The 57671-nt window shown below is 47.1% G+C and carries 53 protein-coding genes and 1 riboswitch (2 of these 54 cut by a window edge); of the genes, 10 read left to right on the forward strand and 43 right to left on the reverse strand.

Going from position 1 to position 57671, the window contains the following annotated elements; genetic code table 11:
• The 3 genes from FO446_RS27270 to FO446_RS27280 all read left to right on the forward strand — a co-directional run.
• On the forward strand, positions 1 to 108 hold the end of the coding sequence (locus FO446_RS27270; RefSeq protein ID WP_237899582.1) for an OsmC family protein. Its footprint begins 276 nt before the window's first position; only the last 108 of its 384 coding nucleotides appear in the window; its start codon lies off the left edge, out of view; the stop codon is at positions 106 to 108.
• Between the two features lie 62 nt (positions 109 to 170).
• Positions 171 to 1775, forward strand: coding sequence for a helix-turn-helix domain-containing protein (locus FO446_RS27275; protein WP_237899583.1), 1605 nt, complete (start codon positions 171 to 173; stop codon positions 1773 to 1775).
• A 43-nt stretch (positions 1776 to 1818) separates the two neighbouring features.
• The gene (locus FO446_RS27280; protein WP_173610356.1) at positions 1819 to 2793 is read left to right on the forward strand and encodes an ABC transporter substrate-binding protein; all 975 of its coding nucleotides are present in this window, start codon (positions 1819 to 1821) and stop codon (positions 2791 to 2793) included.
• 391 nt (positions 2794 to 3184) lie between these two features.
• On the opposite strand, the gene cls is transcribed toward FO446_RS27280, so the two are convergent.
• Positions 3185 to 4633, reverse strand: coding sequence for a cardiolipin synthase (gene cls / locus FO446_RS27285; RefSeq protein ID WP_237899584.1), 1449 nt, complete (start codon positions 4631 to 4633; stop codon positions 3185 to 3187).
• An 82-nt stretch (positions 4634 to 4715) separates the two neighbouring features.
• Positions 4716 to 5660, reverse strand: coding sequence for an aminopeptidase (locus FO446_RS27290; RefSeq protein ID WP_173610354.1), 945 nt, complete (start codon positions 5658 to 5660; stop codon positions 4716 to 4718).
• Positions 5661 to 5952: 292 nt separating this feature from the next.
• Between FO446_RS27290 and FO446_RS27295 the strand changes: the two genes are divergently transcribed.
• Positions 5953 to 7236, forward strand: coding sequence for an HAD family hydrolase (locus FO446_RS27295; RefSeq protein ID WP_173610353.1), 1284 nt, complete (start codon positions 5953 to 5955; stop codon positions 7234 to 7236).
• 38 nt (positions 7237 to 7274) lie between these two features.
• Here the strand turns inward: FO446_RS27295 and FO446_RS27300 are convergent, their stop codons facing one another.
• From FO446_RS27300 to FO446_RS27315, 4 genes are all read right to left on the reverse strand, one after another.
• Complete coding sequence (locus FO446_RS27300; RefSeq protein WP_237899586.1) at positions 7275 to 8741, reverse strand: DUF4179 domain-containing protein; 1467 nt, start codon at positions 8739 to 8741, stop codon at positions 7275 to 7277.
• Positions 8734 to 9306 (reverse strand): RNA polymerase sigma factor, encoded by a 573-nt coding sequence (locus FO446_RS27305; protein WP_237899588.1) that lies wholly within the window; start codon positions 9304 to 9306, stop codon positions 8734 to 8736. The genes FO446_RS27300 and FO446_RS27305 overlap by 8 nt, the downstream gene beginning before the upstream one ends.
• A gap of 146 nt (positions 9307 to 9452) precedes the next feature.
• Complete coding sequence (locus FO446_RS27310) at positions 9453 to 9854, reverse strand: hypothetical protein (RefSeq protein WP_173610350.1); 402 nt, start codon at positions 9852 to 9854, stop codon at positions 9453 to 9455.
• A gap of 423 nt (positions 9855 to 10277) precedes the next feature.
• The gene (locus FO446_RS27315; protein ID WP_237899589.1) at positions 10278 to 11000 is read right to left on the reverse strand and encodes a hypothetical protein; all 723 of its coding nucleotides are present in this window, start codon (positions 10998 to 11000) and stop codon (positions 10278 to 10280) included.
• 303 nt (positions 11001 to 11303) lie between these two features.
• Here FO446_RS27315 and FO446_RS27320 point away from each other — a divergent pair, with 303 nt between their 5' ends.
• Positions 11304 to 12266: a hypothetical protein gene (locus FO446_RS27320; RefSeq protein WP_237899591.1), complete on the forward strand. Its 963-nt coding sequence runs from the start codon at positions 11304 to 11306 to the stop codon at positions 12264 to 12266.
• A gap of 1227 nt (positions 12267 to 13493) precedes the next feature.
• On the opposite strand, the gene FO446_RS27330 is transcribed toward FO446_RS27320, so the two are convergent.
• The 25 genes from FO446_RS27330 to eutL form a co-directional block, all read right to left on the reverse strand.
• On the reverse strand, positions 13494 to 13994 hold the full coding sequence (locus FO446_RS27330; protein ID WP_221867302.1) for a hypothetical protein: 501 nt from the start codon (positions 13992 to 13994) through the stop codon (positions 13494 to 13496).
• 407 nt (positions 13995 to 14401) lie between these two features.
• Positions 14402 to 14854 (reverse strand): hypothetical protein, encoded by a 453-nt coding sequence (locus FO446_RS27335; protein ID WP_173610345.1) that lies wholly within the window; start codon positions 14852 to 14854, stop codon positions 14402 to 14404.
• A 147-nt stretch (positions 14855 to 15001) separates the two neighbouring features.
• The gene (locus FO446_RS27340) at positions 15002 to 15742 is read right to left on the reverse strand and encodes a hypothetical protein (protein WP_173610344.1); all 741 of its coding nucleotides are present in this window, start codon (positions 15740 to 15742) and stop codon (positions 15002 to 15004) included.
• Positions 15743 to 15788: 46 nt separating this feature from the next.
• Positions 15789 to 16535 (reverse strand): hypothetical protein, encoded by a 747-nt coding sequence (locus tag FO446_RS27345; protein WP_173610343.1) that lies wholly within the window; start codon positions 16533 to 16535, stop codon positions 15789 to 15791.
• Between the two features lie 23 nt (positions 16536 to 16558).
• Positions 16559 to 16864, reverse strand: a complete 306-nt coding sequence (locus tag FO446_RS27350) for an aspartyl-phosphate phosphatase Spo0E family protein (RefSeq protein ID WP_173610342.1) — start codon at positions 16862 to 16864, stop codon at positions 16559 to 16561.
• A 230-nt stretch (positions 16865 to 17094) separates the two neighbouring features.
• Complete coding sequence (locus FO446_RS27355; protein ID WP_173610498.1) at positions 17095 to 18447, reverse strand: helix-turn-helix domain-containing protein; 1353 nt, start codon at positions 18445 to 18447, stop codon at positions 17095 to 17097.
• Positions 18448 to 18545: 98 nt separating this feature from the next.
• Positions 18546 to 19901, reverse strand: coding sequence for a helix-turn-helix domain-containing protein (locus tag FO446_RS27360; RefSeq protein WP_173610341.1), 1356 nt, complete (start codon positions 19899 to 19901; stop codon positions 18546 to 18548).
• 180 nt (positions 19902 to 20081) lie between these two features.
• On the reverse strand, positions 20082 to 20372 hold the full coding sequence (locus FO446_RS27365; RefSeq protein ID WP_173610340.1) for an aspartyl-phosphate phosphatase Spo0E family protein: 291 nt from the start codon (positions 20370 to 20372) through the stop codon (positions 20082 to 20084).
• Positions 20373 to 20528: 156 nt separating this feature from the next.
• Positions 20529 to 20654 carry a hypothetical protein gene (locus tag FO446_RS28985; RefSeq protein ID WP_255675221.1) on the reverse strand — a complete coding sequence of 42 codons (126 nt, stop codon included), beginning with the start codon at positions 20652 to 20654 and terminating at the stop codon, positions 20529 to 20531.
• Positions 20655 to 20812: 158 nt separating this feature from the next.
• Complete coding sequence (locus tag FO446_RS27370; protein WP_142497484.1) at positions 20813 to 22186, reverse strand: helix-turn-helix domain-containing protein; 1374 nt, start codon at positions 22184 to 22186, stop codon at positions 20813 to 20815.
• Between the two features lie 378 nt (positions 22187 to 22564).
• The gene (gene mdh, locus FO446_RS27375; RefSeq protein WP_015893779.1) at positions 22565 to 23506 is read right to left on the reverse strand and encodes a malate dehydrogenase; all 942 of its coding nucleotides are present in this window, start codon (positions 23504 to 23506) and stop codon (positions 22565 to 22567) included.
• A 20-nt stretch (positions 23507 to 23526) separates the two neighbouring features.
• Complete coding sequence (eutC, locus tag FO446_RS27380) at positions 23527 to 24468, reverse strand: ethanolamine ammonia-lyase subunit EutC (RefSeq protein ID WP_237899593.1); 942 nt, start codon at positions 24466 to 24468, stop codon at positions 23527 to 23529.
• A gap of 20 nt (positions 24469 to 24488) precedes the next feature.
• Positions 24489 to 25850, reverse strand: coding sequence for an ethanolamine ammonia-lyase subunit EutB (locus FO446_RS27385; RefSeq protein WP_237899595.1), 1362 nt, complete (start codon positions 25848 to 25850; stop codon positions 24489 to 24491).
• A gap of 20 nt (positions 25851 to 25870) precedes the next feature.
• The gene (locus FO446_RS27390; RefSeq protein ID WP_173610337.1) at positions 25871 to 27331 is read right to left on the reverse strand and encodes an ethanolamine ammonia-lyase reactivating factor EutA; all 1461 of its coding nucleotides are present in this window, start codon (positions 27329 to 27331) and stop codon (positions 25871 to 25873) included.
• Positions 27332 to 27473: 142 nt separating this feature from the next.
• Positions 27474 to 28064 carry an ANTAR domain-containing response regulator gene (locus tag FO446_RS27395; RefSeq protein ID WP_173610336.1) on the reverse strand — a complete coding sequence of 197 codons (591 nt, stop codon included), beginning with the start codon at positions 28062 to 28064 and terminating at the stop codon, positions 27474 to 27476.
• Positions 28036 to 29496: a sensor histidine kinase gene (locus FO446_RS27400; RefSeq protein ID WP_221867301.1), complete on the reverse strand. Its 1461-nt coding sequence runs from the start codon at positions 29494 to 29496 to the stop codon at positions 28036 to 28038. Before FO446_RS27400 ends, FO446_RS27395 begins: the two co-directional genes overlap by 29 nt.
• 92 nt (positions 29497 to 29588) lie before the next feature.
• Complete coding sequence (locus tag FO446_RS27405; RefSeq protein WP_173610334.1) at positions 29589 to 30032, reverse strand: EutP/PduV family microcompartment system protein; 444 nt, start codon at positions 30030 to 30032, stop codon at positions 29589 to 29591.
• Positions 30029 to 30370: an ethanolamine utilization microcompartment protein EutS gene (eutS, locus tag FO446_RS27410; protein WP_088909882.1), complete on the reverse strand. Its 342-nt coding sequence runs from the start codon at positions 30368 to 30370 to the stop codon at positions 30029 to 30031. Before eutS ends, FO446_RS27405 begins: the two co-directional genes overlap by 4 nt.
• A gap of 2 nt (positions 30371 to 30372) precedes the next feature.
• The gene (locus FO446_RS27415; RefSeq protein WP_007720099.1) at positions 30373 to 30660 is read right to left on the reverse strand and encodes a EutN/CcmL family microcompartment protein; all 288 of its coding nucleotides are present in this window, start codon (positions 30658 to 30660) and stop codon (positions 30373 to 30375) included.
• Positions 30661 to 30664: 4 nt separating this feature from the next.
• On the reverse strand, positions 30665 to 31492 hold the full coding sequence (locus FO446_RS27420; RefSeq protein WP_047069986.1) for a hypothetical protein: 828 nt from the start codon (positions 31490 to 31492) through the stop codon (positions 30665 to 30667).
• 15 nt (positions 31493 to 31507) lie between these two features.
• Positions 31508 to 32284 carry a phosphate propanoyltransferase gene (gene pduL, locus FO446_RS27425; protein ID WP_221867300.1) on the reverse strand — a complete coding sequence of 259 codons (777 nt, stop codon included), beginning with the start codon at positions 32282 to 32284 and terminating at the stop codon, positions 31508 to 31510.
• A 9-nt stretch (positions 32285 to 32293) separates the two neighbouring features.
• On the reverse strand, positions 32294 to 32581 hold the full coding sequence (gene eutM / locus FO446_RS27430; RefSeq protein WP_047069988.1) for an ethanolamine utilization microcompartment protein EutM: 288 nt from the start codon (positions 32579 to 32581) through the stop codon (positions 32294 to 32296).
• Between the two features lie 49 nt (positions 32582 to 32630).
• Positions 32631 to 34124 (reverse strand): acetaldehyde dehydrogenase (acetylating), encoded by a 1494-nt coding sequence (locus tag FO446_RS27435; RefSeq protein ID WP_048035225.1) that lies wholly within the window; start codon positions 34122 to 34124, stop codon positions 32631 to 32633.
• The gene (locus FO446_RS29060; protein WP_330873227.1) at positions 34124 to 34609 is read right to left on the reverse strand and encodes a BMC domain-containing protein; all 486 of its coding nucleotides are present in this window, start codon (positions 34607 to 34609) and stop codon (positions 34124 to 34126) included. The genes FO446_RS27435 and FO446_RS29060 overlap by 1 nt, the downstream gene beginning before the upstream one ends.
• Positions 34610 to 34644: 35 nt before the next feature.
• Positions 34645 to 35295, reverse strand: a complete 651-nt coding sequence (gene eutL / locus FO446_RS27445) for an ethanolamine utilization microcompartment protein EutL (RefSeq protein WP_173610331.1) — start codon at positions 35293 to 35295, stop codon at positions 34645 to 34647.
• Between the two features lie 332 nt (positions 35296 to 35627).
• Here eutL and FO446_RS27450 point away from each other — a divergent pair, with 332 nt between their 5' ends.
• From FO446_RS27450 to FO446_RS27460, 3 genes are all read left to right on the forward strand, one after another.
• Positions 35628 to 36185 carry a hypothetical protein gene (locus FO446_RS27450; RefSeq protein ID WP_173610330.1) on the forward strand — a complete coding sequence of 186 codons (558 nt, stop codon included), beginning with the start codon at positions 35628 to 35630 and terminating at the stop codon, positions 36183 to 36185.
• A gap of 161 nt (positions 36186 to 36346) precedes the next feature.
• Complete coding sequence (locus FO446_RS27455) at positions 36347 to 37024, forward strand: response regulator transcription factor (RefSeq protein WP_173610329.1); 678 nt, start codon at positions 36347 to 36349, stop codon at positions 37022 to 37024.
• A complete protein-coding gene (locus tag FO446_RS27460; protein ID WP_173610328.1) occupies positions 37014 to 38570 on the forward strand; it encodes a sensor histidine kinase in 1557 nt (518 codons plus the stop codon). The genes FO446_RS27455 and FO446_RS27460 overlap by 11 nt, the downstream gene beginning before the upstream one ends.
• 46 nt (positions 38571 to 38616) lie before the next feature.
• Here the strand turns inward: FO446_RS27460 and FO446_RS27465 are convergent, their stop codons facing one another.
• Positions 38617 to 39513, reverse strand: a complete 897-nt coding sequence (locus FO446_RS27465) for a LysR family transcriptional regulator (protein ID WP_087351171.1) — start codon at positions 39511 to 39513, stop codon at positions 38617 to 38619.
• Positions 39514 to 39641: 128 nt separating this feature from the next.
• Between FO446_RS27465 and FO446_RS27470 the strand changes: the two genes are divergently transcribed.
• The gene (locus FO446_RS27470) at positions 39642 to 40709 is read left to right on the forward strand and encodes a YeiH family protein (RefSeq protein ID WP_237899597.1); all 1068 of its coding nucleotides are present in this window, start codon (positions 39642 to 39644) and stop codon (positions 40707 to 40709) included.
• 136 nt (positions 40710 to 40845) lie between these two features.
• Complete coding sequence (locus FO446_RS27475; RefSeq protein ID WP_237899599.1) at positions 40846 to 42522, forward strand: sulfatase family protein; 1677 nt, start codon at positions 40846 to 40848, stop codon at positions 42520 to 42522.
• Positions 42523 to 42587: 65 nt separating this feature from the next.
• Here the strand turns inward: FO446_RS27475 and FO446_RS27480 are convergent, their stop codons facing one another.
• The 11 genes from FO446_RS27480 to FO446_RS27530 form a co-directional block, all read right to left on the reverse strand.
• Positions 42588 to 42845: an HPr family phosphocarrier protein gene (locus tag FO446_RS27480; protein WP_015893797.1), complete on the reverse strand. Its 258-nt coding sequence runs from the start codon at positions 42843 to 42845 to the stop codon at positions 42588 to 42590.
• A gap of 18 nt (positions 42846 to 42863) precedes the next feature.
• On the reverse strand, positions 42864 to 44585 hold the full coding sequence (gene ptsP / locus FO446_RS27485; protein WP_173610325.1) for a phosphoenolpyruvate--protein phosphotransferase: 1722 nt from the start codon (positions 44583 to 44585) through the stop codon (positions 42864 to 42866).
• A gap of 17 nt (positions 44586 to 44602) precedes the next feature.
• Positions 44603 to 45763 (reverse strand): mannitol-1-phosphate 5-dehydrogenase, encoded by a 1161-nt coding sequence (locus tag FO446_RS27490; protein ID WP_237899601.1) that lies wholly within the window; start codon positions 45761 to 45763, stop codon positions 44603 to 44605.
• A 6-nt stretch (positions 45764 to 45769) separates the two neighbouring features.
• Positions 45770 to 46204, reverse strand: coding sequence for a PTS mannitol transporter subunit IIA (locus tag FO446_RS27495; protein WP_173610323.1), 435 nt, complete (start codon positions 46202 to 46204; stop codon positions 45770 to 45772).
• Positions 46201 to 48306: a BglG family transcription antiterminator gene (locus tag FO446_RS27500; protein WP_237899603.1), complete on the reverse strand. Its 2106-nt coding sequence runs from the start codon at positions 48304 to 48306 to the stop codon at positions 46201 to 46203. The genes FO446_RS27495 and FO446_RS27500 overlap by 4 nt, the downstream gene beginning before the upstream one ends.
• Before the next feature lie 63 nt (positions 48307 to 48369).
• Positions 48370 to 49800 carry a PTS mannitol transporter subunit IIBC gene (locus FO446_RS27505; RefSeq protein ID WP_237899604.1) on the reverse strand — a complete coding sequence of 477 codons (1431 nt, stop codon included), beginning with the start codon at positions 49798 to 49800 and terminating at the stop codon, positions 48370 to 48372.
• A 362-nt stretch (positions 49801 to 50162) separates the two neighbouring features.
• Complete coding sequence (locus FO446_RS27510; protein WP_173610320.1) at positions 50163 to 51680, reverse strand: degradosome RNA helicase CshA; 1518 nt, start codon at positions 51678 to 51680, stop codon at positions 50163 to 50165.
• Between the two features lie 251 nt (positions 51681 to 51931).
• Positions 51932 to 52789, reverse strand: coding sequence for a transporter substrate-binding domain-containing protein (locus tag FO446_RS27515; RefSeq protein WP_173610319.1), 858 nt, complete (start codon positions 52787 to 52789; stop codon positions 51932 to 51934).
• A 116-nt stretch (positions 52790 to 52905) separates the two neighbouring features.
• Complete coding sequence (locus tag FO446_RS27520) at positions 52906 to 54879, reverse strand: methyl-accepting chemotaxis protein (protein ID WP_173610318.1); 1974 nt, start codon at positions 54877 to 54879, stop codon at positions 52906 to 52908.
• Positions 54880 to 54951: 72 nt separating this feature from the next.
• Positions 54952 to 55052: riboswitch (cyclic di-GMP riboswitch) on the reverse strand.
• A 135-nt stretch (positions 55053 to 55187) separates the two neighbouring features.
• Positions 55188 to 56816 (reverse strand): formate--tetrahydrofolate ligase, encoded by a 1629-nt coding sequence (locus FO446_RS27525; protein ID WP_237899605.1) that lies wholly within the window; start codon positions 56814 to 56816, stop codon positions 55188 to 55190.
• Between the two features lie 147 nt (positions 56817 to 56963).
• Positions 56964 to 57671: the 3' portion of an FAD-binding oxidoreductase gene (locus FO446_RS27530; protein WP_173610316.1), read on the reverse strand. 657 nt of this gene lie beyond the right edge of the window; 708 of the gene's 1365 nt are visible here — the last part of the coding sequence; its start codon lies off the right edge, out of view — the gene reads right to left on this strand; its stop codon occupies positions 56964 to 56966.

Here is a 57671-nt window from a genome sequence, read left to right on the forward strand (position 1 = left end):
GAAGAAAAAGTGCAAAAGGCCATTGAAGCCGCAAGCAAAAACTGCCCGATGGTCCAATCTGTCAAGGGAAGCATCGTCGTAACCGAGTCCTTCGAATTGGTATCATGACAGGAAATACAGTGCTAACGCCCAGTCCTTTGTTTTTGCTTCAAGACATACAGCAGGTCACCTTGTCACCGACTGAAGAATGGGCGTTTTCCGGCGAATCAACCCATGCTGTGCTCATCGTGACAAAAGGAACGGGCCAGATGCTGAACGAGTCGGATCAACAGGCTCTACTAGATGGAAGTGTACTCATCCTTTCTCGAGAATCTGCGAGGCAAGTACGCCCTGATACAGAAGAGCCACTCCGTCTCCTCGTACTCTATTTTGACGCCCTGCAACAGCAAGAGCAGGTCACCAACGCCTACAGTCCGAGTCTTTCCTGGCATCTTGACCACAGCTCGTGTTTATTTCACCAAGTCGATCACAGTACGGAGCTTGCCCTCACGCTGTATACTCATCGACAAGTCAGTGATCCGTTGGAAGCTTTTCAAAATCAAATTCGCTTTCAGCAATTGCTGCACCTGATTTGGAGCCATGCAGAACGGCAGGCTGCCGTAGAAACATCAAGCGTTGTCGATCAGACTATTTCTTACATGCATACGAATTATGCCGAGCCAATCACCTTGGATGATTTGGCGAATCGAGCTGGCCTTACCCCTCGATATTACACCGAAGTCTTCAAGAAAAAGGTCGGAAAAAGCCCGATTGAATATTTGACGAGCTGCCGGATGGAGCATGCCAAGACGCTTCTGCGCGAATCGAATAAACGATTGCGTGGGGTAGCACGTCTGGTCGGGTATGCCGATGAGTTTTACTTCAGCAGACGCTTTAAGCAGCAGGTCGGCGTGTCCCCGACTGGTTTTGTTCGCATGAATCAGAAGCAAATGGCACCCGTCACCTTTCACTATGCGGAGTATTTATTGGCACTCGGAATCAGACCGATTGGCGCTCCAGAAGAGCAGGTGACTTATTTACGTGAGCAATTACGGATGAAAGAGGCAGATGAGATTGTCAGCCTGCCCGAGAACACACCAGACTTAATCAAACCATTGCAACCGACATTTATTTTGACCGAATCGACAGGGGATAGCGCTGCTTTCTCCAAGATTGCACCTACTCTTGCCCTTCCGTGGCTGGATCGTGATGTATTTGGTCATCTGAAAACGTTGGCCGATGTGCTTGGCATGAAAGACCAGGCACACAGGTGGCTCAAGCAGCATGAACAGAAGGTTTTGAAGGCGAAGCGATGCATCGACGCGCATATTCAAAAGGAAGATACATTCTTGATCCTCAATGTGCGTCCACAGAGCCTATTGGCATACGGCGCCAGAAATATCGGGCATGTTCTGTACAAATCGTTGAAGCTGACACCACCCAAAATGATTCAAGAAGAGTTGACACGCAACCCCAATTTCTGGGCGACCACAATCAACGAGCATCAATTAAGCCAGTATGCAGCAGATTGGCTCTTCGTTCATATTTTTGATGATGATCTCTCACGGGCACACTTCCTAGAGTTAATGAAACAGGATGTCTGGCAACGAATTCCTGCGGTACAAAAAGGACAAGTGGTCATTCTTAATCCGATATGGTTTTCGTATGATCCCCTCTCCCTCGACATTCAGCTGGAAGAGGCTGTCCAAATTTTGACCATGCAAACACCACCACATTGTCCAAAGAAAAACGGAACATTCTCCATGGATGAAAAGAGGGCATTCAGGGTAAGATGAACTCTATTAATGAGAATCATTTTCACTCACGGAGGATATAACGATGAAACGATCATGCATACAAGCTTGGCTGTCAGGATTGATGATTCTTTCCTTGTTCTTGCTCACGGCATGCGGCCAGACAGCCAGCCCCACTCCATCAGCACCTGCGCAAGAAAGTAAAAGCAGCGATACTCGTGTCCTGAAGCACGCAAAGGGCGAATCTACCATTCCTGTGAAGCCTCAGCGCGTCGTAGTTCTGCAATATTTGGGCCCCATGCTTGCCCTTGGGGTGAAGCCAATCGGTGCGTTGAAGGGACATATGGAAGGTCCAGACATGGAGCCACTGGTTAGTGGAATCGAAGTCGTGGGAGATTATGATGCCTATAATCTGGAGAAAATCCTCGAGTTGCAGCCTGACTTGATCCTCACCGGTACCGAAGTCGAGCAACAGGTATATGAAAAACTGACAAAAATTGCGCCTGTCGTGGCGATCGCCTTCGATCAGTATGATGTCTACGGGCATGTACAAAAGGTAGCGGAAGTTCTAGGTCGCGAGGAAGAAGGAAAGGCTTGGGAGCAGAAGTACAAAGCAAAGGTGGAAGAAGCACGTAAGTTGGTCCATGCTAAGGTCGGGAAAGACGAGACTGTTGCAGCACTAAACGTCCGTGCGAAAACGATTAAAATGTACGGTGCTCGCAATATGGGCCATGTTTTGTATAACGATCTTCAGTTGACTCCACCGTCACTCATAAAGAGCGAGATCGAAAAAGACCCGCTGTTTTGGTCAAAAGACGTATCCATGGAGCTTCTACCGGAATATGCAGCCGACCATATTTTCCTGATGCTGTTCCCTGGAGAGGATGCCGCTCAGTATTTGAAAGAAATCGAGCAAAGCAGTCTGTGGAAAAACTTGCCCGCTGTCAAAAAGAATCAGGTTTATGTAGTCAATGTGGATAGATGGCTTGGCTACGACCCTATTCTGATTGAAAAGCAGTTAGATGAAGCTGTGCAGGATTTGACTGGAACGAAGAAATAATAAGATAGGGCATTTTGGTTTGAGTCAACATAGGGGAGGAGAAGAAAAAGCACAGTTCTCTTCGACTCTGACACGCCCGCAGTGGGGGATTGACTGTCCGTCTCCACTTCCAAAAGGGGACCGTCGAGCCAAAGCCACCCTACGGGCGGAAGTTTCTCAAGGAAGAAGTGTTCGACAAGCGGGCCCCCTTTTGGAAGTTCCAACTGGGTAGGCGTTGTCAAGGTCTACGAGCTCTGTGCTTTTTCTTCTCACCAGCTTTATTGGTTCGTCGATACCTTTTAAAACTTAGGATGATCATAACTGCCGCATAAATTGTGAATAGGAAAGGACCTGCCAGCCCGTGTTTGTTCACATAGGCTAACAGGTCCTCTCTTGCTTTCCAGTCCAGCTATTATAAAAGCGGAGACAACAGCCGCGTCAACGATTCCAGCAAGCGCAAACGCAGTGGTCGGTTCACATACTCTCCCAATGTCATTTCCCGGCAATCAGCCAGATCGGAGACGAACAGTTCCTCCAGCTCCTTTGCCATCTGCGAATCGTACATAAACGCATTCGTCTCGAAATTCAGCTTGAAGCTGCGAATATCGACGTTGGCCGTTCCTACAGACGACAACTGGGTATCGACCACAATGGCTTTGGCATGCATGAAGCCTTTTTCGTAGAGGAAGCAGCGCACACCGCTCTTTAACAAATCGCCGAGATAAGAGTGGGTCGCCCAGAATACCAACAAATGATCCGGCCTTCCCGGGACCATCACCCGCACATCTACCCCAGACATTGCCGCCATTTTTAGTGCGGTCAGCATACTTTCATCGGGAACGAAATAAGGCGTCTGCAAGTAAATCTTCTTTCGTGCCTTGTAAATCATCTTCAAAAAAGCATGCTTGATTTGCTCTTTTTCCGAGTTTGGCCCGCTCGATACGATCTGAACGCCAATCGTTCCCTCAGCCTCTTGAATCTCAGGAAAATACGCGAGTGACTCATGCATTCTTTTCGGTGCAGACAAATTCCAGTCCAGGAAAAAGCGTGCTTGCAGCATGTACACCGCTCTTCCCTCTATCAGCAAATGAGTGTCACGCCAATACCCCAGCTTCTTATCCTTGCCCAAGTATTCATCCCCGATGTTGAAGCCTCCGATATAGCCAATCTTGCCATCAATAATCGTCAGCTTGCGATGATTCCTGAAGTTGACCCGAAAATTCAGGAACGGAATCTTCGCCGGGAAAAAAGAGGCGACTTCTCCCCCTGCTTCTACCAATGGGCGCAGAAACCGGGATGAGACACCAGAAGAACCTACCGCATCATAGAGCAGTCGAACCTCGACGCCCTCCTTTGCCTTCTTCGTCAACAATTGAATGAGCTGTTTCCCTAAATCATCGTCATTCAAAATATAGTAGAGCAAATGTATATGCTCGCGTGCTTCCTCCATCTGTTTGAACATGAGGTTAAACAGACTATGGCCTTCCTTAAAAACCTGAATGGTATTATCCTGCGTATAATACGCTCCATCACTTACCACGTTCATGAAAATCATGTCGCGGTGTCTCTCCATCTCAGGGTCGTTGACCTGCAGTTCACCATGGGCAAGCAACTGCTTTTGCCTATCGACCGCAGCTCGAAAATGGGAAAACTCCCCTTCCTTGAGCCGATACAGCTTTTTCTTGCTCAGCTTATGTCCAAAAATCAGGTAAATAATAAAACCGATGCCCGGCAAAAACAGCAAAACCATCAACCAGGCCCAGGTTGCCGCAATGTTACGCCTCTCCATGAAAATAAGAACGGCACCCAAAATCAGGTTACCTATTGTTACTATCGCAATTATCTTTTCAGACAACGCCATCACACCACATCCAGCTCTAGGATTCCTCCCATATTACAACATTTACTATCGGGATTCATCCTTCCTATCCATCTAGTTTATCCTATGTTGCCAATAGTTTTCCGTTCTTCATGATACATTTGTCGTCCAAATACACATCCGGCTCTTTGACAACCAGATCAATATGTACCCCTGCGACAATCGTCCCGCCAAACGTATTGTTGCTACCAAAGGCTACGTGAATCGTTCCGTATACCTTCTCGTCCTCCAGCACAACTCCCGTAATACGCGCCTTGTCATTCGTTCCGATTCCGAATTCACCCAGCATCCGCCCGTCTTGGTCTCCAAGCATTTGCAGGAGGCGTTCAGCCGATGTTCCTTCTGCTTCTGTGATCCGACCATTTTGGACCGTCAGCAACAGTGGCGAATCAATTTTTCCGATACCCGCGATGGAGCCATCGACGAGGATTTGTCCTTCCGCTGTCCCTTCCAATGGGGCGATATACGCTTCGCCGGAAGGCAAATTGCCCGATTCTCCAGGATTGACGTACATGCCAGTACTCGGCACCCCATTGCGGTCTGCGATGGAAAACGTCAGTGACTTGCCCGCTTTTTCGATTCGCACGGTACTTGCTCGCGTTAGCATCTCGGTCACGCGCTCGGTGAGTGCCTTTACTTGTGTATAGTCAGCGGAAATCGCTCCTGCAAGGAACATGTCTTCCGTAATAGCTGGCATGGTAGCCAGTCTTGTACCATTTGCTGCTGCTTCTTTTCGTGCTTTTGTATGCGTCAAAGAGTGCTGGGTCACACATACCACCACATCTGCGCTCTTCATCGCCGCTGCAACAGCTGCAGGAGGCTCTTGACCGGACTTTTCCCGCTCCTGCATGACCATCAGCATTGCTTCTGCCCCTAGCTGTTTACCGGCTTCCCAGATCGCTTCACCGATGTCCCGCTTCCGCTCGTCGGCCACCACCAAAAATGTCTCATTTGCTTGCAATGCAAGGCAATTCATCAAAATGGCTTTGCTGGATTCTATCAATGTCATGTAAGAATCATCCTTTTCGTCTATCTTATGGTTAGGTTATATCCACTTTTTTCTTGCAAACTCTTCTGTCTTCGCTAGATTGGATCGTTAGTCCTGCCCTTACCCTGTTTATCGGAATCTTCTTGCTTTTGCTGTTAAATTTAGTATGATTAGAATACAAATGAAAACGCTTAAGACAATGAGGTCTTCTACCCGCGCTTTATCAATAGGCGTGGGGAAGGCCTTTTTCTTTTGAAAAAATGATAGCGTTTTCATTTGGGGGATCGAGAAAAAGAAGAAGGGGATGACAACCATGTCACACAGAAAAGCACAACCCAAAACGTGGTGGCTGACCATGCTGATGATCGTCGCTCTGCTCGCGATGCAGATGCCAGCTTTGGCCAAGGACACCAACGTGCAGATGCTCGACAAGGGGAAATGGGCACCTGCGACTTATCAAGCCGTCCACGAATTGATTGAGAAAAACGGCATCAAGAGTGCCTCCTACAATGCCAAAAAGAAGCCGTATGCCGTTTTTGACTGGGACAATACGAGCATCATGCATGACACTGAGGAAGCGCTGTTTGTTTACCAGATCAACCATTTGGCTTACAAGCTCACTCCAGAAGAATTCGGGAAGGTCATCCGTACGAATGTACCAGAGGGACCGTTTTCCGATTCGTATAAAAATGTCGACGGCAAGCCTGTCACACTCGATGCCATCGCGACTGATCTCGTAGCCGACTACACGTACTTATATCAAAATTATCAAGGTTTTAAAGGAACGAAGTCGCTGGAGGAAGTGACAGCAACAGAGCAATTCGCAGATTTCAAAGCCAAACTGTTTTTCTTGTATGAAGCGATCAACGATACGCACAGCACCTCGATTGGCTATCCATGGATCCTCTACCTCTTCACGAACATGACAGTGGAAGAAGTGCAACAATTGGCGGAAGCATCCAATGATCACAGCCTGGGCATGGCGATTGAAAAAGTAAGCTGGACGAGCCCGAAATCGTTGGCAGGCAAAGCAGGTGTGGTGAAAGCCTCCCATACAACAGGACTGCGCCTCACTCCCGAAGTAGCAAACCTGATGAACACGTTGCGTGCCAATGGCATCGACGTATATGTCGTGAGTGCCTCCCTGGAGGATGTCGTTCGTGTTTTTGCCACTCTCCCGAAATATGGCTACAATCTCCCAGCGGAGAACATCATCGGCATGCGTCTGAAAACAGAAAACGGACGGATTACGAACGTGTACCAGCCTGACTACCCGATCACGGTAGCCCACGGCAAGACGGAAGTGATCCAGAATGTATTGGTGAAAAAATATGGTCATGGCCCTATCTTCATCGCGGGCGATAGCAACGGTGATTTCGAGATGATGACAGAGCTGGACAGCGTGCAGCTCTCGCTCGTCGTAAACCGCGTCAAAGGCGGCAAAATTGGGCAGCAAATTACCAAAGGTGCTGAGCAGATGGGCAAAGCAAACCCGACGGTAGTCCTGCAAGGACGTGATGAGAACACAGGCATGTGGATTCCGAGCGAAGCGACGATCCGACTCGGGCAAAAAGAGCCGCAGTTGGTCGCGAAATAAACAGGAAAAACCGCCCTTTGTACGGGGCGGTTTTCTCTTTATGGATGAGTAACGGGAATTCTCCACTCGAGTGGATATTTTTTTTGAACAGCATCCAGTCGTAGGGTGAGCTTCTCCGGGAGCTTGGTTATTTCGTCTTCTTCCGAGTTCCTGCTGTCCTCCAGTAAAAATTTGTATGTTACTCTCTCGCGTCCAGACTGGTCAACGGGTCCCGTGGATTGAGTACTCCTTCTAGCACGGTAAGTGGTTCCCTTCCCGTCTTGCGCTACCCACCAAGGCAAATAAATATCGGAAATATCTTTGGATAGTACCTCGACTTCCATTTCTATTTGCTGTTTTTCCGAATATTTATCTTTTGCCAGCTGGACGCCTTTCACCGTGAAGATATCTTCTCCCACTTGTTTCATTACGGGCTTCTTGTTCAACTCATCTGGCCGGAAGGTAACACTCATATCATACGGTATTGCCTTGTGGAAGCTGTTTATGACAAGCGTCTTTGATTTGCCTTTTGGCAACGGATCGTCGTCCATAATCCAGTGGAAATGTCCATAGCGATCAATGGGATGGGATCTTTCTTTGCGCCTTTCCTTCCCCTTGCTGCCATCTGCCTCCTCGTAATAATATCCCAGCATATATTGCTGATACGGAAGAAATGGAGCATAATCAGGGTTCGTCGTCTTTCCGGTTAGCTTTTTCGCTTCTTGTTCCAATTGTTTTTTGGCCGCCTCTGTCCATTGTGTTTCCAACTCAATTCGGGTGGTCGTTGGCGTGTTGACGATCTGATGTAAGGTCATCCTCAATCCATGCTTCGTCACTTGCGTTTGATTGACAGGCAACACAGTCGTTGCGGCCGTTGTTTTTGCCATCGTAATCGGAACTTGCAGCTTCCAGTTTCCTTTTATATCTCCAATTTCATCAAAGTGCATCGACAACGTTTTCGGAAGGGGCTCTTGTCCTTTTTCCCCAAGGATAAACCGGATGAATCCGACATTATCTTCAAAGGCTGTTCCCCACTTGTCAGAAATGACCGTCCCTTTGGCATCCAACAATTCAACTCCATTGAATTGAGAGTTACTTGCTGTCTTCCATTCAGGCCCGAGCTGCTGGCCATCCGACTGTTTTATCATTAAAGCTACTATTACCTGCGCCGGATCAGCAATGATTTCCTTTACCTCCAAGGTAATCCCCTGATCCGTAACAGAAAGATTCGATGTTTCGGAGAAGCCTTGTCTCGCCGCCTGTTGCAGTCCTTCGTCGTTGAACACACCTTGTGCAAAGATCGATTTGACATAGGCCGCAAACGTTGGGGACACTTGCATGGTTCCGAGCAGCCCGAGTACGACAGCGGAAGCGATGCCGATGGAAGCCCATCTTTTGCTTCGGTAAAACGGACGCCTTCCCACCTGCAACGCGTTATTCTGGCTTGGCATTTGAAAACTCGGCGTCTCGACAGCTTCCGCTACTTTCCTAAGCGTCTCTTGAATTTGCCGCTCCTCGTTAGTCATGCGTCATTGCCCCTTCCCGCAAAAAATCAGATGAAATGCAACCCTTGTCCAATTGTTGTGCGATCAGCTTCCTGGCCTTGTGCATCCGTGATTTGACCGTACCCTCAAAGGAACCCGTAATTTTGGCGATCTCCGACACGCTGAAGCCCTCGTAATAGTAAAGAATAATAACCGCGCGATGCTCCGCCTTCATGCTGCGAATCGCCTGCCATATTTGATGCTGCTCCTCTCGCTGGATCACGTTGTCCAGCGGCGTTAACGCTTCATCCGGGATCATCTCCTCATATTCCACCACAGGCTTCTGCTTGCGTACCAGATTCAGAGCCCGAAACGTAATGATCCGGTATAGCCAATTGCGAAAGGCCATTCCCCGTTTTTTATCGAGTCGGTCTATGTGCTGATACGCTTCGATGAGCCCTTCCTGAACCGCGTCCTGTGCCAGATGCTTGTCATGAATGATCAAGTACGCTGTCCGATATGCCATCGCCAAATAGGGCTTGACCAATTGTTCGAAAGCTTCAGGCTCGCCCTCTTGGCATTTGGCAATCAACTCCCACTCATCCACAGCGTTCCCTCCCTTCGTTTCTGCTCTACTGTATATTCACGAGAACGCGGAGTTTGGTTCACGTTACATAGGCGAAAAAATACTGAACACGGAAAAACCCGTCCCCTGAACAGAAACGGGTGAATACTATTACAAGCACTTTCCACCTAAAGGCTAAGTTTCATTTTTTCCTCGATGTTTATTACGTCCCACTTATAAAACGAAGATCTCTGTAAGGTGAAAAGGAGATTTCCTGCATACACTTTTCGAATTCTATTATTTTCATCGTAATCTATTATTAGAAACTCTGCGATTAACTTAATATGATCTCCGGTTCCTTCGACTTGTCTAACTGAAACTTCTGGTGACTTTAGATTATTCTTAGCGGCAAATTCAAAATAGGAACGAATTAATTCAATTTGATCTTGTTTCATTTGCACGTGGCTTTGTGTGCCATTTGCTATATTGTCTATGACGGTCCTTACTGTATTTTCAGGAGAGTATAGAGTTTTTAGGATAACCCCCCCTGCAATAGATATTATGAAAATCGCGATGACTATTTTTTTCACTTCCATTCCTCCTCTATAACAGGTCGAGAGAGTAGGGAATACAGTAAGAAACTAAAATAAAAAATACAAAATCAATGCGACCACATACAATTGCCATACTTTCATTTTGAATTTGATACATACCATTTCCAATACGCCCGATAAGTATTCACAACATTTAAGTAATAGCCAAAAAACTCCCATACCAACGACTATGGCGAAATCGAACGGGCTGAGTCTGCTCTCGATGAAGTTATACACTTTCGTAATATGAAGGAAAATCACAAAGACGAGGAATGAATAGTATTGCATGGAAACAACCTCCCCCATGTAATTAAAACGAAACAGAGAGCACCTAAGCCCCAGATTTCCATTGTAATATCAGCTATCTTCTCTTCCTGTCTACTTCGTAATGATCTTTCGGTTGAGAGAGATTTTGGGGGGCTAATTGGGAGAGGATGCAATGAGTTGTTCAACTTCGTTTCTAAGTTCCGAAATATTCTGCCCTGAATAACTTTCCTGGAGGAAATAAAGATCACCATGCTGATCTATTGTCTCTAGAGAAACTTGCGATACCAGAGTGTTCTCGCTATTAATTTTAATCTTTCCTTGAACTGACCCTACTATGTTATAGACGTCATCTTTATCTTCTGTTAAGAAAACAAAATATTTATTTCCTTCTTTCATAGGAATACTTCCTTCAATCCCTACCGATGTCATTCTGGGTTCACCATTATCATCATTCACTAATTTAGATCCTGGCTCTCCTGCGAAATATTTGGCCGCCTCTCTTTCATCGAATTCCCCTCCAGTTTCCAGTACAGATACTGTATCATCTATCTCTACATCACCTTTATAGACTTTCGTTAATCTTAATTCAGAGACTGTATATACATCTAGTCTTTCATAATTAGGGTTATTTTCTTGAGAAATAACTTCAGCTTCGGCTATGATATCTGCATTTTCAGCTAGACCCTCCACGTCAGTGAATGTCTCGGTAAACATTGCTTCACCAGAAACTATTCTATAATCTGTATCACTGGAATAAAGAAAACTCTGTTTTTTCAAGTCACCTATATAGTAAACAGCAAGTCCTGCAATTGTTATAAAACCAATAGTAGCCAATGCTATTTTTTTTGTGGATTTTAAATTCTTAATGCTAATCATTAGTATTCTCCTTTCTACAAAATGATAGATAGAATAGTTTGAACCCATCTAAGTTACTAAAGCGATTGATCAGTAGTAGAAGTTCGTTAGTCAGTCTACCGAAAGAATAGCGTATTTCCTTTTGAGGAGGTAGCAAATTCCTTCGCTTGATGGGCATGGGGTCTGCTCACGATAAAAAAAAATAAGATATGAACCGAACCTTTTTCCGCTAAAGAGGCAATATAGTGTGTAAGCTGCTTATTCAGCGAACAAATAGAACAATCCGATTCTCATTATTTACAACAAAAAAGGAGCGAAGTAATTATGAAAAAACGATTAATTGGTGGAATCGTTGCTACTGCGATTTTGATTCCAGTTGCAGCATTTGCGGCTTCTGGCGTGATTGACATGCCTACAAGAACACCGATGACTTCTGAACAAGTCAAGGTGGATGAGGTTGGCAAATCAACGCTTGAGAAGCTGTATCTCGCATATCCTGAAACAAAATCGTTTGAGATTATCGATGCAAGCAACGTTCAAGGTGATGTATCCAAAGGGAACAATGTAATCAACGTGAAGCAAACAAGTATCGTACTACAGGAAAAAGGAGGAACCGGCAAAAAGATTACCCTCCATACAAACGGTAGTACGGGTGAGATTGAACACGTGATTCAAGAGAATTGGGAGCCTAAGGAGAAGTCACTCATTACGTTAACCGATCAGGAAATCAAGGCGAAGGTAACTGATCTTATTGATAAAATGTATGGCAACGTCGAACAATACAAGGTTGCTATCGAGCAAATGGAGAATCCAAACCAAAAAACATGGATGTTGAATTACACCAATGAGATGTTCGATAAACCGGTCTTCCAGGTTTTTGTTCAGGACAATACCATTAGTCTTACTAAGATCGTAGGTATTCCTACAGCTGATACACCTTCTGATACACCTTCAAACATTAAAGTGGAAGGCCTATTCTCTTTAAATGGTAAGCCTGATTATACTGCTGATAACTTTTTAAACGATGAAAAACTGTTTGCTTTACTAAAAATCAGCCCGACAGAATTAAAACAAGAATTAGCAAAAGGTAAAACTGTTGTGGAGATTGCAGCATCTAAAAATGTCACGAAACAACAAGTGCTTGATGTGATTGCAGAAACACAGGCTAGAGGACAACTTCAAGGTGATGGAGTACCGATCACCGAGAAAGCACTGAAAGAAATGATGGAAGCAGTTGAACCAAAAGTATGGCAAATTATTGAACACAAAACGGAAACGGAATGGTAGAAAAACAGAGTCAACTGGGGTACACAAGTAAAAGAGAAGAGGCGGGAGAACCGCCTCTTTTTTTATGCAGTAATTTTTCAGAATTCAGGCCACAATAAGCCAGGTAGTCTAGCTTATTGGACTCGAAGGGTAACATACTTTACTGGGCTTTCTTTTGAATCAAACGTAAATCTCAGTAGGTTTCCATTGTTTTCATATTCCAATATAAACGTATGATCACCCGAGTCATCCATAAACTCTCTAGAGGGTTCTCCTAAGGTTTTTTTGATTTCCTCAGGTTTTCCAGTCATTCCAACAGTCTTTGGTTCGGCATTCATTAGGAGCTTGTTGGCAAGGCGATGTCCAGCATACGCTCTATTTGCCGAAGTCCAAAAAAACAGGTAAGAAAAAGATGGCATACTTCGTCGTGTCCATCGACGACTATTCTCGCTACATCGTACATGGGCAGTTTTACCTTGAAGAGCGTGTCCCAAGATTAGAAGACTGCTTAAAGAAAGCGATCCTCAAATGATTTATGTCGACAATGGAGCAATCTATTCCTCCATCCATTTTGCACGCATTTGTGCTCGCCTTGGTACTTTTGTTGACCAGAGTTTTGTTCCAGAAACCTAAGACCTTATCGAACAGGGAAAAATTCAGACCTTGTAGGATTTGAACCGTTTTTTTACTGCATGGTTGGAAGTCGCTTACCATCAAAAAGTACATAACAGTTTCAAACAGCGTCCGGCAGATCGTTACCATAACGCAACGGATGAACGTCCGTTTTCACTTGAGTGGATTAGAAGTTCAGGAAACAAGAGACTATATTGAGCACCAGTTGGCCCTGGTAGGCAGCGAGCATCCCGTGTTCACCACAGAAGCAATGGACAATATCCATGCCCATATAGCTTGTTTGCTCGATGCCGTCTTGCGACATTGGTGGATGCCATGCACGTGTCTCAGATTTTAACGGAGTTTAAAGACTAAGGTATGGTTGAAGTACGGTACAATTCCACCAAAGAACGTTAGGTGGCAAATAAGACACCCTATTTCTTGCTTAAAATAAAAGGGGGACATAAAAACATTTCTTTCTTAAATCATTCTAAAAACCTTTCAGTCTGATTACCTTGATCGCCTTATTATTCTGCTTTTGCCATTACACTGGTAGTATAAACTGATTTGTTATAGCCAACATGATCACGAATTAATGAGCACTTTCCTTAAATGCTTTTATTCAAGATTTATAAATCAATAGGGCGCTCTTTCAACTTTGTACCACTCTGTTTTGCCCAATAAGGATATTAATTTGTCTCCATCTTCTTGTTTGTAGGAATCAAGATCAAAATGAGGAGTTATATTGAATGGTTTGATGTAGTAACCCCCCTCTTTGGTTGCGGCGTACATTATATATTTGGCCTCTGCCGCACCTTCCTTCGTTCCATATTCAAACTGCAATATAGACAGGGAAGCAATGGTTCCTTCAAAGTCGCTTATTACCCCTTCATGTATCCAATTCAGGATTTTGTTTAAGTCTGGATCTTCGAAGTACTCAGCAATTAGTTCTGGTTGAGCTTTTATCGAGTCTTCACGATAGAGTTGTACCCATATTTCTTTTAGTTGTTCTTTTGGAAAAATAGATTTCAAATTTGTTTCGCTCACCGGGGTACCAGTACGTTCGGAGCACCCCATGATCAACACAAAAAAAGAGATCAACCCAAAAAATAAGGTTATATATCGAGCATGAATCATATCTTATCCTCCTCTATGTGCGGAAGCAACCTTCACTCTTTAATGAAGGTTGCTTCCCAATCTTGTTATGTCCAATCTGTTCCCCAATATCCCTTAAATATTTGATAGAACAAATAGTTACCTCCACCGATTGTTGGGAGCAGATTAATGTCCAAAGCATGAGGTGTATATTTGTACAACGCCCAAGTTCCCCAGTTCTTTGTCCAGATGTAGTTTTTGTAGGTTACACCGTTTGAAGTAACAGTTTTGTTATAATTGATACCACTAAACAGGGCGGGTTGAGTAACAGGTGCTTGCGCCCAGAGGTCCTTGAACAGTTTTGTACCTTTGTCGATTTGAACATCAAAGCCGCTTGTCAAACACAGGCTAGGAAGCTATCAAAAGGTTCCTAGCCATTGTTGCTTTTATTATTGAGCCACATATTTTAGGTAAATAGTTTCGGTGTGATCTATACCTTCCTCATCAGTCCAATCAATTTTGAAAACAGGATAGTCACCAAAAAAAGATTTTACTTCTTCGTCCGTTACTCCATTCTTAAAATCATTTTTGGTGCTATCCGTGTTAGGTACATCTTGAAAGATGATGATATAACCCTCTTTAAAATTGGGGGTTTGAACACTACCTGTTTGTTGACTTGTTTGGGTTAATTCAGAAATAAATTTAAGCTTCTTAACATCACCATTTCCTAAATACTTAATTTTACCTACAAAGCGTGCACCATTTTCTTTATCGTGAAAAATTTCAGTAACTCCATTCCAATTGTCAGTAGCTCCTTCGTACTTGTAGGACCATTCCTTTTCGGAACAAGCACCGAGTAAAAGAAGTGGGAGAATAAGAAATACTAGTATCGTTTTTTTCAAAGGTAAACCTCCTATCTCAAAGTATGATTAAGTCTATGCTACAGCAAGTATTATATTCATCGTAATCCATTCTATTAGTTTTCAAGTTTAAAGATATGAAATCAAATGAACGGCCTATCAAAGACCGTTCACTTTCATGTTGGAATCTTACCAAGCTATACTCCCTACAGAAACCGTGCTATAGATGGTACCCGTTGACGTTCGTGCGGTATAAGAAGTTTTTAGACGGGCTCCAAATCCTCCAAGCTGATTATCAATGCGGACATAATCCCATGATGGTGACTTAACATAACTTTGGCCCCAGGAAGGAGGAAAGTACGTTTTTGGATCGCTATAGTTCATGTATTTTCCAGTAGATTTACTATTTCCAGTAGCTTTTGCAGTGAATTCTCCAGACTTTATTGTTAAACCATTCTTGTCTAGTAAATCCCATCTAGCCTCATAACGTGTAGCTTTACCCCACACATCAATATTATTTTCCTTAATAATGCTTGTCCACATCCAAACTGTTTGTTGAAAGTTTAGAGCTGGGTTAGAATCTTGGTCCCGATTGTCATATCCTGAAGGATCTGAGACTGCATAAAGTACGTAATCACTAATTACCTGGTGACCTACTTGTCTTTCCATCAATTTTTGAATTGTATAGTGGCTATATTTAGTAAGGTCTTTAACTACATTCCCTTTCTCATCTTTTAACTCGAATTTCACGTTTTTAAAGTCATAGTCTTTTTTTCCTATCAAAGCATCTTTACGAAGTTCTTTCTCTGATTTTATCTCAGTTTTATACAGCAACTTTTCTTGCTTTTCAGCTGCATATCCATGACCAAATGAAAGTGTTGAAGCAGCTAAGACTAATGCACAAATCATACTTGCAATAACCTTTTTCATTGTACAACCTCCTTGAATGAAAATGAGTAGAGTTAACTCATGGTGTTTACCATGAAATGCTGCCGCTACCAACAATAACAGTGCTGTACAGTGTACCGGTGGATGTACGAGCAGTGTAGGAGGTTTTCAATCTAGCACCGAAAACACCATATGAATCGTCAATCCGAACGTAATCCCATGTCGGCTTCTTGACATAATTTGTCCCCCAAGCTGGTGGGGTGTACGTTTTTGGATCACTGTAATTTAAGGTTGTACCATTAGATTTACTTCTACCATATGCTTTCGCTGTAAATTCTCCTGATTTTATTGTTAAACCGTTTCTATCTAGTAGATCCCATCTTGCTTCATAACGAGTAGCTTTTCCCCAAACATCTATATTATTTTCCTTAATGATGCTCGTCCACATCCAAACAGTTTGTTGAAAGTTTAGAGCTGGGTTAGAATCCTGATCGCGGTTATCATAATCAGACGGATCTGAAACTGCATAAAGTACATAATCGCTAATTACCTGCTGACCTACTTGTGTTTCCTTTAATTTTTGAACGGTATAGTGACTATATTTAGTTAGGTCTTTAACTACATTCCCTTTCTCATCATGTAACTGGAATCTAATGTCCTTAAAGTCATAATCTTTTTTTCCTGCCAACGCATCTTTACGAAGTTCTTTCTCTGATTTCATTTCAGTTTTATACATCACCTTTTCCTGCTTTTCAGCTGCATATCCGTGACCAAATGAAAACGTTGAAACAACTAAGGTCAATGCGCATACAATACTTGAAATAACTTTTCGCATACCTCAACCCCCCGACCAGAATTTTACTCAAGGTAATAGCATTTAGATTGAATTACCAGAATGTACTGATCCAATTGCTGGCTTAATGCTACGACTTCATCATTCAAGAAATCATTCTTCTCTAAATACATTTGCACCAATTGTTCTCGCAATTGTTCCACAATGTTTTTCAAATGATCAATATCGTGATAGGTTACTCCTTCCCGATCTAGAGGTAGCGTGATACATTTACTTATAGGAGCTTTAACTGCTCCTCCTGCGGGCGTTCCTTTAACCTGTCGAAGGGGTGGAACGCCCTTTTTAAATGCAATTGCTGCTATAAGACTCACCCTACTTCCTTTACCACCAGATTATTCGTGGCTCCTCTTTTTAGAGATGTTCTTAGATTTCTATTGCTTCATAGATTATCACCCCCAACTCCTTATTTTGAGATTTGTTACATAATTAACCATAAAATGATATGCGAGTTTTTACCAACTGCAAAAAACGGAATAAAAAAACATCCTGACAGAGGATGTTTCATCAACCTACGATATATTCACAATGACCTAACAGTATACTAGTCACCTAATTTGTTTTGGTTACCTATTCGCTTATTCATATTCCCTAACCATCCAAACAGTGCTATGTATGTAAGGGTCTCGTCGTGTCGATTCGTCAAATCCGCTAGTGAAAGGCAATATATCGTTTCTTCAATTCCTCTCTCTATCCTTCCCTTACCAAACTCATAAATAGCCATCTGATATCGAAACCGAAGATGTCGATCCAATCCTATTGCTTCTGTAAATTGATCGAAACTAGAAATTTGGGAGGCAAAGCGCTCTAAAATCTCATCCACGCAAAAATGGTAGGTGTTAGCGGATTTCATAATGGCATTTAAACCAGCAAGAACTTCATTGGTGGGAAGACTATCGAGATAGTCAGCGTACTCTTCAATGATGCTACTATTGCCAGACAACACCTCCAATGTGTAGGAGTTCGCCTTTGCCCATACCTTGAATCTTTCTACCTCTTTACGTCCGTCTTCATCAAGTAATTCAAACCATCCTAAATCAGCGTAAACTTGCACATACTTCTTCGCCTCTTCATACAGTCCTTGCATTTCCAGTGAAACGCTCTTATATAAATGGCCCAATCCGTAATAATAGACAAGATGGCGCTCCGTTTTCAGAGATTCGCCTTTTTTGTTTCTTTTCATCCTGTCCAATTCATGCCTGTAAACAGTGTCTGCCAGAAGCCTTAATTCGTCTGCGTACTGCTCTGATCTTTCCCACTTTTGCAAAGCGAAACAGATCTTCGCCAATTGGTATAAGGCGTCGAGTTGATAGTTTTCAGGAAGCCGGTTTCGGTAAGGAGAAAACCGAATGACATTCTCCCAATTTTCTTCTGCATTTGTCCCAAGTACAACACGAAATAACCGATACTGACTCATTACAAAGTGGTCAGAGTAGCTATCTTTTTCATTCTCAATCACATATTTATAAAAGGGCACCGACTCTTTCAGTTGCCCTTTCTCATATAGCTGTTCTGCAAGGGCAAAAAGAATCATGACGTTTTTCGGATCCTCCATCATTTGGGGGACAGTAGCTTCTATGCAATCCTTTCGCCCAACCTCCACGCATCGAATCAAGTATGGTATTAATCGGGGGCGCGATATTCTCCCCTCTAATATGCATTCTTCCGTGTATAATTCATACAACCAACCCGGATCGTGACCAAACACCTTGGCTAGCGCGTCTAACTGACCAATGGTGATTGCACGCGGCGGATTACCATTGAGAATCTCGCTCAAACTCCCGGGGTTAATGCCCGTTAATTCACCCAGCTTGCTTAATGTGTAGCCATGCTTTTTCCGATTTTGTTCGATTTCTGACCGCAGCGACCGATACAATGTCCCTTGCGCCCCCCATATAGCATAATTCCCTTGTTTTTTATTTTATGAATTTTAAAGGAACTAGCAGTTTCTAATATCCAAATAGAAAAATATCCTCTAATTCGGATATTTTTAGCCTAACATATATCACCCTGCCTACTTTGTTGCTTATCCACTAACGACTTTGATACCCACACCCATAATTTGAACAAACTGCTATAATTGTTATAGTTTTTAGTAATATCCGATAAAGAGAGACACTGAAACGTTTCATTAAGCCCCTCTGCATACTTCTCTTTTTCTAGTAAGTATTTCGCCATTTCATTCCGAAACTGGATATGTTCACTCATGCCGATAGCGTCTATGCGTCCTATGAAACTATCTATATTTTCTGCAAACTTATCAAATATTGAATCGATGGAAAAACCATGTTCATTGGCCGCTTTCACAATTGTTACTAAACCGGAAAGTATTTCTTTTGGATGATCATCCAGGAATTGAATATACTCAGGGATGACGTCACCATCCCCCATCAGGATATTCAATGTGTACAAATTGGCTGTTGCCCATGTTCGAAATTTCTGCACCTCGATTTGTCCAACTTCATCCAAGAGTTCAAACCAGCTTAAATCAGCATATCCTTCAACATATCGCTTCGCTTCTACATACAACTCCTGTTTTTCTAATGCTATACTTTTAATGAGAAATGATTGTCCATAGTACACAACCAGATGACGTTCTGTTGCTAACATTTCACTCGGTATGTTGTTTTTTCGCCTCCGCAACTCATCCTCATAGACAATTGTAGACAATTCTCTTAATTCATCTGCATAATGCTCCATTTGCCTCCACTTATGCAACGTATAACAAACATTGGCCAATTGCAGAAGAGCATCCAACTGGATATTTTCCGGTAAGCGCCTTCGATACGGATCAAATCGAATAACTGCTTTCAAATTTTCTTCAAAATTCGTTCCTTGTACGACTATTCGAAAGAGCCTGTACTGACTCATCACAAAGTGGTCAGAAAAGCTATCTTTCTCATTCTCAATGACATATTCATAAAAGGACACCGATTCTTTCCGTTGCCCTTTCTCATATAGCTGTTCTGCAAGTGCAAACAAAATTGAGATATTTTTCGGATTCTCCAGCAATATGGGAACGGCAGCCTCTATGCAATCCTTTCTCCCAACCTCCACGCATCGAGTCAAATAAGGAATTAATCGTGGGCGCGATATTCTCTGCTCCGATAAACATTCTTCTGTATACAATTCATATAACCAACCCTGCTCACGTCCAAATACCTCAGCGAACGCATCTAATTGCCCTATGGTCATAGCCCTCGGGGGATTTCCATTTAATATCTCACTCAAGCTACCGGGGTTAATGCCCGTTAATTCACCCAGTTTGCTTAATGTATAACCGTGCTTTCTCCGACATTGTTCAATTTCTGACCGCAGTGACTGATACAATGTCCCTTGCAGCCCTACCATAAAGGTTCATCCCTTCGTTTTTACTTTATTTTACATTTTTTCGAATTACACTACTTTACCTTCCTAGCATTTCGTCATCTAGTTCATAACATTTTGACCTAGGAGTCAGCAGATACCCGGACAATGGGGTAACGGAAGGGTTTTTGGGGCCTTGAGGTGTGAGAAGAAGTAACCTTATCCTTACTTTTCCGTTTTCAATCTGTTTTGTGCAATGACAATATATTTATCCAATTGTTGGCTTACAGCCAAAACTTTATCATGTGAAAGACCATACCTTCCTGCCAATTCCATCATTTCCTGTCGTAGCTGTTCAATTCTATTATCCAACTCTAAGTGGCAACCGATTTCCTTTACCATGCCCCGGATCGTACACTTACTTTTAGGGGCTGATGCTGCTCCTCTTTTGGGGGAGTTTCCACTGTGAAAAGAAACATCCCTATCTAAAATATTTGCGATAGCAGTAATGTCCAACGCCCCCTCTCTTTTACATTTTATTACATATATTTACTATACAGGGATGTGCAGAAATTCACCGATTAAGAAAAATTGAATAGAAAAAACATCCCATCGGAGGGATGTTTTGGGGGAAGAACACTCTATTTAACAACCAGAATCCCAGTAAAATTCCTAAGCATCAGTTCCATGCTGATTTGCCTTGGCTGTATACATGTTGGAATGGCTTGAATCAAAATCAATCGGGATACCTGCGAGAAGTCCAAACGTAATAAAAAATGCGAGAATAAGTCCCTTCATCTTTTTAATCCCCCTCTTTCTACTTTATAACATTTTACATGCAACAATCTGGGTAATGCTAAATCCTAAGCATCAGCGCTATTCTCTAACATAACTATAACTGTTGCAGTGCATCTTTGAGAATGTAATACTAGGTACCCCTATGTAGCTTTGGATAATCAGATCGCTCTTTTACCCGTTACAATTGTTCGATACTGTTCCACTTGTGTTGTGGATGCATACTGCCGATATTCTTCAAATAATGCTACGCATTTAAGAGTATCGTCATATCGATTCATCAAATCTGCTAGGGAAAGGCAACGTAAAGTTTCTTCGATTCCTCTTTCTATCCGTCCTTTATCAAACTCATAAATGGATGTCTGATATCGAAACTGGAGATGTCTGTCCAATCCAATAGCCTCTTTAAATTGACCGAAACTAGCAATATGCGAAGAAAAACGTTCTAATATCTCATCCACACAAAATTGGTACGTATTAGCTGATTTCATAATAGAAATTAAACCAGCAAGTATTTCATTCGTAGGAAGACTTTCAAGATAGTCTGCATACTCCTCAATAATGCTTGTATTGCCAGCTAGTACCTCTAATGTGTATAAGTTTGCCTTTGCCCAAACACGGAACTTTTCTACCTCTTGGTGCCCGACTTCATCCAGTAATTCAAACCATCCCAAATCAGCGTAACCTTGTACATATGTTTTTGCCTGTGCATACAGGCCTTGCATTTCCAATGCCGCGCCCTTGAATAGGTGTCCTATTGCATAATAAAAGACCAAGTGCCTGTCTGTCTCAGGTAACTCACTCTTTTTGTTTCTTTTCAACCTATCCAACTCATGTATGTAAATCGTTTCTGCAAGAAACCGCAACTCATCTGCATACTGCTCTGATTTCTTCCATTTCTGTAAAGCGAAACAAACCCGCGCTAATTGAAATAAAGCATCCAACTGATAGTTCTCAGGAAGCCTATTCCGATAGGGAGCAAACCGAATAACTGCCTCCCCATTTTCTTCAGAATTGGTCCCGAGTGCAGCCCGAAACAATCGATATTGACTCATTACGAATTGGTCAGAATGTCCATCCTTCTCGCTATCAACGACAGCCTGATAAAAAGGTACGGACTCTTTTTGTTTCCCACTTTCATATAGCTGTTCCGCCACTAAAAAGAGAGTCGAAATATTTTTAGGGTTGTCCAACAATTTAGGAACAACCTCTTCGATGCAATCTTTCCGCCCAACCTCCGCGCATCGAACTAAATAAGGTATCAACCGAGGGCGCGATATTCGCCCCTCTGTTATGCATTCTTCCGTATACAATTCGTACAACCAACCTGGCTCGCGACCAAACACCGCCGCTAGCGCATCCAATTGACCAATGGTCATAGCCCGCGGTGGATTTCCGTTCAAGATTTCGCTTAAACTCCCATGGTTGATTCCCGTTAATTCACCTAATTTACTCAAGGTATAGCCGCACTCTCTACGGTGTCTTTCAATTTCTGACCGCAGCGACCAGTGCATCGTCCCTTGCAGCCCCCCCATAAAGAATCAACCCCTACTTTTTTCCTTAATTTTACAACAAAATATATTTTTTTGATAGATTTTTCTTTACAATCCTTAACATTTCTGTAATCTAGTTCGTCACTCTTCGCACAATTCCTCCAATGTCTTACAGGTGTTTGCACTTCGTGACAATTACACTCAGTTGAATCAGCTTTCATGCGAATACAGCCTCGAAACTCTACTTTTGAAGCGCTCCCGCTATTTATTTCGGAGCGAACAGTACACGCCCTCAGCAGGGCGTAGGCCGAAGCGTAGACTGGAAATCCGCTTCTTCCCCACCACTACAGTTACTTATAGCCACATTGTAAAAAAAGCTCCGCCAAGATATCTGGCGAAGCTTTCATTTTCATACTGTACTTATGGCATAGCTACTTTCATAACCGCACGAACGGAATCTGCGGATTTATCCAATGCTGCCTTCTCAGCAGCAGTCAGATCCAGCTCGATGACTTGCTCGATACCGTTTCCACCCAAGAGGGTTGGTACGCCCAGATAGATATCATTGTAACCATACTCGCCTTGGAGTAAAGCGATGGATGGCAGGATGCGCTTCTGGTCTTTCAAGATCGCTTCTGCCATTTCTACCAGAGCTGCCGCAGGTGCATAGTAAGCGGAACCGTTGCCCAAGAGAGCTACGATTTCGCCGCCGCCTTTGCGTGTACGCTCTACGATGGCGTCCAGACGATCTTGTGGGATCAATTTTTCCAGTGGGATGCCGCCAGCGTAGGAATAACGCAAGAGTGGCACCATGTCGTCCCCGTGACCGCCCAATACGAAGCCTGTTACGTCATTCACGGATACATTCAGTTCCATCGCTACGAACGTACGGAAGCGAGCTGTATCCAGTACGCCGGATTGACCGATTACGCGGTGTTTCGGGAAGCCGGACGTTTTGTAGAATGTATAGGTCATCGCATCTACCGGGTTAGACAAGATGAGTACGATGGAGTTTGGTGCATATGTTTTCACTTGCTCAGCAACCGAGCGCATGATGGCCGCATTCGTTGCTACCAAGTCGTCGCGGGACATGCCTGGCTTGCGGGCAATCCCTGCTGTGATGATTACGATATCGGAGCCTTCGATGTCTTTGTAGTCGGAAGTACCTGTGATGCTAGCATCGAAGCCGAGAACGGGAGAAGCTTCCATCATGTCGAGTGCTTTCCCCTTCGTTGGGTTTTCCAATTGAGGGATATCGACCAAAACGATGTCAGCCAGCTCTTTTTGCGCCATGATGAACGCAGTTGTCGCTCCAGTAAAACCACTACCGATTACGGCTACTTTTTTTCTGCGAAATGTCATGCTGAATCCTCCTCGTCATGTTACAAGACTAGTTTTACACCACTTGCTTTTTGCTCCAGCATTTTGGAGAGAATAGTCCCGATGTGGGCACCCGCCTCAACCGGAGATGTACCTTGACGATGAATATTCGAGATCACTGTACGCTCTGATTCTACCATACCTTTGCGTGGACGGTAGCACATGTACGCACTCATGGAATGTGCCGTAACCAATCCTGGACGTTCTCCGATCAAGAGCACCAATACTTCTGGCTCCAAAATCTCGCCGACGTGATCCATACTGGCTACGCGTCCGCCCTTGATAAAAAACGGAGTGCCGCAGGTCAGTCCGTAGCTTTTCAGAGAGTCCATCAGGGATGGAAGCACGTCTTTCAGGTTCGCATCCACCGCAGCAGCACTCAAGCCGTCCGAAACCACGATTTGTACCTGCGGTTTCTTTTGGCAGCGCTCTTGGAGCATGCGTACGCCTTCCTCAGTGAGGATACGTCCCATGTCTGGGCGCTTCAAATAGTTTTCCGTGTTGTCATACTGTGTTTCCACTGTGAACAAAGAGAACTGGTCGAGCACCGCTTGACTGACTTCGCCATATACAGCATCTACAGCCGCAGCATGGTCACGACGCAATTCGAGCATAGTTTTGGTCAGAGGTCTCACACCTGTACGCCAAACCCCGATGCGCGCTGGCGTGCTGGACAGCAATTCATCCAAGCCTTCCTTGTACTTCGGATTCGGTACATGTGTGGTTCTCTCTGGTTCTGTCGATGGAGCAGGCTGCTCATTCACTACAGAAGCCGGTGTCGGTGCGGCTGTCGCATTTGCTACTGGCTCTGCCTTTGGCTCCGATCTCAGTTGGATCAAGCCTGTCTCTGCTTTTGGTGACGGAGCTTGTTCTGTTGCCTCACCCAGCTTCTTTTGCAGCTCAGCTACTACTTTATCTACCAAGAAATCTAATTGTTGTTCCATCCGTCTTTCACCTCCTGATCTTACATGAAGATTGTCGGATCGCCTGCTTTTGCAGTCAGCCTACCGCTTTCCATGATGCCCATTTTCTCCAGCCATTTTTCAAAATCAGGAGCAGGTCGAAGTCCCATCACTTCACGGAATGCCGCAATATCATGGAAGCTCGTCGATTGATAGTTGAGCATGACATCGTCTGCCATCGCTACGCCGATTACGAAGTTAACCCCTGCCGACGAGAGCAAAATGCCGAGATTGTCCATGTCGTTTTGATCGACCTTCATGTGGTTCGTGTAGCATACGTCACAGCCCATCGGCAAACCGTGCATTTTGCCCATATAGTGGTCTTCCAGTCCAGCACGGATCACTTGACGGCTGTCGTACAAATACTCAGGTCCAATGAAGCCAACTACTGTGTTCACGATAAACGGATTGTACTTGCGAGCAAGTCCGTAGCAACGCGCTTCCATTGTTACCTGGTCCATGCCGTGATGCGCCTCGGCAGACAGCTCAGAACCTTGGCCTGTCTCGAAGTACCAGAAGTTCGGCCCGTAGGAGGTGCCTTCTTTGCGCATCAGCTCATCTGCTTCATCCAACAGTGCTACATCAATACCAAATGCCTTGTTTCCTTTTTCACTGCCCGCCAAACTTTGGAAGATCAAGTCTGCTGGTGCCCCATTACGGATGGCACGCATTTGTGTGGATACGTGAGCCAATACGCAGTTTTGCGTCGGGATATCAAACTTGGCCATCACGTCTTTGGTCATGTTTAAAATATCCTTGACGCTGTCCGCTGTATCGATAACCGGGTTGATCCCGATAACCGCATCGCCGATTCCGTAGCTCAGTCCTTCGTACAGAGACGCTTTGATGCCTTGTACGTTATCAGATGGATGGTTCGGCTGTACACGAGAAGCCAGTACGCCCTTCTGACCGATTGCTGTGTTGGCATGCGTCACAACTTTGATCTTGGACGCAGCCGTAATCAAGTCGAGATTGCTCATGAGCTTTGCAGTCGCTGCGATCATCTCACTGGACAAGCCGCGGCTGATTCGCTTGAGTTCATTGTCGCCTGCTTGATGGCTCAAAATGTACTCGCGCAGCTCAGCTACACTCCAGTTTTTGATTTCATTGTAAATCTTTTCGTTGATGCCTTCTTCGATCACACGTGATACTTCGTCTTCTTCTGCCGGAACCATCGGATTGTTGCGGATATCCGCCAATGTCAGGTCAGCCAAAACTTGCTTGGCAGCTACACGTTCCCGGGAATCAGCAGCGGCGATACCAGCCAGCTGGTCGCCTGATTTATCTTCATTAGCTTTCGCGAAAACTTCTTTCAAATCGCGAAATTGATAGGTCTGTCCAAGCACAGTCGTTTTCGTGTTCATCACGTCCACCCCTTCTTACGTTACGGCCTCTCATCAAATGCAAGTGTTTTGACGACGACGGGAATAATCGTTCCCGAGATCGGCTCACCGAGATCGATGTAATCGCCGTATTCCACACGCACCTGATCGATGCAAATGATTTCCGGTGCCCCTTTGCAACGCAGCGCCAAGGCCTGCCCGAGCGCTTTCGCCATATCTGTTTCACAGATCACAACCATGGTTTGACTCTCGGGGAAAGTCGCCCGGTATTGCTCCGACAGCTCCTGAGACAGCGTCTGCAGCAGAGCGTACGAGCAGTACCCGATGCCGGAGATCGCAAGTGCGAAAGGAATCCCTGTCGTTTTTTCAAACAGGCGCTCACCCAGTTGGTAGATCGAAGCCACTTCTTGTCGCAGCCTTGTGGCATCTGCCAATTGTTCCTCGGTAAGCTCTAGCTTGAGAATCGGAATATTTTTGATTGGCAACAGCTCCGGCTTGATATGCACGGTTGAACCACTAATCTCCGTACTCTGCATCCCCGCGCCAATTACCGTTGCCCGTACCGTTTGATCCGGGTCTAGCCACTGTACCGGATACGTTCCTTTTTCGCGCTCCTGCTGGAGGACATAACCGAGCAGTGGGCCGAAATCGCCGTATCGGCTCGCATCCGAAATATTTTGGACGGGAGGTCCGCTCATGAGTAGACCCACACCGCCTGAGACAGTCAGTTCGTTAACAGGGATGGTATCGCGCAAATGCGGTCCCACTACGAGCAAGCCTGACACTTGGCGCTCTTTCCCCGTCAAATAATCGAGCATACTGCGTCCCAGCTGTTCGGCAACCTCTGTGAGCTGCGCGAATCCGATTTCCTGTCCGACTTGAATACGCAGTCCTTTTGCCGTCAGCCATTGTTGAATGTTCGGCGACACGTATTGAACGACACCTTGCGGACTGAGACGAATCAGTCTTCCTCCGACGTGGAACGTTACCGTCGCAATCGCCCGGCCACGTTGGAAGTAGGCTGCATTCGCTGTTCCTCCGCCAATATCGACATTGACGATCACACCTTGCATGGCTTGCGAGCGTTTTTCTGCGCCAGCGCCCTTGCCCGCCAGCACGCCTTCGAGGTCAGCACCTGCTGTCGCTACCACGAAATCCCCGGAGCGTTCTGCCAGCAGATGAACGATATGCTGTGCGTTCTTTTTGCTGGCTGTTTCTCCGGTAATGATGACCGCCCCGGACTTGATTTGAGACAAGCTGATTTGTGCCTTGTCGTACTCGGCTGCAAGAATCGCTCCGATTCCGTCAGCATCGATTTCATCAAATCCGATGAGCGGTGTGGAATGCACTTCACTCGCATACAGCAATTGTCGCTCCACGATCTGATAACGCGGCAGCGAAAACGTGCTGGACATGCGACCCAATCGCAATCGGCTTACGATCATTTTGGTCGTGCTTGTTCCCACATCGATCCCGACGCTTTGGATCCATTGTTCGTCCATATGAACCTCCTTGAACCATTGGCGTGTCAGACGGGCCCTACGAAAAAACGCTTGAACAGCCGGTTCCTTGCTCCCGGTCTGATTCAAGCGCCTTTGCTCTCTTCGTATCTACTTGTCACTGCTTTTTATGATAACGTCAGTTCTAGCTTTGCGAAAAAATGGCCTGCTCGCCCGACAAGATTTCCTCTGCCAGCTTCACAAGCGGCATGCGCCGTTGCATGCTTACTTGCTGCATCCATTTGTAAGCCGCATCCTCTTCCAAGGATAGGGCACTCATCAGCTTTCCTTTTGCCTTTTCCACTGCCTTGCGATCCTCGATCTTTTGCTTCAGATCATTTATATCCTTCTTCAGGGAAACGACTTTTTCCTTTTGACTGAGCGCGATTTCTACTGCGGGAATCAAGTCATCCTCCGACACCGGCTTCACCAAGTAAGCCGTCACACCCGCTTTTCTGGCATCCTGGACGAGTTCCTTTTGGCTATAAGCCGTCAAAAGGAGAATGGAACTGTCTGAAAAGGAACGAATGATACTGCTTGCCTTGATACCATTCAAGACAGGCATTTTCACATCCATGATGATCAGATCGGGCTTGTGACGATGGGCCTGTTCGACTGCCTCTTCTCCGTTTTTCGCTTCGGCAACCACTAAATACCCTTCATTTTCGAGCATCTCGCGCAAATCCATGCGAATAATCGGCTCGTCATCAACCACCATAATCTTCGGCTGTGTCATCTTCATCCTCCTTTTGGATCGGATAGAGTATGGTAACCTCTGTTCCGTTCCCAGTGTTGCGGAAATGCATCGTGCCTTCGAGGTCTTCCCTGACCAGTGTATCGACAATTTTCAGGCCGAGATGGCCCTTTTTGTGGATTTGCTCCATGTCCTCGATGCCCACCCCGTCATCTGTCACAGACAAACTAACGAAGTCTTCCTTGGCAACCAGTGCAATAGAGATTTTCCCTTCTTGCTGCTCGTGAAAACCATGAATCATGCAATTTTGAATCAGCTCGGTGACGATCAAGGCAAACGATGTTGCTTTGTTGGACGGCAGATACACCGATTCGCCCGTCACCACGACGTGTATAGCTTGCTCAGAACGTCTCATCGAAGAGACGATTATTTTCGATATTTTGGTTAAAATCTCTTTGAAGTCAATCTGCTCCAGACCATCCTGTGCCAAGTACTCGTGAATAATGGCGATGCTGTTGATGCGATTGATGCTTTCCCGGTATACTTTTTCAATCTCGTTGGACTGTGAACGCCGCATTTGCAGGCGCAACAGGCTAGAGATGGTTTGCAAATTGTTTTTGACCCGATGGTGAATCTCTTTGATCACCGCGGATTTGATCATTAATTGCTTTTCTTTTTCCCGAATGTCCGATATGTCTCGCAGGAGAATGAATCCCCCGATGATGTCTTGCTTGCGTACGGACGAAACCGCTTTCATCATGATAAAATGTTTGCCTTTTGACAGCTCCTCCTGAATATAACCCCCGTTGCGTACAAAATTCTCCGGGGTAACTCTCCAGGAAAAAATACGTTCGATGCTCTCTCCCTTTTCCGGCCTCTCAAAGCCAATCAAGGAGAGCAGCTTGTGGGCACGACCATTGGCATACGTGATAATCCCACTCTGATCAAACAAAATCATGCCCTCGTGCAACAGCGACGAAATGGGCAGATCAGGCACAGCGAACTGGATGAGCGTCTCACTTAACTGCTCCGTTGTTTCCTTGAGCATTTCGACGTTCTTTTCCTGTTCTACCTGTTTGGATATATCTTGTTCAGTTATCAAGGTCCCGATTGTTTTTCCAGCCGCATTCGTAATGGGTACGACACTTTGTCGCATCACGACCTGCTCCTGTGAAACCCCACGTGAACCGATGACGGGCTTGCCTGTAGTCAGGCAATACATAACGGCCGGCTCATTAATCGCCGTCGCCAAATGCCCTACGACCGATCCACTGTACATGGAGCGTGCCGTACTCGGTGCAGCTTGTGCGACTACCATCGCCGCGCTCCGATCTACCGTCGGACAATCGATAAACATGTCCGCTTGAGACAGATCAGCAAAAATCTGAAGCTTGGAAGCCAGATCCTCCACAATCCGAATGTCGTCATCACTCAACGTCGTGGACGCTTTGCACACTTCTCGTATTGATTGCATGTGAACCTCTTTTCACCTGCTAGGAGTTGATATGACCTCATTTTCTCACAGACATGCTACGGCGGAAAGGGGTGTAATACTGGTTAATCACGCTACTCGTTTACAATTTCTTGCAAATACGCTCGCAATTCTGGCACTCCCTCATTCGTGAGCGAGGAGGTCCGGAAAATTTTCGCATTGCCGAGCGATTGACGCAGGAATTGTTCTGCCCTCTCCACGTTGGCATCAGGATGATCCATTTTGGTAATGACCCCGATGCACGATTGCGGAAACCCTTGCGAAAAGCCAGGAGGGAAATAATTGCGCTCCCGCGTAGCATCCTGCACCATCACAATGACCTTCGCCTCAAGAGAGGTAGCCATAAGCGTGCGGTAAAACATCGGGTTTTCGCTGTACTCACCCGGAGTGTCAATTGCCCAGTCCCGATATTCGAGCGCTTGGGTCTTCCTGGCAGGCTGTTCGTCATTGAACAGCGCCCGCACCAGAGAAGACTTTCCTGCTTCAATTGCACCGATAATCATTACACGGCCGGTCATGATTTCGTCACCAACGCCGGTGTAAACCGCAGTTTTTCGCTCAGCACCTGATTGACCGCTTCGACTGCCATCTCAACAGCGGATACATCTCCTACGACAATCAGTGAACCTGTAAAACGATCGAGAAACCCAAGCTCGACGTCAGCAGCCTTTGTCGCAATATCCGCGGCAATAATGGCTGTTTCGGTAGGCGTCAAAGTCAAGATGCCGATCGCACCGGCCTCATTGATACCTAGCTTGGTATAGAGCATTGGGTCAGGGTTTGCGATTACATGAGCCAACGTGACCTGTTTCCCTGGTACGAATTCCTGGATGACTCGTGAACGTTCCTGTTCCATTCCTATTCCTCTCTTCCTGCGGCACCCGGCACCTCAAACGAATCCACGATGCCTACGATGATCGCATCGATCGGCACACTGGTGCCGGAGAAAAGGATTCGGGCAGGCGTCCCACGAGAGACGATAACCTGCTCCCCGATTCCCGCACCGATCCTGTCCGCTGCGATTACGGTTTGTCCGCCTTCTTCGCCACGCCAATCAATCGGCTGAACCACCATGAGCTTGAGATTTTCCATACCTGCTTCTTTTTGCGTGGCCCAGACGCTGCCGATCACTTTTCCCAAAAACATGCGATCACCCTTTTCCTAAATAGCTGACCGTAATGCCGCGTTCTCTCATGCTGTCATAAGCAAGCGGAGAAACAATTGCACCTTTTTTCACGATCAAAGTCGTATCGCGAAGCTCAGGCTGAGATCTGATCCAATCCGCTGTCAACAGCTTCCCGGAAAAGACAGCTTCTTGCTCATCCAAAGGAGTCAATGTCGGTTGCTCTGTCTTGCTAGTAGTCTCCACTTTTTGCAGTTGAGACTTCAGCTTGGAAACCACGCGATCAGCCAGACGGCGTTGCTCTGCAAACTCTACACCCAGCTCTTTCATGCTCTCAACGTGACGGTTGAACAGCTTTTCATAAGCAGGTGTCAGTGTCAATGTTTGCAGGGTACGACGGTCTGCGCGCTTGATCCCTGGTACATCGGAACCAGCGATGACGAATTTGCCCGTCACCAACGCGGAAAAGACGATTTCCGCTTTAATTGTTCCTTTTAGACCGGAAGCAATTCTCGCTGCATTATCCAAATCGATTTCTGGAATCACGATACCGACATAATCTTTCGGCACTTCCAACGGGGCAGGAGCGTACTCATCTGCTGTAAGGATTTTGCCTGCTCCCCCACATTCAATCTTATGCATTCCCAACCAGGAAGAGGTTTCTCCGTCCAGGAAGAGAATGTCATGGCAGATCCCGTGGTTTTTCAGTTGGATAAAATGATCTTGAAACGCCTCATGAGCCTGGCTGTCGCAAAAAACGTACAGGACACGAGGCGCTGTGCTGCTTTGTTTTTCTGTATTCATCGATTGCAAAATTTCTTTCGTAATCGACGCCACCATTTCTCTGATGTCCATCAAGCTCAACCTCCGTTAGCCGGAGTAAAATTGCCCGTTCTTGCCGATCACTTTTACCCGGTCGCCCGTTTTCAAATTAGCGGCATTTCCTTCATCCGTATCAACGTGGAAATCAAGTGCAAACTGCGGATGTACACGAACGACTACATCTGGATAGATAATAGGACGATCGCTTTGCGTCGCCAGAATCAGCCTATCGCCATCCTTCACTTGATATTGCTCGGCATCTGCTGGAGACATATGAACATGGCTCTTCGCTACGATTACGCCTTTGTCCATCACAACAGTCCCTTTTGCCGTTACAAGCACCATACCTGGTGTACCTTCAATATCTCCAGACATACGCACAGGGGCATGAACACCTACTGCGAAGCCGTCTGTTCTGGAAATTTCCACTTGTGTCGCCCCACGAGCTGGTCCCAAGATGCGAACCCCGTGAATGCTGCCTTTTGGTCCTACGATGGTGACTGTTTCCTGGCAAGCAAACTGGCCTGGCTGCGACAAATCACGCATTGGCGTCAATTGATGGCCTGCTCCGAAAAGCTTTTCCACATCTTCTTGCGACAAGTGAACGTGACGATTCGATACGCCCAAAGGAATTTCACGCACTGCCTCGGCAGCTTGATTGGTGGAAGGCTGCTGGTTCTGATCAACTTGTTTCACTTGAATCCCTCTTCCTTTCAAGAAATCTGCCGCTGCTGGTGTTATTTTATCCCCTTTCTCAACGAGAAAGGGGTTTGGGATACCTGACTTATGCATTGCTCTCAAGGATGCTTCTGTAATGACTGCCATAGGGATTTATTACCCTTCGAGTTTAGGCAGGATCAGTTCAATGTCTCCATGAGGGCGTGGGATTACGTGTACAGATACGAGCTCTCCTACTTTTTCAGCAGCAGCGGCACCTGCGTCTGTGGAAGCTTTTACTGCACCTACGTCACCACGTACCATAACAGTTACGAGACCGCCACCTACGTGTACTTTACCAATCAGTTTTACGTTTGCTGCTTTTACCATTGCGTCAGCAGCTTCAACTGCTCCGATCAAACCTTTTGTTTCTACCATTCCCAATGCGGACATTTCTCCAGCCATTTTTGTATCCTCCTTAATTATATCTCCAAGATTTTAGTGTTTTACGACATTAAGACGTCATTTCTGTTAACACGGATTTGATGATGTTCTTGATCTCATCACGGCTCAAGCCAACGTTCATGGAAGAGACAGCCTGTAGAACAGCTTCTTCCGCTTGTGTTGCAGGAGCTTGTGGTGCTGGCGTTGATTGTGGCATTTCTTTGATACCAAATGCAACACGCTTGATGTTGAACATATGCTTCGCACCGATGTTATCGGAAGTGATGTTGCCCCCTAAAGAGCCGCATCCAAGTGTGAACGCTGGTTGTACGCCAGTCGTTGCACCAATTCCCCCGAAAGTCGTACCGGTATTTACCGGAATTCTGGATGCTGGCATTGCTTGACCATACGCTGCGATGACATTGTCATCCTGGGCGTGAATACCCGCTGTATGTCCAAGACCACCATGCTCCAGCAATTCGCGGCAACGGGCAAACGCTTCGCTGTCGCCTTGAACAGTGTAGAGGGCAAGGACCGGAGCCAGCTTTTCAACGGACATCGGATATGCTTTACCTACATTGTTCTCCTCCGCAACCAGGACACGCGTATCAGCAGGGATGGTAATACCCGCCATTTGAGCGATCACATGCGGAGAGCGGCCAACGATCTTCGCGTTCAGCGAGCCGTTAATCGTAACGATGGCAGCTACTTTTTCCTTTTCTTGCTCGTTCAGGAAGTAGGCGCCTTCACGCTTCAGGGCAGCAATCAATTGGTGTTTGGTGGATTCCTCCACTACCAATGCTTGCTCAGAAGCGCAGATTGTACCATAGTCAAACGTTTTGCTCTGCACGATGCGCTTGGCAGCAGCAGCAAAGTCAGCACTGTGGTGGATGTAGACCGGAACGTTACCAGGTCCCACACCGTAAGCAGGCTTGCCGGAGCTGTATGCCGCGCGTACCATCGGCGTTCCGCCAGTCGCGAGAATCAAATTGGTCAGCTTGTGCTTCATCAATTCGTTTGTCGCTGGAAGCGTAGGCTTGGTAACGCAATGGATCAAGCCTTCTGGTGCTCCAGCCGCTACTGCCGCCTGTGCCATCAGTCGCGCTGCTTCCAGCGTGCACTTGGCTGCAGACGGATGCGGGCTGAAGACAATCGCATTTCTCGCCTTGAGGGAGACCATCGATTTATAGATAACCGTGGATGTCGGATTGGTGGAAGGCACGATACCAGCTACGATACCGAATGGCTGCGCCACTTCCCATACCTTGTTCTCTTCGTCCTTACGGATGATGCCAACCGTTTTTACATCTTTCACAGATGCGTACACATCTTGAGCAGCAAACAGGTTTTTCATCCGTTTGTCCGGGATGTTACCAAAGCCTGTTTCTTCTACAGCCATAGCTGCGAGTCGATCAGCATGCTCCACGCCCGCTTTGGACATGGCTTCGATGATTCTGTCGACTTGTTCTTGGCTGTAAGTAGCGAACTTGGCCTGTGCTTCCTTCGCTTGTGCGAGGTAGGTACGCACTTCCTGTATGGAATACAGATCAGCGTCGAGTGTCATTAGGCTTTGTCACCTCCGCCTTGTTTCTCTTCCAACAGACGAATGAGATCTTCTTTTTTCGCCATGTTGATTTCGTTCGTTGTCAGCGGGAAATCCGCATACGAACGCGCCATTTTGCGCAGATCATTGATAGACTGATCTTGCAATTTGGACGCTGGCACTTGGGCCGGCTCTGCCTTAACCTCTTCTTTTGCTTCCGGTTTCAGCAGGTTTTTAAGCATTTTGGGTACATTTTCGTCAGGACGTGGAATAACGTGTGAGTGCAGCAATGTTCCGACACGTCTCGCAGCTTCAGCACCAGCATCTACTGCTGACTGTACGGAGGAGACATCTCCGATTACATACACGGTAACGATCCCTGCGTCCGCGCCCTCATAAGAGACGACTTTGACGTCAGCCGCTTTGGCAGCAGCGTCTGCGGCAGCGATGAGAGCAGGCAAGCCCAATGTCTCGATCATGCCGAGTGAATATGTCGTAGCGCGCATTTACATTACCTCCCCTTCAAGAGGGAAAATCCCTATTATCGTTTGACAGGCTGTTGGGCGACACTTCTTACGGCATCGGCAAAAGCATCGGCGGCTGCCGTGCATGCCGACTGGCTGCCAGTGAGTAGCGCTCCCCCAAAGTTCGTTTCTGTTGGTGGACCAAAAAATTGAACCATTTCGACATCTGCAGCCTTGAGGGCGGCATCAATACCATACATGGCCTCCAGCGGTGGTGCGATCAAGTAGGCAAGCGGTTCACCTTCTCTGATTCCCGCCAGTTGGGACAAATAGCTGCCCGTCCGCGACACAACATGGGCGTAATACGCATGCGTCCCTTCAGCATTCAAAGAGTAAAAGCATGCTCCGCTTTCCATAAATGCAACGGCTGCATCCAGTCCGCTCTGCACCTCCGATGGCGTCGCGCCTCCGATCATCCCGATGAACTCGCCGGACAACGGTCCAGACGCATGGCCTGAGCCTGCATAAAACGACTTGGCATACACAACTTCTACCGCTGCCTTTTTGGTCGCTTCATCAATGGCCGTATACCCCACATCGTCAATCGTGGAGGTCAAAAGCCCCAGACTTCGGATATGAGAAGGCAGGTTCAGCTTCTCCGCAAATTGAGGATCGACATTGGGAATCAGTCGGATCGCAAGCGGCGTCGCTCGAATTGGTTTTTCCATGCGTGTCACTCCTTTCAAGACAACATCCCTGATCAAAAGCAAAAAAAGGTGCCTAAACACGAAAAAATAAGATCCGTGTTCAAGGGCACCTTTGCCTTTTGATTATTCACTTGTGGGTAGAAGATAACACGCGATTTACGTGCTCTTTTACCTGTCTCTAATGTAGAACAAGGCAGGGAAAAATGCAAGCGTTTTCGGCATTCCGTCACTTTTCCATATTCCGGTCATATTACGGACACACGCCCCCGTTAAATTTGTGTTGTAGCCGAGACGGGCAAGCCCGCAAACAAGGCTCACTACAGTCTAAAGACCCCCCAAGGAGGAATTTCACAATGAAAAAGAAAATGGCAATGACAGTTATGGCTTTGGCAGTATCCGCAATGGCAGGTTCCGCGTTTGCGGCAAGTGAACCCGCGAAAACGTCTGGTTCTTCTGCTCCACTGAAAATGGTGACCACAGATGGTACAAATGCTCTTTTCAAACCGATTATTAGCCTGGAGGAAATGGCGAAAGAAAAAGGGATCACTGTGGAAGAGTTGATCAAGCAGCTTGAAAAAGAAGGAAAACTGACGAAAGGAGTAGCTATTAACACGAAAGACGGCGATCTGACAACTAGCTTCTCCTTCATGAAATTCGATGCCATCAGCGATAACAGTAAGACAATCGACCTGGTTGAAATGGCGAAAGAAAAAGGCATCTCCGTAGAAGAGTTGATCGAGCAGCTTAAAGAAGAAGGCACGCTGGCAATAATTTCTTCCACGACAACTATCAATCTGGAAGAAGTAGCAAAAGAAAAAGGCATCTCTGTGGAAGAGTTGATCAAACAGCTCGAAAAAGAAGGCAAGATCACAAAAAGTACAACAGTCTCAGTACCTGCCATCAAAAAATAAGCGTTGCCTTTCAAGCACACAAAAAAACCTCTAGCAGGAAACTGCCAGAGGTTTAGTCATGCCGTTCGCCATTCAACGGACACATGATGTCAGTCAAAATGATTTCTATCATTGCTATGATAAGTACAAATTGACTTGAGATAGATAGGAGGTGTTTCTTCGTGAAACGAATTCTACTCATCGAGGATGAAATGCCGATTGCCCGACTTGTCCAGGTCTACCTGGAACGGGCGGGCTATGAGGTAAAATGGAATGTGGGTGATCACGAGGCAATTCCGACTTTTCTCTCCTGGAAACCAGATCTTGTCCTGCTTGACCTGATGCTGCCCGATCATGACGGCTTGAATATACTCGATCAGATTCGCCAATACGGCAGCTGCCCTGTCATTATCATCACGGCGCGCGGTACCGTGCCAGACAAGCTCAAAGGTCTGGCACAAGGGGCAGATGATTACATCGCCAAGCCATTTGATCCAGAAGAAGTGCTCGCCCGTGTACAAGCTGTGCTCCGCCGTTCCTCTTATATCGCCGAAGCAGATACGATCAGACTCGGGACACTTTCCATAGATGTTACGGCCCAAAATGCCTTAATCGGGAAAGCACCCCTTTCCTTAATGCCAAGGGATTGGCAACTACTTGTTTTCCTGGCGCGACATCCGAACCAATGCTTCAGCCGAGATCAGTTGCTGGATCAGGTGTGGGGAATGGATTTTGAAGGGGGCGATCGCTCTGTGGATACCGCAGTGAAGCGCTTGCGCAAAAGCTTACTGCCGTGGCCGACTTCTGAAGGGGAAATCAGCACAATCAGAGGAATGGGGTATAGCCTGCGTGTTTACTAATCGATCTACTTCTACCAGAGCTGCTGTACCGCTCTTGCGTTACTGGACGTGGCGCTATGCCCTGATTTTATCGGTCATTCTTTTTGGCATTGGGTTTTTTGGCATCTATTGGATTAACAAAGCAACTACAGAACAACAGTTTCAAGTATTGGAAGCAAGAACAGAGTTGCTCGCTGATTCGTATACCAAGGTGTTGCTTGCCAAGGACACCTCGACTTCTTCTGTAAAGATAGAGGATTTGGCACAAACAACCGTTGGTATCTCCAATCAGGCTGTCACTGCTGTGACTGGCCCTGGGTCTCCGGCTATTCCTGGCACCGCAACACCTGCAGCCAATACTGCCACGATCGCATTTCGAGTCATGCCGACTGTCCCAATCGATCACGTGGTACAGATTTACGATGATGCGGGCAAGACGTTCAAGAAGGATATGCTGAATCAGACGACGACCGCTACCATTGCGCAGTTGCCGACTCCTGCCCAGCCTGTGGACAAAACAAAGGAAATACGGGAGGTCGTTGCCACAAAGGGTGCTACCTGGCTGCGTGTAGGTGTCCCTTACTATGAACACAATGCAGTCGCAGGCACTTATTACGTCAGTACCCCGCTTAACAATGATTTGGTCCACACCTATATCACGATCATGGTTTCCATCGGGATCATCACCTTGTGCGGTTGGGCCATCGTCTATGTGCTGTCTCGCTCGTTAACACAACCCCTGCGGCAGTTGGCAATAGCGGCAGAGCAAATATCCAGCGGGAATTATACGCCTCCCTTGCCCAATTCTTCCAAAATCAAAGAAGCGGAAATCAGTCAGCTGGTTCATTCTTTTGACGAAATGGCGAAACGGCTTGGACAACTGGAGCGGATGCGCACCGACCTTTTGGCTGGTGTCTCCCATGAACTGCGTACCCCTGTCACCTCGATCCGCGGGATGATTCAAGCGGTCAAAGACGGCGTTGTAAAAGGTACAGATGCCGATGAATTCATGCAAATCAGCATGGACGAAGCCAAGCGACTCCAGACAATGGTCAATGACCTGCTCGATTTTTCGTCGATGGAAGCAGGCGAAGTATTCGTCGAGAAGCAATCCATTCAGATCAACAGCACATTGGATCAGATAGTCGCACAGGTGCAAGCCTTACCGTCATTTGCAGACGTAACTGTGACAGTAAACCCGACTGGATCAGAAATCGTTTGGGTCGGCGATGAATCACATGTTAAACAAATTTTGCTCAATTTATTGGGAAACAGCGCAGCCGCAAATGCAACGCAAATCGAGATCAGCGTCCATAATCAAAGGGATTTTCTCTCCATCGACGTGACTGACAATGGAAAAGGGATTTCTGAGTCAGAGGTTCCATTCATTTTCGAACGGTACTATCGCGGCGACAGCAAACGTAAAAAGAAACATGGATTGGGACTGGGCCTGACGATTTCGCGACTATTGGCAAAAGCACACGGGGGAAATGTCGAATTGATTCGGACTTCTCCAGAAGGAACAACCTTTCGTCTGACACTGGCCCATCCAGATACATCCGCATGAAAATGAACAGAGGAAGCAGCACCGATGAATCGTGCCGCTTCCTCTGTTACGTATGAGCCCCCTCTGGCACATGCGTGCGAATAAGATCCATGAAGATGTCCAATGCTTTGGTATGAAACTCGTCGGATTTCGTGACGAGCGAAAAATCACGGGTAACAGGTGTCCCCGTCACCTTCAATGTACAGAGCGTGCCGAGCTTTCGTTCTTTACGGATGGCCCAATAAGACAGCAGGCTGATTCCCAAGCCAGCCTCCACTGACTCCTTGATCACCTGCGTACTGCCGAACTCCATTCGCTTGTGCGGTGTGAATTGCAGTTGGCGAAACATTTTTTCAGCCGCTTCCCTCGTGCCCGACCCTTCTTCCCGTACTATCCACGTTTCCTTCATCAGTTCGTCAATGCTGACCTCAGACTGCCCCGCCAATCGATGCTCTGGAGAAGCAATCAAATACATACGATCATCAGCAAACGGCTCCACGCACATTTTTTCGTCCACATACTCCCCCTCCACAATCCCGACATCGAGTTGTCGCTTCGCTACCAGCTCAGCAATGACTGTGGAATTGTGGATCGTAATCGTAGGGGTAATCATTGGGTAATACTGACGAAGACGCGCAATGACGTGAGGCAGTACATACTCTCCATATGTGTAGCTGGCGCCAATCGTCAAATGCCCGCTCGGTGTGTTCATCAAATCATCCACGAGACTCTGCATCCGCGTGTACAAGCCCAGGATCTCCCGAGCGTGATGATAGACAATCTCCCCCGCTTTATTTAAGCGAACATATTTGTTGCTTCGCTCCAGGAGCTTTGTCCCTATCGTGCGCTCGAGCGCATGAATATACTGACTAACGGCAGGCTGCGTCATGTGGAGCTCTTCTGCAGCTCGGGAAAAGTTCTGTCTGTCTGCAACGGTCACGAACACTAGCAAATGCTGATCCAACTGCCTTCACTCTCCTTTCCACCACTAACCATTCATTTCACTTATGATCACTATCGCAATGATTTATTTTTCTTATTATAACAGTTGCCGTATGCTGAGTTTGTAAAACTTTTCGAGGAGTGATGGCAATGGCAACTCCCATCAAAAGCAGCGTGCCATTGAATGAAAGCAATGCCAGCGTACAGCCCGCAAAAAACAACGAAAGCAAACCTGCATCCTTCTCGCTGTGGATAGCTGGAATCGCTTTTACTTTTTTTATCGCCCTGACAGGCTACGGCCTAGCAAAAATACCTGGGTTTCAACAGGTTGGCCCCCTCGCCTGTTCGATCCTGATCGCGGTCGCTTACCGGCATTTTCGTGGATATCCGGAAGCATTGCGATCAGGGATTCAATTTTCCGCCAAGCGTTTACTGCGTCTGGCTATTATTTTGTACGGGCTCAAGCTCAATATCGACGTCGTCTTGAATCAAGGCCTCGGGCTTCTCGTCTATGACGCTGGTGTCATTATTTTTGCTATCGTGGTTACAATGCTGATAGCCAAGTGGTTGAAAGCAGACTCTTCCCTCTCCCTCATGCTCGGAGTCGGTACAGGCGTCTGTGGAGCAGCGGCGATTGCAGCCGTCTCCCCTATCGTTGCTGCCAAGGATGAAGATACCGCCATTGGGGTAGGGATGATTGCCCTCGTCGGAACCTTATTTGCTATTGCCTACACGATCCTGCGTCCATTCCTTCCCCTGTCCGCAGTTGAATACGGCATGTGGTCAGGAATTAGTCTGCACGAGATTGCTCATGTCGCATTGGCTGCTGCACCAGCGGGTCAAGATGGGCTAGCGATTGCCCTGCTGGCAAAATTGGGGCGTGTGCTCCTGTTGGTTCCGCTTTGTTTTATCCTGATGATTTGGATGAAACGCTCCGGGAAATTACAAAGTGGCACCAAGATTGAATTCCCATGGTTCCTGATCGGCTTCCTCGCTATGAGTGTTTTTGGAAGCTACGTTCTCGGCACATCCATTCCTGTCACAGAAGCATTCCATAACGGAATCGCCAATGTCACAACCTTCGTTCTCACTATGGCGATGGTCGGGCTTGGCCTCAATGTCAATCTGCGTGCACTGCGGACAAAAGCGGCGCGTCCACTGATTGCCATGAGTATTACCTCAATTCTTTTGTCGGTGCTCTCCTTTGCATTGGTATAAAAAACTGTGGATAACCAAACACCCGAATTCGAATTCGCCGATTTCTTGATGATCGGCGAGTTTTTTTGTGGATAAGGACAAAGATTATCCCCATATGTTGATAAAGATGTGTACATCTTTGCCGAGGGGGATCTATATGTCGAGAAAATGGTTGAGGAGACGACCGAATATCTTATTCATCATTGTGGATCAGGAACGATTTCCCCCTGTTTATGAAGAGCCTGCAATACGTGAATGGAAGGAGGATACACTCCACGCTCATACTTTTTTGCGAGAGCATGGGTTGGAATTCAAGCGTCATTACGTTGGCTCCACTGCCTGTTGCCCTAGCAGAGCTACCTTGTTCACCGGTCAGTACCCCTCTTTGCACGGCGTCAGCCAGACCAGCGGCGCAGCTAAACGATCTGCTGACAGCGACATGTTCTGGCTGGATCGCAACACTGTTCCGACGATGGGAAATTATTTTCGTCAAGCGGGCTATCGGTGTTTCTATAAAGGCAAGTGGCATATTTCCGATGCCGACATCTGGGTACCGGGTACCCATTTTCCTATCCCCAGCTATACCCTTGGAACAGGGGTCCCCGATCCCGATAAGGAAAGCTTATACTTGCTTGCTGATCGGCTGGACGGCTACGGCTTCTCCAGTTGGATAGGGCCTGAACCGCATGGAATAGCGCCGCATAACTCTGGTTCGTCCGCAGCCATCGGAGTAAATGGTCGTGATGTAGTGTACAGCAGCGAAGTCATCGAGCTGCTCCATGCCCTGGATCAGGAGAAAAGCTCCGTTGAAAGCTACCATCCTTGGCTGATCGTGGCGTCTTTCGTCAATCCACATGATATCGCCATCTATGGGGATATCTCAGCGAGCTCACCGTTTTTTCGCTTCCATGTGGATAAGTCAGTTCCCACAGTTGCCCCGCCCCCTACTCAGTATGAATCACTTGCGACAAAACCGCGCTGCCAAGCGAGTTATCGGGAGGTATATCCACAGGCGTTCCAGCCCATTTCGGACCAAGCCCATTATCGAAGACTGTACTATCAGCTCCAAAAAAACACCGATCGGGAAGTGATGCGTGTTCTTGAAGCACTCGTCGCCAGCTCGTTTTATCCCGAAACACTGGTCGTGTTCACATCCGACCACGGCGAATTATTGGGGGCTCACGGCAAACTGTATCAAAAATGGTACTGTGCCTACGAAGAAGCGATTCATGTTCCCCTCATTATCCACAACCCGCTTCTTTTTCCATACGCGACCTCCACAGAGCTGTTAACCAGTCATGTGGATATTCTTCCGACTCTACTCGGGATGGCCGGAGCAGACACAGACAGGCTTGGTGAGGAGCTGACCTATACACATAGCGAGGTGCGCCCTCTTGTCGGTCGTGATCTTACTCCCATCATCTTGTCCCACGATATGGACTCTATCTCCAGCGAGCCGATCTACTTCATGACGGACGATGATGTGACAAAAGGACAGCATCAAGTGAACGTGCAACACCAACCCTATGACTCTGTCATTCCTCCAAATCAGATAGAAACGGTCATCACCTACATGAATTCTGCCGGGCACAGCGCTTTATGGAAATACTCCCGCTACTTTACCGGGGATGTATTCAACCCCACGATGACTGAATACGAATTGTATAATCTCACGGCCGACCCTTTGGAAACACGGAATTTGGTAATCCCCCTCTACAAAACCACACACTCAGAGCGCGTCCGCCTGAAAATGGAGCTGCTTTTAGAAGAACAACGAGCCCAAAAGCGACTGACACCCTTCTCGCCCCCTTTCGCACAACTACTGTCTACGTGAACTTTCCCGGAACACAGAAAAAACCCCTCAAATCGAGGGGCTTTTCGTCTTTCCTTTTCTCATCCCTATTCCTGTTCGGTCAATGCTTTTTCCAATGCTGCCATCGCTTCTTGTTCATCGACACCATCGGTGATCAGGGTAATTTCTTCCCCTTTTCCAATCGCTGCTGCCATAATGCCCATGATGCTCTTGCCATTTACATTTTTCTCATTTTTGATGATTTTAATTTCGCTGGAAAAAGACGTGGCTACCTTCACAAAGTTCGCAGCAGGACGTGCATGCAGGCCGTGCGCCAATTGAACCACTATTTTTTTCTCTACCATTCTGATCTGCCTCCTTCCTTATACTCTCTCAAGCCATTCCTTCACGAACGCCTCTACTTGCGCAGAAGTGCTCATCTGTAAAATCGTATCCATCTGTTTCGCTGCGTCCTCTACGCTCAAACGACTCAGCTGTTGGCGCGCAGGCAAAATGCTCCCTGCACTCATACTAAATTCATCCAGACCCATTCCCAACAGAATCGGGATCGCGATTGGATCGCCCGCCATCTCCCCGCACATACCGACCCATTTGTTCTGCGCATGCCCTGCTTTAATGACATTGTGCAGCAAGCGCAAAACAGCAGGGTGATATGGCTGGTAGAGATAAGCGACCTTCTCGTTCATACGGTCGGCTGCCATTGTGTATTGAATTAAATCATTGGTTCCAATGCTGAAAAAGTCAACCTCACGTGCAAATTGATCGGCCATCAGTGCCGCAGCAGGGATCTCAATCATGATACCCACTTCGTACTGATCGGATACTACAATTCCGCGATCGACCAAGGATTTTTTCTCTTCCTCCAAAATCGCTTTCGCCTGGCGAAACTCCTCCAGTGTCGCAATCATCGGAAACATGATTTTCAGATTGCCGTGTACACTTGCGCGCAAAAGAGCACGCAGTTGCGTACGAAACAGTTCTTGGTTGTCGAGACACAGCCGGATGGCGCGATGCCCAAGAAACGGGTTCATTTCTTCCGGTAAAGCCAAGTAAGAGAGATGCTTGTCCCCGCCAATGTCCAATGTGCGAATAACTACCGGGCGGTCGCCCATATGCTCCAGCACATGCTTGTACGCGAGGTATTGCTCCTCTTCCGTCGGGAAATCATTGCGTCCCATGTACAGAAACTCCGTGCGGAACAGCCCGACACCTTCCGCTCCATTGGCGATCGCCCCAACGACATCTTCGGGGCTTCCGATATTGGCGGCAAGCTCGACATGATGATTGTCCACCGTGACCGTTTTATTGTTCACAAGCTTCGCCAGTTCGGCTTTTTGCGCTTCGTAATCAGCCTGCTTGCGTTTGTAGACAGCGATCTCTTCTTCACTCGGGTCGATAATCGCGATTCCTTCATGCCCGTCGAGAATGATGAGCGTCGCGGGCTGAACCGCACGAGTAATCCCTTGTGTTCCGACAACAGCAGGGATCTCCAGAGAACGTGCCATAATCGCAGAATGCGAGGTTCGTCCACCAATGTCCGTAACAAAGCCTTTGACATAGCGACGGTCTAATTGGGCTGTATCGGAAGGCGTCAAATCATCTGCTACAATAATCACTTCTTCTGTCAGCTCACCAAGTCCTGCAAACGGTACCCCCAGCAAGTAAGAAAGGACACGTTTGGTCACGTCTCGAATATCTGCCGCTCTCTCCCGCATGTATTCGTTGTCCATTTGCTCGAAAAGTCCAATGAATGCTTGTGCGACATCATTCAAGGCGCTCTCGGCGTTTGTCTTTTCGTTTGAGATTTTATCTTTGACGGTATCGACCAGTTCCGGGTCTTCCAAGACGAACAGGTGAGCTTTGAAAATATCTGCATGATCCGTCCCCATCTCCTGCTCCACGCGCAGAACGATGCCCTCCAAATCATTTTTCGCTCGAGCCAACGCCTCTTGAAAGCGGTGGATTTCACTCGCCGGATCTTCAATCGCTACGGTATTGATCTGTAAATCGGGCGTTGTCAGTAAAAACGCCTTGCCAAAGGCTATACCTGCTGAAGCTTTTACACCTGTGATCTTTTGGGACATCGTAACATCAGCCTTTCTCAATGGCTACCTGACCATTCCTTCAATCTGCGTGCCTGTTCGCGCACGATCTCCTCAAGCGGATGACCTGCCGGAATGCCGGTACAATTGTGTAATGTATTTTCCCATCCAAACTCTTTCAGGCTTACTTGTATCCGTGCGGACTCTGCGTCCTCGGGATAGTCGAATGCCAGTGCCGCTGCAATTGCCAGACTCAAATACTCTGGATTCATTCCTTTTTCCATGCATTGCAGCGCCGGGCCGACCAAACGATCATGCTGCGACAGCTTGCGGATCGGCGAACGCGCCACCCTGACAATATCGTCAGACAGCAGTGGATTGGTGTATCTACCGAGGATTTTTTCCACGTACTGCCCATGAACCTGCGGGTCAAATCCGTACTTGGCAGCAAGCAGTGCACCTGTCTCCTGAAGAGCCCCGCGTGTCGCCTGAACAATCCGGTCGTCTCGCATCGCTTCATCAATCGTTTTCATCCCCAACTGATACCCCAGGTATGCAATGACCGCATGACCTGTGTTGACGGTAAACAGCTTTCTTTCGATGTATGGCGCCAGATCCTCCACATAGGTAACGCCCTCAATGGACGGGACTTCTCCAACCATCTGGGACGAATCTACCACCCATTCGAAAAACGGTTCAACTATAACCAGGAGCTTGTCATCATGCTGCTGCAAAGGAACAATCCGATCTACGGCTGCATTGGGGAATCCGATCCATTGTGCTGCCCCGGCTTGAACCGATTCCGTCAGATGCTCATACACATGCTCCTTCAGCTTCTCGCTGCCACCAATCATGTTTTCACATGCAATCACATTGAGTGGCTTGGCATGAACAGAAAGTCTCCAGGTAATGCCGGCTGCGATGGCCCCTGCAATGTGCGGAAGAATGTTCGGACCAACTGCCGTCGTAACCAAATCAGCAGTGGCGATCGCTTCAGCTACCGCCGCTACATCCTGACCATTTATCGCTCGAACTCCTTCCACGACCGACTCTGGTTTTCCTGTTGTTGCTAGTTGCACGCGATACATTTTTCGCTCATTCAACTCATCGACCAAAGCGGCATTGACATCCACAAACACAATTTCATAGCCAGCCTTTTGCAACAGTTGTCCGATAAAGCCTCGCCCAATATTTCCCGCTCCAAAATGTACAGCTAGCATAGCGGATTACACCTCCTCGGAGAACATCGTGATAATCTCTTCCGCCGAAGCCGCGTTTACAATCCGCTTGACGTTTTCCTCCTCGGAGCAAAGAATGGCGATGTTCGAGAGCACCTCCAGATGCTCATCTCCAACAGCAGCAATGCCCACCAGCAAATAAGCTGTATTGCCTTCTCCAAAATCGACGCCCTCGGGAACCTGAATGATGGAGATCCCGGTGGATTGAATCTCTGCCTTGGATTCGTTCGTTCCATGCGGGATGGCTACGCCGCTTCCGATGTATGTTGTCGCCAACTGCTCGCGCTCTTGCATTTTCTCTATATACGCCTCCGTTACGTGGCCTGCACGCACAAGCAATTGTCCTGCCAGTCTGATCGCTTCTTCTTTATTGGCTACCTTTGCACTCAACATGATTTTTTCTGCTGTCAGTATGTTTTTCATTTCGTTCTCTCCAATCCTATCTTTTTGAGGCAAAACGCATACATTTTGCCCGCTATATAATCAGCAATTTGCTGTGTTTCTCCTGTTTTCAAAACCGCTTGCATTTCTTCTTCAATCAAAAGGGAGCTGATCTCGCTGAGTACTTCCAGCCCTTCCTTCGGTACTTCTTTCGGCCCCAAAAGTAGCAGAAGCATGTCAATGGAGATGACTTCTTCATCCATCGAGCGAAGAAGCACAGGCTCTCGTAATTGGTGAAACGTAAAAGACGCCTTGTTCACCGCTTCATTTCTTCCGTGAAAAAGGGCCAGGGAAGTTCCCGGAATCCCCAAACCGCCGAGCTTTTCCCGCTCGATCAACTGCTTGACGACCGGATCGACCTCTTCAATCGTTCCACGCTCTTTCAGCCCCTTGCTGATTTGGCTCAAAAGCTGGGCGATGTCCTGATCACGGTTATCCCATCTCATTCCCCATAGCCCCTCGTATAGCTCATTGGCATACGCAGCGTAGTATTGCATGGCTCTTAGTTGTTCGACGGACTGCTGTCCTGCGGGAACCAGCTGACTTTTCTCCTGATGGGATTGCTTCTGACTCGTCGTATGCAATTGATATTTAATTTTTTGGATGTCGTCTGGCGGAAGCAACGGGCTGACCACGACATATTCCGCTGGATCGAGCGACAATGGAAGGGTGGAAATAATCAAGTCATAATCCGTTGCCGGAACCTCTTCCAGATCAAACATGGACAGATTTTTCAAGCTGACGATCTCCGGTATTTCTTTTTTGATGCGCGTAGCCAAAATCTTGGAGGAGCCGATCCCGCTGGAGCATACTACCAATGCCCGGTACCACTGCTGCTCCTGGCGCGTTCTCTCTAATGCCGCACCAAGATGCATCACCAGGTACCCGATCTCTTCATCTGGAACCTGCAGCTCTGGTAAAACTGTATGAACCGCTTCACTTGTTACGGTAAACAGCTCTGGATAGTTTTGCTTGATCTGCTCGAGAATCGGATTGCGAATCTCCATCTTCCGCTGCAATCGGTATAAGGCTGGCTCCAAATGCGTCAACAGACCATGGAACAGCGAGGCGTCATTGCCAAGCGGAATGTTCAGGCGTTCTTCGCAGGCTTGAATGAAGCGTTTCGTAATGACCATGAGCTCCGTATTTTCCGTCCATACCTGGTCATCCGGAGAATGCCGCAGCTTGGCACCCCGCAAGTGCATCGTAATATAGCCGATCTCATCCGCTGGGATTTCCATTTGGAAGATTTGCTTCAGGCGCTCCATGATGTTGCTGGCTATTTCGTACTCGGGTGTTCCAAGCAATTCACTGAGGGTTTTCTCGTCAAAATGAATGCCTTCCCCTTTTTCAATCCGTTCCATGGCCAATGCCAGATGTGTGACTAATCCGAGATAAGCGCTGTCTGCCAAAGGATAGGGAAGCTCCTCGTCCAGATGGCTCAGTGCATTCTCGACCTTGATCAGCTTTTCCCGGTCAATCAAACCAAGCAGCCGTTCCGATATCGAGTCGATGTCTCGGAGTGCCTTGTTTTGAATATTTTCTTTGATAATCCCAATTAGCTCGTGATCGTCCAGATGCTCGGCAATCAGTCTGCTTATAGCCCGCCGCTTGGACGATTCTGTACCTTGCAGCTCTACGCCGTACCCTCTTTTTCGCAAGAGTGACAGATCGTAACGAGCAAGCATGGTCTCTAAATCATCCAAATCATGACTGATGGTCGCTGTCGTCACTTTCAAATCGATCGCCAGCGAAATCAGCTTGACTGGCTCCGATGCCTCCAGGAGCACGCACAGGATGATGGCCTTACGTTCCTGCGCGGTGTATTCCTTCGTCATGTGATGCAGGACAGACATTCTGAGTGCAAGCTTTTGGTCGTCGGTCCCCACCACTTCAAGCCCTGATCCAGTTTTTCTGACTAACTCCAGTTCAAATTCATCGAACAAGGAATCCAGCGCATCCAATTCCCTGTGAACGGTACGTCCGCTTACACCGATCTGTTCGGCGATCGAACCAACGGTAACTCCTTTTTGTTCCCTCAATAAAATCTCGATAATGGATCGCTGTCGAGAGGATACAAGCATGTCTTCGTTCCCTCCTTAACGCCAAAGAGGGAAGACGCTAGCTCTCACTAGCGTTGATTCCCTTTACCCCAGGCGTTTGACCAACTTGTCATACTCGGGACTATTCAAGAAATTGTCAATGGAGATATGCTCCGCAGAAGGCGCTTTGACTTGCGCTCTCTCTGTTAAAGACTTGTGTGTAATGACGATATCAGCGTCACTTGGAATGTCGTTGATCGCTGTATTGATGACCGTAATCTCGGTCAGGCCCGCATCCTTGAACTTTTTGCGCAAGGACGCCGCGCCCATCGCACTGGAGCCCATACCCGCATCGCAAGAGAAGACAACTTTTTTCACGTCAGCAGCAGCTACCTCATGCTTCACTGGAGCTTCAACCGCTTCTTGTTCCTGTGCTTTTTTGCCTTTCATCTCCTGCATTTTTTCTGTCGCTTTTTCCAGTTCATCTTCGTCTGTCTTCGCGCTCATTTTCAAGAGAGCAGACGCGATGAGGAAGGACACGACAGTCGCTGCCAACACACCAGCCAGTACCGGTAGTAACCCACCACGCGGTGCCATTGCAATCAAGGCGAAAATACTACCCGGAGATGGTGGCGCCACCAATCCTGCGCCAAGCAGCGTGAAGGTAAACACACCAGCCATCCCGCCGCCAATGGCAGCCAGAATCAAACGCGGATTCATCAGCACATACGGGAAGTAAATTTCGTGGATACCCCCAAAGAAGTGAATGATGACAGCACCCGGAGCCGATTGCTTTGCACTGCCCCTGCCAGCAAGCCAGTACGCCAACAAAATTCCCAAACCTGGCCCCGGATTGGATTCAAGCAGAAAGAAAACCGATTGACCCAGCTTCGCGGCTTCATCCAAACCGATCGGGCTCAAAATACCGTGGTTAATCGCATTATTCAGGAACAGGATCTTCGCTGGCTCGATGAAAATGCTGGCAAGCGGCAGCAATCCTGCACCTACAATGACTTCCACACCCGCTGCAAGCGCCTTGCTCAAGCCCACAACGACAGGCCCAATTGCCTGGAATGCCAAAAGTGTCAGTAACCCGCCAACAATACCAGCGGAAAAGTTGTTTACTAGCATTTCAAAGCCGGAACGAATTTTTCCTTCGAACAACTGGTCCACTTTTTTCATGACCCAGCCGCCCAAAGGACCCATGATCATAGCTCCCAGGAACATCGGGATGTCTGCACCTACGACAACCCCCATCGTAGCGACGGCACCTACGACCCCGCCTCGAACATCATGGACCATCTTCCCGCCGGTATAACCGATCAGCAGTGGCAGTAAATACGTAATCATCGGCCCAACCAGTTTGGCCAAATTTTCGTTAGGCAACCAACCTGTCGGGATAAATAAAGCGGTAATCAATCCCCAAGCGATGAAAGCACCGATATTTGGCATAACCATCGCACTCAAAAATCGTCCAAACTTTTGTACCGAGACTCGGATTCCACCCGAAGCGTTTTTGGTTTCCACACTCTCCATACTGCACCCTCCTTTACCCCTATTTATGAGATGTTGACATGATTAAAAAGGTAATGTGTACACCTCAAATATAAAGCGTTTTCATAAGGGCTAACAACAAAATCAAAGCGCGAATTTGTCTGACTCATTGTTGCCAAAACTTAATTGCCCACAGGAAAAAGACCTCTGCCCTGCTGCAGAAGCCTTTTCCTTACACCTGCATGTACCCATATCCGCCTTCCAATCCCTGCGCGAAAATTCGTGCCAAAACACCCCTAGTTTGTCTCGGATTCTCCTCACTATTCGCGGGCAGTCAACACGAAAAAAGACCGATGCGCACATGTATGTGCACACCAGTCTTTGCTTGCAATACCGTTCGATTCCTAGCTGCGTGGTGGACGAGATTCGCCACGTGGACGGGAGTCACCGCTGCGTGGACGGGAGTCGCCACTGCGTGGACGAGATTCGCCGCCGCGAGGACGATATTCGCCATTGCGCGGGCGAGATGGACGCTTTCCACCAAAACCGGAACCCGAACCGAAGCCACCTTTTCCTTTTGGAGGCAGCTTTTTCTTCCCTACGCGAAGAGGAGCTTCTTCTGTCAGGCGAACAGGTGTTGTATCCGGCTCTTTGGTCAACAGCTTGAGTGCTGCAGATACCAGCGTTACAGAATCAACATCCTCCAGCAATTGTTCTGCCAATGTTTTGTAAGCAGACAGATCATCTCTTCCAGACGCTTCCAAGATTTTGTCTACTGTCATTTTTTGTTGACCTTCCAGAGCTTCTGCCATCGAAGGAACAGCACGACGCTCCATGCGACGCTTGGTTGTACGCTCAATCAGACGCAGATGGTCGATTTCACGGGAAGTAACAAATGTGATCGCGAGACCCGTTTTACCAGCACGTCCCGTTCTACCGATACGGTGAACGTAGCTTTCGGAGTCTTGTGGAATGTCAAAGTTGAATACGTGTGTAACACCGCTGATATCCAGACCACGGGCTGCTACGTCGGTCGCCACCAATACCTCGATTGTACCTTCCTTGAACTTGCGCAGTACGCTGTCGCGTTTTGCTTGGTTCAGGTCTCCGTGGATACCTTCTGCTCCATAACCGCGCTTGGTCAGAGCTTCGGACAGCTCATCTACTCTGCGCTTGGTTCTACCGAATACGATAGCCAGCTCAGGCGAATGAATATCCAGCAAACGGCACAGCACATCGAACTTTTGTCTTTCTGCCATTTCCATATATTGCTGTTCGATGTTTGGTACGGTTACTTCTTTTGCTTTCACTTGAATGATGGTTGGTTCGTTCATGAACTGCTGGGCGATTTCCTGAATCGCTCTCGGCATCGTTGCGGAGAACAGCAGGGTTTGTCGACTTTCTGGAACCTCTTTCAAGATTTCCTTAATGTCGTCGATGAAACCCATGTTCAGCATTTCATCCGCTTCGTCCAAAACAACTACCTCGATGGCATCCAGACGAATCGTTCTTCTTCTCATGTGGTCCATGAAACGACCAGGTGTTGCTACGATGATTTGCGGGCGTTTTTTCAACGCCTTGATTTGACGCGTGATGTCTTGACCACCGTAGATTGGCAGGGCAGAGATGTTTTTAAATTGGGCAATTTTATTAATCTCTTCTGCAACCTGAACAGCCAGCTCACGAGTTGGGGTCAATACAACCCCTTGAATATTTCCGCTTGTTTCATCCATGCGTTCAATCAGCGGAATACCAAATGCAGCCGTTTTACCTGTACCAGTTTGTGCTTGACCAATCAGGTCACGACCTTGCAGTGCTACAGGAACCGTTTGATCCTGAATAGCTGTAGCCTCTTCGAAGCCCATGTTGCTCAACGCTCTAACAATGGAGTGGTGTAAGCCAAAATCATTAAAAGTCGCCAATGAATGTCAGTCTCCTTTATCAATACCTTCATCTATAAAATTCTCAAAAAAAAGGGCACTATTCCTTACGATCCGGAACATGCCCTTTTATCCCGATTGTACGTAGCGCCCTAAAGAACATAGCTGTAATCGTACCATGCAATGACTGAAAAAGCAAACAGCTTATAGACCCAAATTGTTTGATTTTTTGGTAATGAATCTTGTAAAAATAACAAAGCAGCCCAGAATCAGGCTGCTCGTCTGTTATCGAATTATTTTACCCATTTGTTGTAAAGCTCATCAAACTTCCCTTGCAGTTTCATTTCGTCCATCCAAAGATCCAAGTAGTTAGCGAAGATTGTGTCTCCGCGGTGAATCATGTACGCTTTTTCACTCTTGGTGAATGGGTTGTCAGTCAGAGCGGCATACAGGCGGGAGTCTGCTTTGGAATATACAAGCGCTTCCAGCGTATCTGTGATCATCACATCGTACTTACCGCTTGCTACCAGACCAGGAATGTCGAGGTTGTTTTGTTCAACAGTCACAGTTGCTTTTGTCAGGTGCTCACGAACGAATTTTTCGTTGGTGCCTCCTGGATTCACACCAATGCGCACCTCTGGTTTATTGATGTCTGCTACACTCTTGTACTTGTCCTTGTCTTCTGCACGGATGAGCGGAGCTTTACCGAACATAATATAAGGATCGCTCATGTGTGCTTTTTTCTGGCGGTCTGTGTTGCGGGTAACGCCTCCGACAGCAATATCGAATTTATTTGCCAACAGATCGTCCATCAGTGTCGGCCAGGATGTTTGAACAAAACGCGCCTCTACTCCCAGGCTTTTTGCGAATTCTTTCATCGCATCGATATCGTAACCTTCGAATTGGTTTGTTTTCGGATTCAAATATGTAAACGGTTTGTAGTCACCTGGAGTACCTACGAGGATATAGCCTCTCGCAATGATTTCGTCCAAACGAGACTCAAACTTTTTCGCTTGCGGTTTTTTAGCAGCTTCAGCAGCTACGGTTTGGACAGGCTTAACCGCTGTTGCGGCAAAAGCACCTGTTCCTGATGTCATGAGCATAGTTGCAGCGAGTGTGCTCGCCAAGATTGTTTTTGTGAATTTTTTCATCTGGGTTCTCCTCCTGTTAAACGGTAATGAATTTAGTTAGTAGAAACAAACTCCATCATCCCCTAATGGCATCCCCCCTTTCAAAGAAGAGGACTTACAACCTGTAGAGCTGCTTCTTATACAGTAAACCTGCCGATTCCTTGTTGTAATTCTTCTGCCACTGCATTCAAATGCTCGACAGACTGGCCAATTTCCTGGATGGCTTGAAGCTGCTCTTCGGTTGCCTTTGCCACTGTTTGCGCGTCGAGTGAAGCATGTTTTGCAATGTTATGCATTTCATCTACAGAAGCACTCACCTGTTGGGAGCCTGCTGACATTTGTTCAGATGCGGCGGATACTTCCAAAATGTGCGCAGCAACGTTCCGGGAAGATTCCAAAATATGCCCAAAGATTTCGCGAACCTCTTCGACCAATTGGATACCTTGCTGTGCGTTTTGGTTGCCCGCTGTCATGACCTCTACTGCGTGACGAGTATCCTGTTGGATTTCCCCGATCAGCATCGCGATTTTGGATGCGGATTCCTCGGATTGGTTCGCCAGTTTTTTTACTTCACCGGCAACTACAGCAAATCCACGTCCATGCTCGCCTGCACGTGCCGCCTCAATCGAAGCGTTCAAGGCAAGCAAATTAATTTGTGAGGTCAATTGACTGATCGTATCAAGAATGCCTTCGATTTCTTTGGAGCGATTGTTGAGCTGTTCAATGGCTACTGTCGCCTTCGATGTTCCCTCGCCAATGCTTCCCATCTGGAGAACTGCCTGCTCTACCACAGCAGTTCCTTGTTCTGCCTGCTCTGTTGCTATCTGGGCAGCCTCAGAAACATGTGCAGACGTCTCCGCGATTTTCACTATGCCTGCTGCCATGTCAGTCATCGACAATGCGACTTCCTGCGAGCTGGCTGCCTGCGCCTCTGCTCCCTCAGAAATCTGTGCGATAGACAAGCCGATTTGGTTGATGTTTTCTGTCGCCTGCTTAATACCTTCAGATACTTCCTGACTAAAACGCTGTACTTGATCAGACGACAGTGATACGTCTTCAATCAAATTTTTCAAGTGCGATACCGTCTGGTTAAAGTCACGGGACAGAACCGCAATCTCGTCTTTTCCGTCAACCGTTACGGTCTCTTTCAAGTTGCCCTGCGCCACTACATTTACGGCGTGATTCAGACGCTCAATTGGTTTCACCATGCGTACAGCCAAGAAATAAACGAGGACAACCCCAATTGCCAATACGATGAGGGAAATAACCATCAATCGAACTGACAGTTGATCGACAGGGGCATGCAGCTCTGCTACAGGTGCAGTGATGTATATACCCCAGTTCAAATTGGTAGGAGCATACGAAGCAAATCGCTCTGTATTCTCGTAATTATATTGGGCAATTCCATGCTTCCCTTGCTTGATGTCTTCAAAGCCAGTCTGAAGTTCAAGAATACCCATATTGAGAATCGATTCCTTCAGAATGAACTCGCTGTTCGGATGATAAATAAATGTTCCTGTTTTGCTTACTAAAAAGGCGTAGCCTGATTGACCAAATTTCTCTTCGGACACCTTTTTTTGGATCTCATTGATAGGAATCGTAGAACCGATATAACCGTATTGACGATTGTCCTTCATCAATGGAACGACAAGGGTCACGATGTTATTCCCTGTGCGCTTCGAAACAACTGGCTCTGAGACAACAACCTTTCCTTCCCCTTTGCTGGCTTCCTTAATGTGCGGACGATCCGAGATATCAGTCACTTCACCCTTGAAATTGATCACATTCTTTCCGCTTAAATCATGCGAAAAGAAGAACGTCTCAAACTCGGGGTTTTTCTTTTGGGCCTCTTGAATGAGTTTCAGGTCATACTCGGCATTTTGATCAGCCGACATCAACCCTCCCACTGCTCTTACAATTTCAATTTTTTCTTTAAAGAAACCATCGATACGAATCGAGAGATTGTTAGCTGACAACTCAGCTTCTTTGTCCAGACTGTCTGCCAAAAGATTGGAAGCACTCCAATAGCTTGCACCGCAAACCGTACCCAAACTTATCAACAACAGCAGGCACAAAACGATAATTAGCTTATTCTTCAAACTATTTTTCATACCGAATCCCTTCTCCCTTCTCTTTTTTCAACAAAAAAAAGACTGCCCACCGACAGCCCATCATGACTACGGTATGGCAACCCGGCTGTCCTAGCTGCGAAAGTCACTTGACTCTCGACCTTAGACCCGTGGCTTTGCGTCCCTGCCTTTCAGCAAGTTTGCCTTTGTCATTCCTTGTTGTTTTTCAATTAAGTTCACATTTTTTAATCTCACCTTTCTTTTCCCATAACTTTCCGATAATAAACCTCAAAAATACAAAAAAAGCTGACAACCTTTTACAGTTGTCAGCTTTTTGTCAAACTTTTTGACTAGCTTAATCCGATCACTTGGCCATCCTCGTCTACATATAACGATTCAGCAGCCGGCTTTTTCGGGAGGCCTGGCATGGTAACCAAGCTACCGGTCAGTGCCACAATAAAACCAGCTCCTGCTGATATGCGCACTTCACTCACTTGGATCGTGAAGTCAACAGGTGCTCCCAACAGATCAGCGCGGTCCGTAAAGGAGTAAGGTGTTTTCGCCATGCACACAGGCAGATGGGACATGCCCATTTCTTCTACCTTTTGGATCGTTTTTAATGCCAGCGGCGAAAAGACACCCCCTGATCCACCGTATACTTCTTTTACGACTGTCTCAATCTTGTCTTTTATGCTGAGGTTATCTTCATACAAGAATCGGAAGGATGAAGGCCGCTCTGCTGCACGAGTCACTTTTTCAGCAAGCTCGACACCACCTGCTCCGCCTTCTGCCCATACTTTGGACAGCGCCGCTTCGGCTCCGGCCGCTTGGCACAGCGCAATGACTGCATCCACCTCTGCCTGGGTATCTGTCGCAAAATGATTGATCGCCACCACTGCTGGCACACCGAACTTTTGCAGGTTTTCCAGATGGCGCTTGACGTTTTCGAAGCCTTTCTCCAGAGCAGACAAGTTCTCCTCTGCCAGATCAGGTACTTTTACCCCGCCGTTGTATTTCAACGAGCGAACTGTAATGACCACGACAGCAGCCGATGGAGTCAGACCTGCTTTTCTGCACTTGATGTCAAAAAACTTTTCGGCCCCCAGGTCGGCACCAAAGCCAGCCTCTGTTACGACGTAATCTGCCAGCTTCAAAGCCATCTTGGTTCCGATCACGCTGCTGCACCCATGCGCGATATTGGCAAAAGGTCCTCCGTGAATGATGACCGGAGTTCCTTCGATTGTCTGTACGAGATTGGGCTTGATGGCTTCCTTCAAGAGAACACACATCGCATCGACCGCGTTGATTTCCTCTGCCCGTACAGGCTGATCATCGAAATCGTAGCCAATAATGATCTGGTTCAATCGCTCGCGCAAGTCCGCCAGATTCTCACTCAGGCATAAGATCGCCATGATTTCCGAAGCGGTTGTAATCATGAAGCCATCTTCACGCGTCATCCCGTTGCCGTCACCCAGACCAACCACGATGTTACGCAGTGCACGGTCGTTCATGTCCATGGCTCGTTTCCAGACGATTTTCTTTGGATTGAGCCCACGCGGATTGCCGTGGAAAATATGATTGTCGATCATCGCTGCCAACAAGTTATGTGCAGCTGTAATCGCATGAATGTCCCCTGTAAAATGCAGGTTAATTTCGTCAGCCGGGAGAATTTGTGCTTGGCCGCTTCCGGTTGCGCCTCCTTTGATCCCCATGCAAGGACCCAAGGACGGCTCGCGAAGCGCTGCCATTGTTTTCTTCCCGAGATAATTTAATGCTTGTGACAAACCAATCGTCGTGAGTGTCTTACCTGCTCCCGCCGGGTTAGGGTTCATCGCTGTAACAAGAATCAGTTTGCCATCAGGGCGATCCTTCACTTGCTCCCATAGCTCATCTGATAATTTGGCTTTATATTTTCCGTATAGCTCCAAATACTGTTCTTCGATACCTGCAATCTTGGCAATTTCAACAATAGACTTCATTTTTGCCTCCCTGCCACACCAGAATGTAATGCACCAGTTACCAATCTTCTACATTCTGCATAATCATCCTTTCTCCTCTCCTCTTCGACACATTACGCAAAAGAAAAAGCCCACATTCCGACAAACGTTCAGAATGCAGGCCCTCTGTTATTTCCCGAAAATTTTCCCCGGATTCAAAATACCGTTTGGGTCCAGCACTTGCTTCATGGCTTGCATGACGTCGAGTGCTTCTCCGTGTTCCTTGCGCTGGTATTTGATTTTCCCCACACCCACACCATGTTCGCCTGTGCAGGTTCCTCCCCGACTCAATGCGTACTCCACCAGATGGGCATTTACTTCCTCGGCACGCGCCACTTCTTCGGGGTCATTCAGGTCGATCATCAGGATAGCGTGATAGTTCCCATCCCCGACATGCCCTGCAATCGCTCCATCCAGCCCAGCGCGATCAATGGCTTGCCGGGCGTCCACAACAGCTCCTGCCAGCTCGGAAATCGGCAAGCAAACATCTGTTACCATCAGCTTTTTCCCGGGGGATTTGTGCAGGAAGGCATACGCCAGGTTATGACGAGCGTCCCAGAGCTGCGTCCGCGCCTTCGAATCTGTTTCAAAAAGAAACTGCGTGCAGCCATGTCCATCGGCGATGCTCTTCGCAAAGTCGATATCATACGCGAGCCCTTGTTCACTGCCATGGAACTCGATAAACAGCGTCGGTGCTTCCGGGTAGCTCGTTTCCTTGTACAGATTCACTTGTTGGATGGAACGTTCATCAACCAACTCGATTCGCGCCACTTGAATACCCGCACCGAGAATATCTACGACGGTATCGACAGCATCCTGAACAGAAGGGAAGCTGGC

The sequence above is a fragment of the Brevibacillus brevis genome (assembly GCF_022026395.1).
Lineage (GTDB): Bacteria > Bacillota > Bacilli > Brevibacillales > Brevibacillaceae > Brevibacillus.

What these genes read in the sequence shown, in the direction of transcription:
- FO446_RS27280 (WP_173610356.1), top strand. Translation starts at nt 1,819, where the DNA reads ATGAAACGATCATGCATACAAGCTTGGCTGTCAGGATTGATGATTCTT.
- cls (WP_237899584.1), bottom strand. Translation starts at nt 4,633, where the DNA reads ATGGCGTTGTCTGAAAAGATAATTGCGATAGTAACAATAGGTAACCTG.
- FO446_RS27290 (WP_173610354.1), bottom strand. Translation starts at nt 5,660, where the DNA reads ATGACATTGATAGAATCCAGCAAAGCCATTTTGATGAATTGCCTTGCA.
- FO446_RS27295 (WP_173610353.1), top strand. Translation starts at nt 5,953, where the DNA reads ATGTCACACAGAAAAGCACAACCCAAAACGTGGTGGCTGACCATGCTG.
- FO446_RS27300 (WP_237899586.1), bottom strand. Translation starts at nt 8,741, where the DNA reads ATGACTAACGAGGAGCGGCAAATTCAAGAGACGCTTAGGAAAGTAGCG.
- FO446_RS27315 (WP_237899589.1), bottom strand. Translation starts at nt 11,000, where the DNA reads ATGATTAGCATTAAGAATTTAAAATCCACAAAAAAAATAGCATTGGCT.
- FO446_RS27320 (WP_237899591.1), top strand. Translation starts at nt 11,304, where the DNA reads ATGAAAAAACGATTAATTGGTGGAATCGTTGCTACTGCGATTTTGATT.
- FO446_RS27330 (WP_221867302.1), bottom strand. Translation starts at nt 13,994, where the DNA reads ATGATTCATGCTCGATATATAACCTTATTTTTTGGGTTGATCTCTTTT.
- FO446_RS27340 (WP_173610344.1), bottom strand. Translation starts at nt 15,742, where the DNA reads ATGAAAAAGGTTATTGCAAGTATGATTTGTGCATTAGTCTTAGCTGCT.
- FO446_RS27345 (WP_173610343.1), bottom strand. Translation starts at nt 16,535, where the DNA reads ATGCGAAAAGTTATTTCAAGTATTGTATGCGCATTGACCTTAGTTGTT.
- FO446_RS27360 (WP_173610341.1), bottom strand. Translation starts at nt 19,901, where the DNA reads ATGGTAGGGCTGCAAGGGACATTGTATCAGTCACTGCGGTCAGAAATT.
- FO446_RS28985 (WP_255675221.1), bottom strand. Translation starts at nt 20,654, where the DNA reads ATGAAGGGACTTATTCTCGCATTTTTTATTACGTTTGGACTTCTCGCA.
- FO446_RS27370 (WP_142497484.1), bottom strand. Translation starts at nt 22,186, where the DNA reads ATGGGGGGGCTGCAAGGGACGATGCACTGGTCGCTGCGGTCAGAAATT.
- mdh (WP_015893779.1), bottom strand. Translation starts at nt 23,506, where the DNA reads ATGACATTTCGCAGAAAAAAAGTAGCCGTAATCGGTAGTGGTTTTACT.
- eutC (WP_237899593.1), bottom strand. Translation starts at nt 24,468, where the DNA reads ATGGAACAACAATTAGATTTCTTGGTAGATAAAGTAGTAGCTGAGCTG.
- FO446_RS27385 (WP_237899595.1), bottom strand. Translation starts at nt 25,850, where the DNA reads ATGAACACGAAAACGACTGTGCTTGGACAGACCTATCAATTTCGCGAT.
- FO446_RS27390 (WP_173610337.1), bottom strand. Translation starts at nt 27,331, where the DNA reads ATGGACGAACAATGGATCCAAAGCGTCGGGATCGATGTGGGAACAAGC.
- FO446_RS27395 (WP_173610336.1), bottom strand. Translation starts at nt 28,064, where the DNA reads ATGACACAGCCGAAGATTATGGTGGTTGATGACGAGCCGATTATTCGC.
- FO446_RS27400 (WP_221867301.1), bottom strand. Translation starts at nt 29,496, where the DNA reads ATGCAATCAATACGAGAAGTGTGCAAAGCGTCCACGACGTTGAGTGAT.
- FO446_RS27405 (WP_173610334.1), bottom strand. Translation starts at nt 30,032, where the DNA reads ATGACCGGCCGTGTAATGATTATCGGTGCAATTGAAGCAGGAAAGTCT.
- eutS (WP_088909882.1), bottom strand. Translation starts at nt 30,370, where the DNA reads ATGGAACAGGAACGTTCACGAGTCATCCAGGAATTCGTACCAGGGAAA.
- FO446_RS27415 (WP_007720099.1), bottom strand. Translation starts at nt 30,660, where the DNA reads ATGTTTTTGGGAAAAGTGATCGGCAGCGTCTGGGCCACGCAAAAAGAA.
- FO446_RS27420 (WP_047069986.1), bottom strand. Translation starts at nt 31,492, where the DNA reads ATGGACATCAGAGAAATGGTGGCGTCGATTACGAAAGAAATTTTGCAA.
- pduL (WP_221867300.1), bottom strand. Translation starts at nt 32,284, where the DNA reads ATGGCAGTCATTACAGAAGCATCCTTGAGAGCAATGCATAAGTCAGGT.
- eutM (WP_047069988.1), bottom strand. Translation starts at nt 32,581, where the DNA reads ATGGCTGGAGAAATGTCCGCATTGGGAATGGTAGAAACAAAAGGTTTG.
- FO446_RS27435 (WP_048035225.1), bottom strand. Translation starts at nt 34,124, where the DNA reads ATGACACTCGACGCTGATCTGTATTCCATACAGGAAGTGCGTACCTAC.
- FO446_RS29060 (WP_330873227.1), bottom strand. Translation starts at nt 34,609, where the DNA reads ATGCGCGCTACGACATATTCACTCGGCATGATCGAGACATTGGGCTTG.
- eutL (WP_173610331.1), bottom strand. Translation starts at nt 35,295, where the DNA reads ATGGAAAAACCAATTCGAGCGACGCCGCTTGCGATCCGACTGATTCCC.
- FO446_RS27450 (WP_173610330.1), top strand. Translation starts at nt 35,628, where the DNA reads ATGAAAAAGAAAATGGCAATGACAGTTATGGCTTTGGCAGTATCCGCA.
- FO446_RS27470 (WP_237899597.1), top strand. Translation starts at nt 39,642, where the DNA reads ATGGCAACTCCCATCAAAAGCAGCGTGCCATTGAATGAAAGCAATGCC.
- FO446_RS27475 (WP_237899599.1), top strand. Translation starts at nt 40,846, where the DNA reads ATGTCGAGAAAATGGTTGAGGAGACGACCGAATATCTTATTCATCATT.
- FO446_RS27480 (WP_015893797.1), bottom strand. Translation starts at nt 42,845, where the DNA reads ATGGTAGAGAAAAAAATAGTGGTTCAATTGGCGCACGGCCTGCATGCA.
- ptsP (WP_173610325.1), bottom strand. Translation starts at nt 44,585, where the DNA reads ATGTCCCAAAAGATCACAGGTGTAAAAGCTTCAGCAGGTATAGCCTTT.
- FO446_RS27490 (WP_237899601.1), bottom strand. Translation starts at nt 45,763, where the DNA reads ATGCTAGCTGTACATTTTGGAGCGGGAAATATTGGGCGAGGCTTTATC.
- FO446_RS27495 (WP_173610323.1), bottom strand. Translation starts at nt 46,204, where the DNA reads ATGAAAAACATACTGACAGCAGAAAAAATCATGTTGAGTGCAAAGGTA.
- FO446_RS27500 (WP_237899603.1), bottom strand. Translation starts at nt 48,306, where the DNA reads ATGCTTGTATCCTCTCGACAGCGATCCATTATCGAGATTTTATTGAGG.
- FO446_RS27505 (WP_237899604.1), bottom strand. Translation starts at nt 49,800, where the DNA reads ATGGAGAGTGTGGAAACCAAAAACGCTTCGGGTGGAATCCGAGTCTCG.
- FO446_RS27515 (WP_173610319.1), bottom strand. Translation starts at nt 52,789, where the DNA reads ATGAAAAAATTCACAAAAACAATCTTGGCGAGCACACTCGCTGCAACT.
- FO446_RS27520 (WP_173610318.1), bottom strand. Translation starts at nt 54,879, where the DNA reads ATGAAAAATAGTTTGAAGAATAAGCTAATTATCGTTTTGTGCCTGCTG.
- FO446_RS27525 (WP_237899605.1), bottom strand. Translation starts at nt 56,816, where the DNA reads ATGAAGTCTATTGTTGAAATTGCCAAGATTGCAGGTATCGAAGAACAG.